Source organism: Pseudonocardia ammonioxydans (assembly GCF_900115005.1).
GTDB lineage: Bacteria > Actinomycetota > Actinomycetes > Mycobacteriales > Pseudonocardiaceae > Pseudonocardia > Pseudonocardia ammonioxydans.
In genome coordinates this window covers 171,547-228,314 of record NZ_FOUY01000002.1, presented here as the reverse complement: position 1 = coordinate 228,314, position 56,768 = coordinate 171,547, and the positions used below count along the sequence as shown (strand labels likewise).

The 56,768-nt window shown below is 73.8% G+C and carries 55 protein-coding genes and 1 pseudogene (2 of these 56 only partly in view); 14 read left to right on the top strand and 42 right to left on the bottom strand.

Annotated elements, in window-relative coordinates; all coding sequences use genetic code 11:
* Positions 1 to 221, bottom strand: partial view of a flavodoxin-dependent (E)-4-hydroxy-3-methylbut-2-enyl-diphosphate synthase gene (gene ispG / locus BM093_RS03575; protein ID WP_177238238.1) — the beginning only. It extends 937 nt beyond the left edge of the window; 221 of the gene's 1,158 nt are visible here — the first part of the coding sequence; its start codon is at positions 219 to 221; its stop codon lies off the left edge, out of view.
* A 780-nt stretch (positions 222 to 1,001) separates the two neighbouring features.
* Here ispG and BM093_RS34985 point away from each other — a divergent pair.
* Positions 1,002 to 1,649 carry a hypothetical protein gene (locus tag BM093_RS34985; protein ID WP_143105243.1) on the top strand — a complete coding sequence of 216 codons (648 nt, stop codon included), beginning with the start codon at positions 1,002 to 1,004 and terminating at the stop codon, positions 1,647 to 1,649.
* 61 nt (positions 1,650 to 1,710) lie between these two features.
* On the opposite strand, the gene BM093_RS03570 is transcribed toward BM093_RS34985, so the two are convergent.
* The 3 genes from BM093_RS03570 to dxr are packed head-to-tail and all read right to left on the bottom strand — an operon-like array spanning position 1,711 to position 4,645.
* Complete coding sequence (locus BM093_RS03570) at positions 1,711 to 2,202, bottom strand: phosphatase domain-containing protein (protein WP_093337088.1); 492 nt, start codon at positions 2,200 to 2,202, stop codon at positions 1,711 to 1,713.
* Positions 2,199 to 3,503, bottom strand: a complete 1,305-nt coding sequence (locus BM093_RS03565; protein WP_093337491.1) for a M50 family metallopeptidase — start codon at positions 3,501 to 3,503, stop codon at positions 2,199 to 2,201. Before BM093_RS03565 ends, BM093_RS03570 begins: the two co-directional genes overlap by 4 nt.
* Positions 3,500 to 4,645: a 1-deoxy-D-xylulose-5-phosphate reductoisomerase gene (gene dxr, locus BM093_RS03560; RefSeq protein WP_093337085.1), complete on the bottom strand. Its 1,146-nt coding sequence runs from the start codon at positions 4,643 to 4,645 to the stop codon at positions 3,500 to 3,502. Before dxr ends, BM093_RS03565 begins: the two co-directional genes overlap by 4 nt.
* Before the next feature lie 86 nt (positions 4,646 to 4,731).
* Between dxr and BM093_RS03555 the strand changes: the two genes are divergently transcribed.
* From BM093_RS03555 to BM093_RS03545, 3 genes are read left to right on the top strand one after another with little or no spacing between them, the layout of a single operon-like run.
* On the top strand, positions 4,732 to 4,992 hold the full coding sequence (locus BM093_RS03555) for a DUF2631 domain-containing protein (protein ID WP_093337082.1): 261 nt from the start codon (positions 4,732 to 4,734) through the stop codon (positions 4,990 to 4,992).
* Between the two features lie 11 nt (positions 4,993 to 5,003).
* A complete protein-coding gene (gene ligD / locus BM093_RS03550) occupies positions 5,004 to 5,978 on the top strand; it encodes a non-homologous end-joining DNA ligase (RefSeq protein ID WP_093337079.1) in 975 nt (324 codons plus the stop codon).
* The gene (locus BM093_RS03545) at positions 5,975 to 6,157 is read left to right on the top strand and encodes a hypothetical protein (RefSeq protein ID WP_093337076.1); all 183 of its coding nucleotides are present in this window, start codon (positions 5,975 to 5,977) and stop codon (positions 6,155 to 6,157) included. Before ligD ends, BM093_RS03545 begins: the two co-directional genes overlap by 4 nt.
* Positions 6,158 to 6,181: 24 nt before the next feature.
* Here BM093_RS03545 and mug read toward each other — a convergent pair whose 3' ends face one another.
* Positions 6,182 to 6,751 (bottom strand): G/U mismatch-specific DNA glycosylase, encoded by a 570-nt coding sequence (gene mug / locus BM093_RS03540; protein WP_093337073.1) that lies wholly within the window; start codon positions 6,749 to 6,751, stop codon positions 6,182 to 6,184.
* Between the two features lie 133 nt (positions 6,752 to 6,884).
* Here mug and BM093_RS03535 point away from each other — a divergent pair, with 133 nt between their 5' ends.
* Positions 6,885 to 7,955 (top strand): ATP-dependent DNA ligase, encoded by a 1,071-nt coding sequence (locus BM093_RS03535; protein WP_093337070.1) that lies wholly within the window; start codon positions 6,885 to 6,887, stop codon positions 7,953 to 7,955.
* Positions 7,956 to 8,046: 91 nt separating this feature from the next.
* Here the strand turns inward: BM093_RS03535 and BM093_RS03530 are convergent, their stop codons facing one another.
* Positions 8,047 to 9,027: a LacI family DNA-binding transcriptional regulator gene (locus BM093_RS03530; RefSeq protein ID WP_218162640.1), complete on the bottom strand. Its 981-nt coding sequence runs from the start codon at positions 9,025 to 9,027 to the stop codon at positions 8,047 to 8,049.
* Between the two features lie 202 nt (positions 9,028 to 9,229).
* Between BM093_RS03530 and BM093_RS03525 the strand changes: the two genes are divergently transcribed.
* The 4 genes from BM093_RS03525 to BM093_RS03510 all read left to right on the top strand — a co-directional run bounded on the left by BM093_RS03525 (position 9,230) and on the right by BM093_RS03510 (position 13,655).
* Entirely contained in the window at positions 9,230 to 10,639 is a 1,410-nt protein-coding gene (locus tag BM093_RS03525) for an ABC transporter substrate-binding protein (RefSeq protein ID WP_093337065.1), read from the top strand.
* Positions 10,636 to 11,574 (top strand): carbohydrate ABC transporter permease, encoded by a 939-nt coding sequence (locus tag BM093_RS03520; RefSeq protein ID WP_093337062.1) that lies wholly within the window; start codon positions 10,636 to 10,638, stop codon positions 11,572 to 11,574. Before BM093_RS03525 ends, BM093_RS03520 begins: the two co-directional genes overlap by 4 nt.
* Positions 11,574 to 12,452, top strand: a complete 879-nt coding sequence (locus tag BM093_RS03515; protein ID WP_093337059.1) for a carbohydrate ABC transporter permease — start codon at positions 11,574 to 11,576, stop codon at positions 12,450 to 12,452. The genes BM093_RS03520 and BM093_RS03515 overlap by 1 nt, the downstream gene beginning before the upstream one ends.
* Before the next feature lie 75 nt (positions 12,453 to 12,527).
* Positions 12,528 to 13,655 carry an ABC transporter ATP-binding protein gene (locus tag BM093_RS03510; protein ID WP_093337057.1) on the top strand — a complete coding sequence of 376 codons (1,128 nt, stop codon included), beginning with the start codon at positions 12,528 to 12,530 and terminating at the stop codon, positions 13,653 to 13,655.
* Between the two features lie 339 nt (positions 13,656 to 13,994).
* Here BM093_RS03510 and rlmN read toward each other — a convergent pair whose 3' ends face one another.
* Together rlmN and BM093_RS03500 are read right to left on the bottom strand one after the other, a co-directional pair.
* Positions 13,995 to 15,104, bottom strand: coding sequence for a dual-specificity RNA methyltransferase RlmN (gene rlmN / locus BM093_RS03505; RefSeq protein ID WP_093337054.1), 1,110 nt, complete (start codon positions 15,102 to 15,104; stop codon positions 13,995 to 13,997).
* Between the two features lie 49 nt (positions 15,105 to 15,153).
* A complete protein-coding gene (locus BM093_RS03500; protein ID WP_093337052.1) occupies positions 15,154 to 15,732 on the bottom strand; it encodes a hypothetical protein in 579 nt (192 codons plus the stop codon).
* A gap of 214 nt (positions 15,733 to 15,946) precedes the next feature.
* On the opposite strand from BM093_RS03500, the gene BM093_RS03495 reads away from it, so the two are divergent.
* Complete coding sequence (locus tag BM093_RS03495; RefSeq protein WP_093337049.1) at positions 15,947 to 16,432, top strand: Rieske (2Fe-2S) protein; 486 nt, start codon at positions 15,947 to 15,949, stop codon at positions 16,430 to 16,432.
* A 62-nt stretch (positions 16,433 to 16,494) separates the two neighbouring features.
* Here the strand turns inward: BM093_RS03495 and BM093_RS03490 are convergent, their stop codons facing one another.
* The 5 genes from BM093_RS03490 to rpsB all read right to left on the bottom strand — a co-directional run bounded on the left by BM093_RS03490 (position 16,495) and on the right by rpsB (position 20,615).
* Positions 16,495 to 17,244 carry a class I SAM-dependent methyltransferase gene (locus BM093_RS03490; RefSeq protein ID WP_093337046.1) on the bottom strand — a complete coding sequence of 250 codons (750 nt, stop codon included), beginning with the start codon at positions 17,242 to 17,244 and terminating at the stop codon, positions 16,495 to 16,497.
* On the bottom strand, positions 17,241 to 18,167 hold the full coding sequence (locus tag BM093_RS03485) for a phosphatidate cytidylyltransferase (protein WP_093337043.1): 927 nt from the start codon (positions 18,165 to 18,167) through the stop codon (positions 17,241 to 17,243). Before BM093_RS03485 ends, BM093_RS03490 begins: the two co-directional genes overlap by 4 nt.
* Before the next feature lie 6 nt (positions 18,168 to 18,173).
* Positions 18,174 to 18,731: a ribosome recycling factor gene (gene frr / locus BM093_RS03480; RefSeq protein WP_093337040.1), complete on the bottom strand. Its 558-nt coding sequence runs from the start codon at positions 18,729 to 18,731 to the stop codon at positions 18,174 to 18,176.
* Positions 18,732 to 18,830: 99 nt separating this feature from the next.
* Positions 18,831 to 19,661 carry a translation elongation factor Ts gene (gene tsf / locus BM093_RS03475; protein WP_093337037.1) on the bottom strand — a complete coding sequence of 277 codons (831 nt, stop codon included), beginning with the start codon at positions 19,659 to 19,661 and terminating at the stop codon, positions 18,831 to 18,833.
* Positions 19,662 to 19,754: 93 nt separating this feature from the next.
* Positions 19,755 to 20,615: a 30S ribosomal protein S2 gene (rpsB, locus tag BM093_RS03470; protein WP_093337034.1), complete on the bottom strand. Its 861-nt coding sequence runs from the start codon at positions 20,613 to 20,615 to the stop codon at positions 19,755 to 19,757.
* A 1,307-nt stretch (positions 20,616 to 21,922) separates the two neighbouring features.
* Between rpsB and BM093_RS03465 the strand changes: the two genes are divergently transcribed.
* A complete protein-coding gene (locus BM093_RS03465) occupies positions 21,923 to 22,405 on the top strand; it encodes a M23 family metallopeptidase (RefSeq protein WP_245773275.1) in 483 nt (160 codons plus the stop codon).
* Between the two features lie 117 nt (positions 22,406 to 22,522).
* Here the strand turns inward: BM093_RS03465 and BM093_RS03460 are convergent, their stop codons facing one another.
* The 10 genes and pseudogenes from BM093_RS03460 to trmD all read right to left on the bottom strand — a co-directional run.
* Entirely contained in the window at positions 22,523 to 23,425 is a 903-nt protein-coding gene (locus BM093_RS03460) for a FliA/WhiG family RNA polymerase sigma factor (RefSeq protein ID WP_245773274.1), read from the bottom strand.
* Positions 23,426 to 23,534: 109 nt separating this feature from the next.
* Entirely contained in the window at positions 23,535 to 24,485 is a 951-nt protein-coding gene (locus BM093_RS03455; protein ID WP_093337029.1) for a tyrosine-type recombinase/integrase, read from the bottom strand.
* 31 nt (positions 24,486 to 24,516) lie between these two features.
* Positions 24,517 to 25,764, bottom strand: coding sequence for a DNA-processing protein DprA (dprA, locus tag BM093_RS03450; protein WP_093337027.1), 1,248 nt, complete (start codon positions 25,762 to 25,764; stop codon positions 24,517 to 24,519).
* The gene (locus tag BM093_RS03445; RefSeq protein WP_093337024.1) at positions 25,761 to 27,275 is read right to left on the bottom strand and encodes a YifB family Mg chelatase-like AAA ATPase; all 1,515 of its coding nucleotides are present in this window, start codon (positions 27,273 to 27,275) and stop codon (positions 25,761 to 25,763) included. The genes dprA and BM093_RS03445 overlap by 4 nt, the downstream gene beginning before the upstream one ends.
* Positions 27,275 to 27,637 carry a YraN family protein gene (locus BM093_RS03440; protein ID WP_093337022.1) on the bottom strand — a complete coding sequence of 121 codons (363 nt, stop codon included), beginning with the start codon at positions 27,635 to 27,637 and terminating at the stop codon, positions 27,275 to 27,277. The genes BM093_RS03445 and BM093_RS03440 overlap by 1 nt, the downstream gene beginning before the upstream one ends.
* A 132-nt stretch (positions 27,638 to 27,769) precedes the next feature.
* Positions 27,770 to 28,093, bottom strand: a complete 324-nt coding sequence (locus BM093_RS03435; protein ID WP_093337019.1) for a DUF2469 domain-containing protein — start codon at positions 28,091 to 28,093, stop codon at positions 27,770 to 27,772.
* A complete protein-coding gene (locus tag BM093_RS03430; protein WP_425439101.1) occupies positions 28,090 to 28,839 on the bottom strand; it encodes a ribonuclease HII in 750 nt (249 codons plus the stop codon). Before BM093_RS03430 ends, BM093_RS03435 begins: the two co-directional genes overlap by 4 nt.
* Positions 28,840 to 28,961: 122 nt before the next feature.
* Positions 28,962 to 31,682, bottom strand: coding sequence for a signal peptidase I (lepB, locus tag BM093_RS37805; protein WP_281248687.1), 2,721 nt, complete (start codon positions 31,680 to 31,682; stop codon positions 28,962 to 28,964).
* A 42-nt stretch (positions 31,683 to 31,724) separates the two neighbouring features.
* On the bottom strand, positions 31,725 to 32,084 hold the full coding sequence (gene rplS / locus BM093_RS03420; RefSeq protein ID WP_093337017.1) for a 50S ribosomal protein L19: 360 nt from the start codon (positions 32,082 to 32,084) through the stop codon (positions 31,725 to 31,727).
* Between the two features lie 449 nt (positions 32,085 to 32,533).
* Positions 32,534 to 33,259, bottom strand: a pseudogene (gene trmD, locus BM093_RS03415) (tRNA (guanosine(37)-N1)-methyltransferase TrmD); the annotation flags it as partial.
* A gap of 50 nt (positions 33,260 to 33,309) precedes the next feature.
* Between trmD and BM093_RS03410 the strand changes: the two are divergent.
* Positions 33,310 to 34,095, top strand: a complete 786-nt coding sequence (locus BM093_RS03410) for an MgtC/SapB family protein (RefSeq protein WP_093337011.1) — start codon at positions 33,310 to 33,312, stop codon at positions 34,093 to 34,095.
* Between the two features lie 44 nt (positions 34,096 to 34,139).
* Here BM093_RS03410 and BM093_RS03405 read toward each other — a convergent pair whose 3' ends face one another.
* From BM093_RS03405 to BM093_RS03330, 16 genes are all read right to left on the bottom strand, one after another.
* Positions 34,140 to 34,679, bottom strand: a complete 540-nt coding sequence (locus BM093_RS03405; RefSeq protein WP_093337008.1) for a Clp protease N-terminal domain-containing protein — start codon at positions 34,677 to 34,679, stop codon at positions 34,140 to 34,142.
* Between the two features lie 13 nt (positions 34,680 to 34,692).
* Positions 34,693 to 34,908 carry a helix-turn-helix domain-containing protein gene (locus BM093_RS03400; protein WP_093337005.1) on the bottom strand — a complete coding sequence of 72 codons (216 nt, stop codon included), beginning with the start codon at positions 34,906 to 34,908 and terminating at the stop codon, positions 34,693 to 34,695.
* Positions 34,909 to 35,031: 123 nt separating this feature from the next.
* A complete protein-coding gene (gene rimM, locus BM093_RS03395; RefSeq protein ID WP_245773293.1) occupies positions 35,032 to 35,550 on the bottom strand; it encodes a ribosome maturation factor RimM in 519 nt (172 codons plus the stop codon).
* Between the two features lie 92 nt (positions 35,551 to 35,642).
* A complete protein-coding gene (locus BM093_RS03390) occupies positions 35,643 to 35,882 on the bottom strand; it encodes an RNA-binding protein (protein ID WP_093337002.1) in 240 nt (79 codons plus the stop codon).
* A 34-nt stretch (positions 35,883 to 35,916) separates the two neighbouring features.
* Complete coding sequence (gene rpsP, locus BM093_RS03385) at positions 35,917 to 36,426, bottom strand: 30S ribosomal protein S16 (RefSeq protein WP_093336999.1); 510 nt, start codon at positions 36,424 to 36,426, stop codon at positions 35,917 to 35,919.
* Positions 36,427 to 36,576: 150 nt separating this feature from the next.
* Positions 36,577 to 37,482, bottom strand: a complete 906-nt coding sequence (locus tag BM093_RS03380) for a CPBP family intramembrane glutamic endopeptidase (RefSeq protein WP_093336996.1) — start codon at positions 37,480 to 37,482, stop codon at positions 36,577 to 36,579.
* Entirely contained in the window at positions 37,479 to 38,594 is a 1,116-nt protein-coding gene (locus tag BM093_RS03375; RefSeq protein ID WP_093336993.1) for an amidohydrolase family protein, read from the bottom strand. Before BM093_RS03375 ends, BM093_RS03380 begins: the two co-directional genes overlap by 4 nt.
* 23 nt (positions 38,595 to 38,617) lie before the next feature.
* Positions 38,618 to 40,186 (bottom strand): signal recognition particle protein, encoded by a 1,569-nt coding sequence (ffh, locus tag BM093_RS03370; protein WP_093336990.1) that lies wholly within the window; start codon positions 40,184 to 40,186, stop codon positions 38,618 to 38,620.
* A 10-nt stretch (positions 40,187 to 40,196) separates the two neighbouring features.
* Positions 40,197 to 40,820 carry an AAA family ATPase gene (locus tag BM093_RS03365; protein ID WP_093336987.1) on the bottom strand — a complete coding sequence of 208 codons (624 nt, stop codon included), beginning with the start codon at positions 40,818 to 40,820 and terminating at the stop codon, positions 40,197 to 40,199.
* Between the two features lie 142 nt (positions 40,821 to 40,962).
* Entirely contained in the window at positions 40,963 to 43,371 is a 2,409-nt protein-coding gene (locus BM093_RS03360) for a [protein-PII] uridylyltransferase (RefSeq protein WP_093336984.1), read from the bottom strand.
* An 86-nt stretch (positions 43,372 to 43,457) separates the two neighbouring features.
* The gene (locus BM093_RS03355) at positions 43,458 to 43,796 is read right to left on the bottom strand and encodes a P-II family nitrogen regulator (protein ID WP_093336981.1); all 339 of its coding nucleotides are present in this window, start codon (positions 43,794 to 43,796) and stop codon (positions 43,458 to 43,460) included.
* 3 nt (positions 43,797 to 43,799) lie between these two features.
* The gene (locus BM093_RS03350) at positions 43,800 to 45,059 is read right to left on the bottom strand and encodes an ammonium transporter (protein WP_425439100.1); all 1,260 of its coding nucleotides are present in this window, start codon (positions 45,057 to 45,059) and stop codon (positions 43,800 to 43,802) included.
* A 320-nt stretch (positions 45,060 to 45,379) separates the two neighbouring features.
* A complete protein-coding gene (gene ftsY / locus BM093_RS03345) occupies positions 45,380 to 47,335 on the bottom strand; it encodes a signal recognition particle-docking protein FtsY (protein ID WP_177238236.1) in 1,956 nt (651 codons plus the stop codon).
* 81 nt (positions 47,336 to 47,416) lie between these two features.
* Positions 47,417 to 51,142 carry an AAA family ATPase gene (locus BM093_RS03340; RefSeq protein WP_093336978.1) on the bottom strand — a complete coding sequence of 1,242 codons (3,726 nt, stop codon included), beginning with the start codon at positions 51,140 to 51,142 and terminating at the stop codon, positions 47,417 to 47,419.
* A gap of 120 nt (positions 51,143 to 51,262) precedes the next feature.
* A complete protein-coding gene (locus BM093_RS03335) occupies positions 51,263 to 51,682 on the bottom strand; it encodes a VOC family protein (protein ID WP_093336975.1) in 420 nt (139 codons plus the stop codon).
* A gap of 77 nt (positions 51,683 to 51,759) precedes the next feature.
* Positions 51,760 to 52,050: an acylphosphatase gene (locus BM093_RS03330; RefSeq protein WP_093336972.1), complete on the bottom strand. Its 291-nt coding sequence runs from the start codon at positions 52,048 to 52,050 to the stop codon at positions 51,760 to 51,762.
* Between the two features lie 21 nt (positions 52,051 to 52,071).
* Between BM093_RS03330 and BM093_RS03325 the strand changes: the two genes are divergently transcribed.
* Together BM093_RS03325 and BM093_RS03320 are read left to right on the top strand one after the other, a co-directional pair.
* Positions 52,072 to 52,959, top strand: coding sequence for a CAP domain-containing protein (locus tag BM093_RS03325; RefSeq protein WP_245773273.1), 888 nt, complete (start codon positions 52,072 to 52,074; stop codon positions 52,957 to 52,959).
* A 124-nt stretch (positions 52,960 to 53,083) separates the two neighbouring features.
* Positions 53,084 to 54,145, top strand: coding sequence for a magnesium and cobalt transport protein CorA (locus BM093_RS03320; protein ID WP_093336969.1), 1,062 nt, complete (start codon positions 53,084 to 53,086; stop codon positions 54,143 to 54,145).
* Positions 54,146 to 54,222: 77 nt separating this feature from the next.
* On the opposite strand, the gene BM093_RS03315 is transcribed toward BM093_RS03320, so the two are convergent.
* From BM093_RS03315 to mutM, 3 genes are all read right to left on the bottom strand, one after another.
* The gene (locus BM093_RS03315) at positions 54,223 to 55,416 is read right to left on the bottom strand and encodes an HAAS signaling domain-containing protein (RefSeq protein ID WP_143105241.1); all 1,194 of its coding nucleotides are present in this window, start codon (positions 55,414 to 55,416) and stop codon (positions 54,223 to 54,225) included.
* Between the two features lie 53 nt (positions 55,417 to 55,469).
* A complete protein-coding gene (locus tag BM093_RS03310) occupies positions 55,470 to 55,787 on the bottom strand; it encodes a PadR family transcriptional regulator (protein ID WP_093336963.1) in 318 nt (105 codons plus the stop codon).
* A 118-nt stretch (positions 55,788 to 55,905) separates the two neighbouring features.
* Positions 55,906 to 56,768: the 3' portion of a bifunctional DNA-formamidopyrimidine glycosylase/DNA-(apurinic or apyrimidinic site) lyase gene (gene mutM / locus BM093_RS03305; protein ID WP_093336960.1), read on the bottom strand. It continues 19 nt past the right edge of the window; only the last 863 of its 882 coding nucleotides appear in the window; the start codon falls outside the window, past its right edge — the gene reads right to left on this strand; the stop codon is at positions 55,906 to 55,908.

The window sequence follows — 56,768 nt, the reverse complement described above, 5'->3', positions numbered from 1 at the left end:
GACGGGCACGCGACCCGGACGATGTCGCAGCCCGACGCCGTCAGCTCGGCGATCTGCTGCAGGGTCGCGTTGACGTCGGAGGTCAGGGTGGTCGTCATCGACTGCACGGAGATCGGGTGGTCGGAACCGACGCCGACCGGACCGACCTGCAGCTGCCGGGTCTTCCGGCGCGGGGCCAGGGTCGGCGCGGGCGCGGACGGCATGCCCAGGGAGACGTTCACGGCCCCAAGTGTCCCATCGCACCTGAAGCGGCGCTCCCCGTGGTGAGACGAAGCACCCGCGCCGACCAGATGGCCCCATCGGTTAGAAGTGGCCCTGCGCAATCGAGAGCACTCAGCGCGCCCTGTTTCACACAGTACGACCCGAACGAGTCATGGCCCCACATCCGAAGGAAGAGCATCATGCCAACATGACCATTCTCACACGAACTGTCCAGTTCCTCGTCACATCATCAGCGGCAACTGCACTCCTCGTCACGGCCGCTGTCGCTCCATTCACACACGCAGAACCCGCGAGCACCTCTCAGCTCATTCAAGCAACAGAAGCTTCATGCGGAGACTCTTTCGGTGTCACTGGCGTCCAAGCGTCCGATGTCGAGGACCCGTTCCCAGCTCCCGGATTGCGGCGATACAATTTTCGAGTCAACCTGGTTGACATAAACCGCTTCCTGAATGGCCAGAATGGCACCTTCGACATAATCGCTGGCGACTCAAACTCGTCCGAGTTCTTTGGGCCGTTCGACGCCTCGCCTAGCGGCGGAAGCGCACAGGCTGACTTCACTAGCCCAGAACCCTCAATCACTGTCGGCGCCCAGCTAGTCCGAGGTGACGGCACCCTCGCTTGCAGCTCCGGCGTGACAGTGACCGATCCACGTACAATCGCATGACTCCAAAGCTTGGCTCCCAATCGGACGAACCTGAAGCCATAGAAGCCCTATAGTATTCTTGGACCTCTGTGCGTCCGCGTGACCGTTCGAGCCAGATGCTTCAACTGGAGACTGCGTGAACTACGAAATGGATGACATTACGGCGATCGTCGCAGATCGTAAGGCCATTCGTCTTATCGGCGAGTACATAGACCACATCGAGGGACTCCCCGGTAATCGTCAGCCTGTAGCCTTGACTATTTGTTCGGTCCTACAGGAGACTGGACACGACGACAGGAGGCCCGCCCTCTATATACGCTCGCCAATCTCAGTGCAGCCACCTAGCGAGATGCTCGAGACTGCCGCGGTTATGCACGTAGGGGCTACCTTACCAGACGGATCGTCGACTCATCACCCCGGCCTGATTCCTACCGCAATCGAATTCGCGCAATCCGAGATGAGGCGAATCCATTCAAAGTCAGCCAAGACCGTCTACCTAGACGGAAATCCTATACCGTGCTCGACGTGGGATTTCGCCGGAGCAACAACACTAGTCCCGGTAGACGCAAAATATCAGTTTTCGGTGCTGCAGACAAGCAGAGATCTCCCTGAGACCGTCGCACTCAGCCAACTCTCGGAGTTGAACACGCTTGGTGTCCGCGATGGCCGCTACAACACCGAGTGGTCATCAATAAGAAGACATGAGACACTTGGCAGCAAGGTCACCCCAGCTCTCTTGCACCAAGACTACTTGAAGCTGATGAGGGAAAAATCCATAAACTAAAACATAGTTCTAGAAAATAGGCCCGCACCAGAGCTGGGGCAGACCCGGACGTCAGATTCAGTCACGTTCTTCCCTGGTTCTCCTGCGCGTCCTGCAGCGTGGACGAGTGCGGGAGCCAGGTGGCCAGCTCGACCGGCCAACCGTCGTCGGCCAGCACCCGGACGACGGCGGGGTCGTCGTCGAGGATCATCGCGACCTCCCGCTCCTGGGCCAGCCGCCGCACCACCTCGCGTTTGACGTAGCGGGCGGGGCGCAGGTCGTCGTCGGAACGCATGAACAGCGGACCGGTAGGCAGCCCGAAGCTCGCGAGCCAGCGCTCGGTGAGACGCCGGTTCCGCTCCGGGCGACCGGTCAGGTACACCACGTCGTAGAGGCCGAGTGCCTCCTCGAGCCGCTCGGCGCCCTCGTCGAGCAGCGGATCGGCGTGCGCGGCGGCGAAGAACTTCTCCCACCGGTGCACGTCGAGGAAGTGCAGCCGGTGCGAGACGTCGGCGAGCACGCCGTCGATGTCGAAGACCGCGAGTGAGCGGCTGTTGTCCGAAACCGTGCTCACCCCGGCAACCGCACCGGGTTCACGATGTCGGCCACGAGCAGGACCGCGCTGAACGCGAGGAACACCAGCACGAACACGTAGGCGAACGGGAGCAGTTTCGCCGCGTCGACCGGTCCGGGGTCGGACCGGCCGAGCAGCTTCGCGGTATTGCGCTTGATCGCCTCCCAGATCGCCGGCACGATCTGGCCGCCGTCGAGCGGCGGGATCGGCAGCAGGTTCAGCAGGAACAGCGACACGTTGACGGCGGCGAGCAGCTGCAGGAAGAAGCTCAGCTCGGCTCGCCACGGCTCGTCCTGCGCGAGGATCTCACCGCCGATCCGGGAGACTCCGACAACGCCGATCGGTCCCTGTGGGTCTCGTTCCTCGCCCAGGAACGCAGCACCGAACAGGGCTGGCACGCGCTGCGGAATCTGGGTGATCGCCTCCCCTGTGCGGACGATCACCGCCCCGATCTGCTCGGCGACGACCCCTGGCCCTTGACGCTCGTAGAACTGGACCGGGGAGAGTCCGATGAACCCCGCACTGATGATCCGGTTCGGGTCCTCGAAGTCGCGGACCTGATTCTCGATCAGCGTGGCCTGCAACGGGACTCGCTGCCCGTCACGCTCGACGACGATGTCAACGGCCCCCGAGGACGCCCGGATCGCCTCCTGCAGTCGGTTCCAGTCGTCCGCCCCGTACGGCTGCCCCTGGAATTCGACGATCACGTCACCGGGCCGGAAACCGGCCGCGGCCGCGGGCGACGGGGTCGCATCGGCCGGGCACTCCGTCGTCTGCGCGGTCGCCGGGAGGACGCAGCGGCTGACCTCGGCGACCGTGTTCGTGGTTCCCGTGGGGATCCCGATCCCCATCAGGATCCCGGCGAACAACCCGACGGCAAGGATCAGGTTCATGAACGGCCCGGCGAACATGACAATGATCCGCTTCCACGGCGCACGGGTCCAGAACTGCCGGTCCGCGTCCTCGGGCAGGACGTCGGCCTGGGACTGCGCCCGGGCGTCGTCCATCAGCCCCTGGAACGGCCCGGTCCGGCGGCTGCGGCCGAGCCGCCCGCTCCCCGGCGCCGGCGGCAGCATCCCGATCATGCGGACGTAGCCGCCGAGCGGGACCGCCTTGATGCCGTACTCGGTCTCCCCGCGCTTCCTCGACCAGATCGTGCGCCCGAAGCCGACCATGAACTCGGGGACCTTGATCCCGAACCAGCGGGCGGTGGCGAAGTGGCCGAGCTCGTGCCAGGCGATGGAGACGAGCAGCCCGAAGAAGAAGATGACGATCCCGACGATCGTCCAGAGCACGGTCACGACGCCGCCCTCTCCCGCGCGTGGGCGCGGGCCCACTCCTCGGCCGCCAGCACGTCCGCCACGGTAGCCGGGTCACCCGTCCAGGCGTCGGCCGCCTCCAGGACCCCTTCCAGCAGGTCCGTCACGCCCAGGTACCCGATCCGGCCGGCGACGAAGGCCTCGACGAGCTCCTCGTTCGCCGCGTTGAGCACCGCGGGCAGGCAGCCACCCCGCTCCCCCGCGGCGCGGGCGAGCCGGACGCCCGGGAACGCGTCGTCGTCGAGCGGCTCGAAGGTCCAGGTGTGCGCCGCGGTGAAGTCGCAGGCGGGTGCGGCGCCGGCGATGCGGTCCGGCCAGCCCAGCGCCAGCGCGATCGGCAGCCGCATGTCCGGCGGGGACGCCTGGGCGATCGTCGAGCCGTCGGCGAAGGTCACCATCGAGTGGACGATCGACTGCGGGTGCACCGTGACGTCGATCCGGTCGTACGGGATCCCGAACAGCAGGTGGGCCTCGATGACCTCGAGGCCCTTGTTCACCAGGGTCGCCGAGTTGATCGTGATGACCGGCCCCATGGCCCAGGTGGGGTGCTGCAGCGCCTGCTCGACCGTGACGCCGTCCAGGGACTCCCGGCCACGCCCGCGGAACGGCCCGCCGGACGCGGTGAGCACCAGCCGGTCGACCTCGGACGCCCGACCGCCGCGCAGGCACTGGGCCAGCGCCGAGTGCTCGGAGTCGACCGGCACGATCTGGCCGGGCTCGGCCGCAGCGAGCACCAGCGGACCGCCCGCGACCAGCGACTCCTTGTTGGCCAGCGCCAGCCGGGCACCCGTCCGCAGCGCGGCCAGGGTCGGGCCGAGCCCGCGGGAGCCGGTGATGCCGTTGAGCACGACGTCGGCCCCGCACGCCGTGACCAGTTCGGCCGCGGCGTCCGGCCCGTCGAGCACCTCGACGCCGGGCAACGCCTCGCGCACCTGCGCGGCGGCGGACGGGGAGGACACCGCGACCCGCGGCACCCCGTGCGCACGCACCTGGGCGAGCAGCAGCGGCACGTCCGAACCGCCCGCGGCCAGCCCGGCGACCGTGAACCCGCCGGCCTTGGTGATCACATCGAGGGCCTGGGTGCCGATCGACCCGGTACTGCCCAACACGACGAGTGACTTCATCACCGCACATCATCCTCCGCCGCCCGGCTGTGCGACGATGACCCCGACCGCCAGGTGGTCGAATCGGTCGTAGCAGGAGGAAGCACGTGGCGAGCAAGACACGCGAGGTCGCGATCCGTTCGGGTGTCGACCCCGAGGAGGAGCCCTCGGTCGACTGGGGCTGGCACCAGAACTTCACCAAGGGCCTCCCGATCGCCGCGGGGCTGACCGGCATCATCCTGCTGCTGTTCATGATCGGGCACTCGATCTCCTGGACCGAGTTCCTCTACATGGCGATCCCGGCGCTGGTCTGCCTGATCGGCGCCGTGGCGTACCCGATCTACAAGCGGCGCAGCTGGCGCCACTGAACGGACCTCGCATGGCCGCGGGCGCGGGGGAACCGGTCGAGCTGACGATCGGCGACCGCGTCGTGCGCCTGTCCAGCCCGGACCGGGTCTACTTCCCGGCCCGCGGCGAGACCAAGCGGGACCTGGCCGCGTACTACACCTCCGTCGGGGACGGGGTCGTGCGCGCGCTGCGCGACCGGCCGTGCATGCTGCACCGCTTCCCGACCGGCGTCACCGGCGAGAAGGTGCACCAGAAGCGGCTGCCGCGCGGCGCGCCGGACTGGGTCCGCACCGTGCGCGTGCACTTCCCGCGCTGGAACCGCACCGCCGACGAGCTCTGCGTCGGCCACGTCGCCGACGTGGTCTGGGCAGTGCAGATGTCCACCGTGGAGTTCCACCCGTGGAACTCCCGCGCCGCCGACGTCGAGTCCCCCGACGAGTGGCGGATCGACCTCGACCCGATGCCCGACGCGTCGTGGTCCGACGTCCGACGAGTGGCCGGCGTGGTGCACGAGGTGCTCGACGAGCTCGGGGCCACCGGTTTCCCCAAGACCTCCGGCGGGTCCGGGCTGCACGTCTACGTCCGGATCCCGCCCGAGCACGGGTTCGCCGAGGTCCGCCGGGCCGCGCACGCCTTCGCCCGCGAGGTCGGGCGGCGCTGCGACCGCGTGGACCTGTCGTGGTGGCGCAAGGACCGGGACCCGTCGAAGATCTTCGTCGACTACAACCAGAACGCCCGCGACCACACGATCGCCTGCGCCTACTCGGTGCGCGGCACCCCGGACGCGCGGGTGTCGGCCCCCGTCCGCTGGGACGAGATCGACGACTGCGAGCCGGGCGACTTCACGATCGCCACGATGCCGGCCCGCTACGCCGAGCTGGGCGACCTGCACGCCGGGATCGACGAGGCGGTGTTCACGATCGACCCGCTGCTGGAGTGGGCCGACCGCGACGACCGGGACGGCGCCGCGCCCCCGGACCTGCCCGATCTCGACCGGGAGGCGTGACCGGCATGGACGAGCACCGCAAGCAGCGGCTGCAGCGCGTCGGCTACGGCGTCGGCGGCGGCCTGGTGATCGGCACGGCGGTCTGGACGCTGACCGGCGCCGCGTGGTGGCTGGGGCTGTTCCTCGTCATCGGCCTGCTCGCCGGGCTGTTCCTCGCGGCGAGCGCGCCGGACGGCTGAGCCACCCCGGCGGAGCCCGGGAGCTCAGCCCCCGGCGACCGCGCGGAGCCGGGCGAACTCGGCCACCATCGCCGCCCGGGACCAGTGCGCGTTGAGCCCGGACGGGTTGGGCAGCACCCAGACCCCGGTGCCGCCGAGCCGCTCGTCCTGCTCCCCCACCACGGCGTCACGCCGGCCGAACGCGGTCCGGTAGGCCCCGATCCCGACCACCGCCAGCCGGTCCGGGCGGTGCTCGCCGACCAGCTCGCGCAGCCGCTGCCCGCCGGCGACCAGCTCGTCGTCGGTGAGCTCGTCGGCCCGGGCGGTCGCCCGCGGCGCCATGTTGGTGATCCCCAGCCCGCACCTCGCGAGCTCGTCCTGCTCGTCCGGGCGCAGCAGGCGCGGGGTGAACCCCGACTCGTGCAGCACCGGCCAGAACCGGTTGCCCGGGCGCGCGAAGTGGTGCCCGGTCGCCGCGGACACCAGGCCGGGGTTGATCCCGCAGAACAGCACCCGCAGGGGCGGGTCACCCGGCCCGGGCAGCACGTCGGGGATCGTCCGCCCGCGGGCACGTTCCAGCTCGTCGCGATCGGGCAGGCGTCCCACGGGCACCATCCGACCACGCGCCGCGGACCGGTGCGACACCGAGCCGCCCGCCGCCCCGATCAGTTCCGCCGGCCCGGACGGTCCACCCCGTACGGGCGATCCGGGATGCCCGTCGCCCCGCCCCGAGAGGAGACTGCCCGCTGTGGACCTGCCCGTGATGCCTCCGGTGAAGCCGATGCTGGCCAAGCCCGCGTCGTCGATCCCCGACGGGAAGCTGTACGAACCCAAGTGGGACGGCTTCCGCTCGATCGTCTTCCGCGACGGCGACGAGGTCGAGATCGGCTCCCGCAACGAACGGCCGATGACCCGCTACTTCCCCGACGTCGTCGAGGCGGTGCAGCAGCACTTCCCGGCGCGCGCGGTGATCGACGGGGAGATCGTCGTCGCCGACCGGGTGAACAACCGGCTCGACTTCGAGGCGCTGCAGCAGCGCGTGCACCCCGCGGCCAGCCGGGTCGCGCTGCTCGCGAGCGAGACCCCGGCCTCGTTCGTCGCGTTCGACCTGCTGGCACTGGGCGACGACGACCTCACCGGCCGCCCGTTCGCCGAGCGCCGGGAGCTGCTGGAACGGGCACTCGCCGACGCGACGGCACCGGTGCACGTCACCCCGATCACCTCCGACACCGGCACCGCCCGGGACTGGTTCGAGAGGTTCGAGGGCGCCGGGCTGGACGGGCTGATCGTCAAGGACCCGGCGGGGGTCTACGAGCCGGACAAGCGGGTGATGACCAAGGTCAAGCACGAGCGCACCGCCGACTGCGTCGTCGCCGGGTACCGGGTGCACAAGTCCGGTCCGGACGCCGTCGGGTCGCTGCTGCTCGGGCTGCACGACGAGCGCGGTGTGCTGGTCTCGGTGGGCGTGGTCGGCGCGTTCACGATGGCGCGGCGCCGGGAGCTGATGACCGAGCTGCAGCCGCTGGTGACCGACTTCGACGAGCACCCGTGGGCGTGGGCCAAGCAGCTCCAGGGCGAGCGGACGCCGCGCAAGTCCGAGACGAGCCGGTGGAACTCGGGCAAGGACCTGTCGTTCGTGCCGCTGCGCCCGGAGCGGGTCGTGGAGGTGCGCTACGACTACATGGAGGGCGCCCGCTTCCGGCACACCACGCAGTTCGTGCGGTGGCGCCCGGACCGCGACCCCGGGTCCTGCACCTACGCCCAGCTGGAGCACCCGGTGCGCTTCGACCTCGGCGAGGTGCTGGCGAGCAAGGGCTGACACCGCGGCACGGTCCCGGGCTCACCAGCGGTCCCGGGCTCACCAGCGGTCCCGGGCTCAACGGCGGCACCGGGGTCAATTGCGGCACGCGTCACGACGTGCAGCCGCAGGAGTCCCGGTGCACGAACCGGGTGGGCAGCCGCACCGAGCGCGGCGCGGTGCCGGGTGATTCCATCCGTGCCAGCAGCATCCGCACCGCCTCCCGGCCGATCTCGGCGAACGGCTGCGCGACCACGGTCAGGCGCGGGCTGAACGCGTCGGCCCAGGGGAAGTCGTCGAACGCGGCGAGCGCGACGTCGCCGGGGACCCGCAGCCCGGACTCGTGCAGCGCCTGGACCACACCGATCGTCATGGCGTTGTTCCCGGTGACCAGCGCGGTGGGCCGGTCGGGCGCGGCCAGCAGTTCCCGGACGGCGCGGCGGGCCGGTTCGGCCTCGGAGTGCCCCTCGACGACCCGGGGCGGACCCAGTCCGGCGCGCTGCAGTCCGAGCCGGTAGCCGTCGAGCCGCTCCACGGTCGTGGCGAGCCCAGCGTGCCCGGCGACGAACCCGATCCGGGTGTGTCCGGCCGCGGCAAGGTGCTCGACGAGCCCCGCGACCGGCTCGACGTTCTCGGCCCCGACCTCGTCGTGGGCGACGCCGAGCATCCGGTCGACGAGCACGGTCGGCACCTTCTGCGCGGCCAGGGCGTCCAGCGTGCGCCCGGAGTCCGCGGACGGGGCGAGCAGGACGCCGTCGACCCGGCTGCGCAGCCGGGCGACGGCGGTCGCCTCGTAGCCGGGGTCGTCGTGCGGGTCGGTGAGCAGCAACGTGTAGCCGGCCGCGGCGGACTCGTCCTCGATCGCGTGCAGCAGCTCCCCGAGGTACGGGTTCGAGATCGCCGAGAGCGCGAGCCCGAGCGTGCGTGTGCGGGAGGTCGCCAGCGACCGGGCGGCGGCGTTCGGCGTGTAGCGGGCCTGCTCGACGGCGGCGAGGACCTGCCGGCGGGTCTGCTCGCGCACCGGCCGGGTGCCGTTGAGGACGTGCGAGACGGTCGCGGTGGAGACCCCGGCCAGCCGGGCGACCTCGGCCATGGTCGCGATCGCACACCTCCTTCGACTGAACTCCTGTCACGGAACGGGCACAGAGTACAAGCAAGCGGTTGCGCAAGCGGTTACTTCACGCCTACCGTACTTGAGTCCGCCGAACGGACGTGTGCAGAATCACAGCAATCGTAGCCCTCGAGGACGAGGAGAGCGCCGTGGAGAACGGCCCAGCCGAACGGAACCTGCCGACGTGACCGCCAGGACCGTCCCGAGCCGCCGACGCGGGGGGCGCATCGCCGCCGCGTTGCTGGCCGCGCTCTCGCTGGTCCTCTCCGGCTGCGCCGGGGCCGGCACGCTGGGGCTGCCCGAGGGCGCCCGCACGGTGACCATCGCGATCGTGTCCAACCCGCAGATGGAGGACGCGATCGAGCTCAGCCCGCGGTTCGAGGCGGAGAACCCGGACATCAAGCTCCGGTTCGTCAGCCTCTCCGAGAACGAGGCCCGGGCGAAGATCACCGCGTCGGTCGCCACCGGCGGCGACGAGTTCGACGCCGTCATGATCAGCAACTACGAGACCCCGCAGTGGGCCCGCAACGGCTGGCTGGTCGACCTCGACCCGCTGATGGCACAGACGCCGGGCTACGACCGCGACGACTTCACGCCCAGCATCCGCAACGCACTCTCCGGGCCGGACGGGCACATGTACTCGGTGCCGTTCTACGGCGAGTCGGCGTTCCTGATGTACCGCAAGGACCTCTTCGCCGAGGCGGGGCTGACGATGCCGCCGAACCCGACCTGGGAGCAGGTCGCCGGGTTCGCCGACCGGCTCACCGACCGGGAGCAGAACCGGGCCGGGATCTGCCTGCGCGGCAAGCCGGGCTGGGGCGAGGTCATGGCCCCGGTCGGCGCGATGATCAACTCGTTCGGCGGCCGCTGGTACGACGAGCAGTGGAACGCCCAGCTGACCTCGCCCGAGGTCCGCGAGGCCGTGAACTTCTACGTCGACCTGGTCCGCCGGGACGGCCAGCCTGGCGCCGCCGGCTCCGGGTTCTCCGAGTGCGGCACCCAGTTCAGCCAGGGCAACACCGCGATGTGGTTCGACGCCACCGTCGCCGCCGGCCTGCTGGAGAACCCCGACGAGTCGCGCGTCGTCGGCGACGTCGGCTACGCGCCCGCCCCGACCGGCGTCGACGGGCTGCCGTCCGGATGGCTCTACTCGTGGGCGCTGGCCATCCCGCGCACCACTGCGGAGAAGGGCCCCGAGCAGGTCGACGCCACCTGGAAGTTCCTGTCCTGGATGACGTCGAAGCCCTACCAGCGCATGGTCGGCGAGGAGCTGGGCTGGACCTCGGTCCCGCCCGGTGCGCGGCAGTCGACCTACGCGATCCCGGAGTACATCGAGGCGTCGAAGGCCTACGCCCCGCAGACCCGGGCCGCGATCGACGCCGCGAACCAGGACCGCCCGACCCGTGACCCGGTCCCCTACACCGGGCTGCAGTTCGTCGGCATCCCCGAGTTCCAGGACCTCGGCACCCGGGTCAGTCAGCAGATCTCCGCCGCGATCGCCGGGCAGCAGAGCGCCGACGAGGCGCTCGACCAGGCCCAGGACTACGCCGAGGTCGTCGGCGAGAGCTACCAGCAGCAAGGAGCCGACTCGTGACCGTCACGGAGGCGACGCCGCAGGCCCCGCCCGAACGGCCGGCCGAGCGTGGGAACGCGCGGAAGGAGGGTTGGATCCGCCGGGCACCGCTGCTGCCCGCACTGATCTTCACGATCATCGTCACGCAGCTGCCGTTCCTGGTCACGATCTGGTACTCGCTGCAGTCCTGGAACCTGGTCCGCCCCGGCAGCCAGCGCTTCGTCGGCCTGGAGAACTACGCGACGGTCTTCACCGACTCGCAGTTCCGCGGCGTCGCGCTGAACTCGATCATCCTGACGCTGGGCGCGGTGTTCATCGCGATGATCCTGGGCCTGGCGATCGCGCTGCTGCTCAACCGCGCTTTCGTCGGCCGCGGGATCGTCCGGACCCTCATCATCACCCCCTTCCTGATCACCCCGGTGGCCGGCGCGCTGCTGTGGAAGACGGTGATGTTCGACCCGACCTACGGCCTGGTGAACTTCGTGCTCGGCCCGTTCGGCGCCGACCAGACCGACTGGATCTCGACGTTCCCGCGGGCCGCGGTGATCGTCGCGCTGGTGTGGCAGTGGACGCCGTTCATGATGCTGCTGATCCTCGCCGGGCTCGGCTCGCAGCCGGCGGAGGTCCTCGAGGCCGCCCGGATGGACGGGGCGAACGGCTTCGCCGTGTTCCGCGAGGTGACGCTGCCGCACCTGCGCCGCTTCATCGAGCTGGGCGTGGTGCTCGGCGCGATCTACCTGGTCAACACGTTCGACACGATCTACATGATGACCCAGGGCGGACCCGGGACGGCGTCGGCGAACCTGCCCTTCTACATCTACCAGCGGGCGTTCCTGGGCTTCGACATCGGTGAGTCCGCCGCCATGGGCGTGGTCACCGTGGTCGCGACGATCATCGTCGCCACCCTGGCCCTGCGCCTGATCTTCCGCAGCTTCTCCGCCGCCGAGGAGGCGTGATGACGGCCGCCACCGCATCCGGGACCACCACCTCCCCGAACGCCGCGGCGCCGGTGCCGCGACGGACCGGGCGTGGCTCCGGTGCCCTGCTCACGGTGCTCGCCTGGATCGTCGGCATCGGGTTCTTCTTCCCGGTGCTGTGGATGGTGCTCACCGCGTTCAAGACCGAGGCCGACGCCTACACCGACCCGCCGACCCTGTTCTTCGCCCCGACCCTGGACAACTTCGTCGAGGTGTTCGCGGGCGGGGTCGGCCCGTACCTGCTCAACTCGCTGTTCGCGACCGTGGTCTCGACGCTGCTGGTGCTGCTGCTCGGGACGCCCGCCGCGTTCGCCCTGTCGCTGCGCCCGGTGAAGAAGACCCAGGACGTGCTGTTCTTCTTCATCTCGACGAAGATGCTGCCGGTCGTCGCGGCGATCGTCCCGATCTACGTCGTCGTGAACTACATGGGCGCGCTCGACAACATCTGGACGCTGATCGTCCTGTACACGGCGATGAACCTGCCGATCGCGGTGTGGATGATGCGCTCGTTCTTCCTGGAGGTCCCGCGCGAGCTGCTGGAGGCGGCGAGCATGGACGGCGCCTCGCTGGGCCGCTCGCTGCGCGAGGTCGTGCTGCCGATCGTGTCGCCGGGGATGGCGGCCACCGCGCTCATCTGCATGATCTTCAGCTGGAACGAGTTCTTCTTCGCCGTGAACCTGACCGCGTCGCGGGCCGCGACCGTGCCGGTGTACCTGGTCGGGTTCATCACCTCCGAGGGCCTGTACTTCGCCAGCCTGTGCGCCGCGGCCACGGTCGCCGCGCTGCCCGTCGTCATCGCCGGGTGGATCGCGCAGAACAAGCTGGTCCAGGGCCTGTCCTTCGGTGCCGTCAAGTGAGTGTCCCGAGTCCTGTTCCTGCTGTGCCTTTTACAACTTCAGTGCCTTCTGTGTCTCGTGTGAGGGGAGCCCGGCGTGGCTGACGTGGTGTTCGACCAGGCGAGCCGGATCTACACCGCGGGGGCCAAGCCCGCGGTCGACCGGCTGGACCTGACCGTGTCCGACGGCGAGTTCGTCGTCCTGGTCGGGCCGTCCGGCTCCGGGAAGTCGACGGCGCTGCGGATGCTGGCCGGGCTCGAGGAGATCGACGGCGGCTCGATCCGGATCGACGGCGAGAACATGGTCGGGGTGTCGTCGAAGGACCGCGACATCGCGATGGTGTTCCAGAACTACGCGCTGTACCCGAACAAGACCGTCGGCGAGAACATGGCTTTCCCGCTGAAGATGGCCGGGGTCGAGAAGTCCGCGCGCGCCGAGAAGGTCCGCGAGGCCGCCGCGATCCTCGGGCTCACCGACTACCTGGACCGCAAGCCCCGGGCGCTGTCCGGTGGTCAGCGGCAGCGGGTCGCGATGGGCCGGGCGATCGTGCGGGAGCCGCGGGTGTTCCTGATGGACGAGCCGCTGTCGAACCTCGACGCGAAGATGCGGGTCTCGACCCGTACCGAGATCGCCGCGCTGCAGCGCCGGCTCGGGGTGACCACCGTCTACGTCACCCACGACCAGGTCGAGGCGATGACGATGGGAGACCGGGTCGCGCTGCTCGCCGACGGCAAGCTGCAGCAGTTCGCCACCCCCGCCGACCTCTACGACCGGCCCGCCAACGCGTTCGTGGCCGGGTTCATCGGCTCACCGGCGATGAACCTGTTCACCGTGCCGCTGACCGAGCGTGGGGTGCGGCTGGCCGGGCACGAGCTCGCGCTGCCGCGCGACGTGCGCGCCACCCTCGGCACCCACCAGATCACCGAGGTGACGCTGGGTATCCGGCCCGAGCAGTGGACGGTCACCGACAGCGGCACCGAGGGCATCCCGGCCCGGGTGGACGTCGTCGAGGAGCTGGGCTCCGACGCGTTCCTCTACGGCACCCTCGCCGAGTCGACCGGGGACCTGTCCGACGACTCCGCGGTGCTGACCGGGTCCGGGCAGGACGCCGTCGTCGTCCGGACCGGGGGGCGCTCCGGCACCCGCCGCGGCGACCGGATCGCCCTGACGCCCTCGGTCGAGGGGCTACACCTGTTCCACCCGGAGTCGGGCGAGCGGCTGTAGCTCCGGCACTCTCCGCGCCGGCGAGCCGGGCGCGGCGCCGCTGCCCTCGCGCGCCGGTTGCGCGCCGTTCCTTGCGCCCCCAGGGGCACCCTCGGGGCACCTGGCGCTACGAGGGTGCCCCTCGGGGCAGCACATGTGGGCGCTGAGGGGCCAGCTGCGCGCGTCGTCGGGCGCGCCGTGACGCCGACCGCCGGTGCGGCGGCCACTACCGACGAGCCCCTTCCCGTGCCCCCGGGGGCACCCTCGGGGCACCTGACGCCACGAGGGTGCCCCTCGGGGCGGCGCGCGTGAGTGGCCTCGGTGCCGGTGCGCCGGGCGCGGCGCGGGACCGGCGCCGGGTCAGCCGGAGTGGGAGGCGGCGAGCTGACCGCAGGCGGCGTCGATCTCCTGGCCGCGGGTGTCCCGCACGGTGCAGGCGATGCCGCCGGCCCGCACGCGGCGCACGAACTCCTCCTCCACCGGCTTCGGCGAGGCGTCCCACTCGCTGCCGGGGGTCGGGTTCAGCGGGATCAGGTTGACGTGCACCCGGGACGTGCCGATGTGCCGGCGCAGCATCGTCGCGAGCAGGTCGGCCCGCCACGGCTGGTCGTTGACGTCGCGGATCAGGGCGTACTCGATCGAGACCCGCCGCCCCGTGGTGGTGGCGTAACGCCGCCCGGCGTCGAGCACCTCGCCGACCTTCCAGCGGTTGTTGACCGGGACGAGGGTGTCGCGCAGCTCGTCGTCCGGGCAGTGCAGCGAGATCGCGAGGGTGACCGGGATCCCCTCCTCCCGGAGCCGGTCGATCGCCGGGACGAGCCCGACCGTCGACACGGTGACGCCCCGGGCCGAGATACCCAGGCCGTTCGGTGCCGGTTCGGTGATCCGGCGGACCGCGGCGACGACCCGCTTGTAGTTGGCGAGCGGCTCGCCCATCCCCATGAACACGACGTTGGACAGCCGGGTCGGCTCGTCCAGCGCGCCGTCGCGGGCCGCGGCGGCGGCCCGGCGCACCTGGTCGACGATCTCGGCCGTGGACAGGTTCCGCTGCAGACCGCCCTGGCCGGTCGCGCAGAACGGGCACGCCATCCCGCACCCGGCCTGACTCGAGATGCACACCGTCGCCCGGTCCGGGTAGCGCATCAGCACCGACTCGGCCAGCACGCCGTCGTGGCCGCGCCAGAGGGTCTTGCGGGTGGCGCCGTCGTCACAGGCCTTCTCGGTGAGCGGGGTGACCAGCGACGGCAGCACGGCCGCCAGCTTGGCCCGGGCGTCGGCGCCGAGGTCGGTCATCGCCTCGAGGTCGTCGGTGAGACGCCCGAAATAGTGCCGCGCCAGCTGGTCGAGCCGGAACTTCGGCAGGCCGATCTCGGCCGCCACGGCGGCGCGGTCGGCCGGGTCGAGGTCGGCGAGATGGCGGGGCGGCGTGCCGCGGCGGGGTGCGTCGAAGACGAGCGGAAGGCTGGACATGGCACCTCCAGTGTGCCAGCCCCGCCCGGGGGCGCCGACGTTCGCTCCCTCAGCGGACCCGGGGCAGCCGCACGTTGTAGCGCCGTGAGAGGTCGGTGAGGATGCCGAGGCGGCGCATCGCGGCCACCCACAGCACCAGGCCCGCCAGCAGTCCGATCACCGGCTGTGAGGATCCGGTGCCCTGGCCCTCGTGGCTCAGCGCCAGGAACGCACCGAACGCGGCGATCAGCAGCACCAGCGCACCGGTGGCGACCAGGCTGCGCTCCTCCAGCACGGTGGACGCCTGGATCAGCAGGACCCCGATCAGCGCGGCCGTCACCGCGATCGACACCTCGGCGTAGCCGACCAGCCCCAGCAGCGAGGGCAGCAGCACGATCCCGGCCACGCCGACCAGGATCAGTCGCTGCATCCGGCGCTTGCGCTCGGGGTGCAGGACCACCACCATCGCCGCGTTGCGGCGGCGGACGATCACCAGGTACGCGGTCAGGAACAGCCCGAGCGCGACGAGCACGGTACCGAACCCGCTCGCGAGTCCCGCGGCACCGATCGTCCAGGCCAGCATGCCCAGGACGACCTCCAGGCTCGGCGCGGGCACCCCGAGCGAGGACTGGCGGGTGGTGTACGGCATGGCGTCCACGGTAGCGAGACCGCCCGCCCGCTCGCCGCCACTCCCCCGTGCACGTCCGGTGGTCGTCCGGTGGTCGTCCCGTGGTCGTTCGACGGGGCTGCCCGACCGGACACCGGACCCCGTGCGACGCTGACCGCACGGGAAGGTCGTCCCGGACCCGGCCCGTGCCACCACCACGCACCGGGCCGCGGCCCGGTCTCCCCCGAGGAGCCCCATGACAGTCCCCGAGAAGGAACTTCCCGAGACGAGCGTCGCGACCGGCCACGACTCCCGGCCGCCGTCGATCGGCCGCCGCGCGGTGTTCGCCGGCGCCGGAGTGGCCGCGATCGGCGCGGTCGCCGCGTGCGGGGGCGGCACCACCACCGACGACTCCGGAGGCCAGCAGGAGGCCGGTGACGTCCCCGAGGGCGCCCCGGGCACCAGCCTCGGTCCGGCGTCGGAGGTGCCGGTGGGCGGCGGGAAGATCTACGCCGACGAGCAGATCGTCGTCACCCAGCCGACGGCCGGGCAGTTCACCGGCCTGTCCGCGGTCTGCCCGCACCAGGGGTGTGCGGTCAACGCGGTCACCGACGGCGCGATCCTCTGCCCGTGTCACGGCAGCCGCTTCGGCCTCGACGGCGCCGTGGTCCAGGGCCCCGCGGTGCAACCCCTCGCCGAGCGGCCGGTCACCGTGGCGGACGGCTCGGTCACGCTGGCCTGACGCCGGCGCTCCGGTGCGGGCCGCGCCGGAGCCGCCCGGTCACCGAGGAGGCGGGTGGGTCCTCACGGCAGGACGAGCCCGGTGGGCCGGCGACGGGTGTGCACCCGGTAGCCGACCCGGATCGTCAGGCCCGCGACGTCGGCGATCGCGGTGCGCGCGGTGCCCTTCGAGAACTCGATGCGCAGGACCTCCTCGAGCTCCGCACGCTCGGCGAAGCGCCAGGTGGACAGCACCCGGCGCAGCGCGAAGCCCTGACCGGCGAAGAACCGGTCGACCGCGGGCGGGTCGTAGCGGGGCAGGTCCGCGCGCAGCCAGTTCCCGTACGGGCGGGCGGTGAAGTCGAGGTCGACGACGACGAGCGTCCCGCCGGGGCGCAGCACCCGTTCGGCCTCGGCCAGCCCCGGCTCGCACCCGGGCCCGAAGAAGTAGGCGGTGCGGGCGTGGAGCAGGTCCGCGCTCGCGTCCGGCAGCGGGAGCTCTTCGGCGCCGCCGGTGTGCACGCTGATCCGCGGGTCACCCGCGCACCGCTCCCGGGCCCGTGCCACGAGCGGCGGGTGCGGTTCGACACCGGCCACGGACGCGGCGTCCTCGGCGAAGCGGGGCAGGTGGAACCCGTCGCCGCAGCCGATGTCGACGACGTCGAGCCCGGCCCAGCCGCCGGTCTCCTCACCGAGGGCGGACCAGAGCGCGCCGTCGGCGTCCTGCGCGCGGTTCTCGACCTCGTAGATCTCGGGCCAGTTCCAGATGTTCGGGCTCGGGATCGCGGGCCCGGGCTTCGGCTGACCACCGAACCCGGTCCAGGTGCGCCTCACGCGACCGGGACGACGATCCCGAGCACCGCCCACGCCACGAAGGCCGTCGGCAGCAGCGAGTCCAGCCGGTCCATCAGACCGCCGTGCCCGGGGAGGAGCTTGCCCATGTCCTTGATGCCGAGGTCACGCTTGATCAGCGACTCGACCAGGTCGCCCAGCGTCGCGGTCGCGACGAGCAGCGCCCCGACCAGCAGGCCCCAGTACCAGGGGGCGCCGAAGAACAGCGCCACGCACAGCGCTCCGGCGGCCATGCCGGACGCCATCGACCCGCCGAAGCCCTCCCAGGACTTCTTCGGGCTGATCGTGGGGGCCATCGGGTGCTTGCCGGCGACGACCCCGGCCGCGTAGCCACCGACGTCGGAGGCGACCACGCAGATCAGGAACGTCAGTACCCGCCCGATGCCCTGCGGCGCGACGGTCAGCTGGACCGCGAACGCGACCAGCAGCGGGACGTAGACGGCGACGAACAGCGACGCGCTGATGTCGCGCACGAAGTGGGCCGCGCCCTCGCGCATCCGCCAGAGCAGGCAGCCGAGCACGGTCGCCGCGAGTGCGATCGCGGCACCGCGCAGACCGAACGGCCAGGACAGCCAGACGACGGCCTGCCCGCCCAGCAGCAGGACCGGGGTGGAGACCCGGATGTCGGCACCGCGGCGCAGTGCGCCGGCGAGCTCCCAGGTACCGACCGCGGTGACCGCTGCCAGGACCAGGACGAACCACTCGGGGACGATGAGCAGGCTGACCAGGATGACGGCGCCCAGCCCGACGCCGACGGCGATCGCGGCGGCGAGGTTGCGGCCCAGCCGGGCCCGTTTGGACGGCTTCACCGGGGGCCCGTCACCCGACGTCGCCGATTTCCCGGCCGGCCCCGAACGGGGGAGGTCGGAGGTCACGGGGACGGCGGCGTCGGAGGAGGAGGTCACCGGGCGTCAGACCTCGAGGAGTTCGGATTCCTTGTTCTTGACCAGCTCGTCGATCTGCGTGACGTAGCGGTCGGTGACGTTCTGCAGCTCCTTCTCGGCGCGGACGACCTCGTCCTCGCCGGCCTCGCCGTCGCGCTGGATGCGGTGCAGTTCGTCCATCGCCTTGCGGCGCAGGCCACGCACGACGACGCGGGCGTCCTCACCCTTGCCGCGGGCGACCTTGACCATCTCGCGGCGGCGCTCCTCGGACAGTGACGGGATGATCACGCGGATGATCTGGCCGTCGTTGCTGGGGTTCACGCCGAGGTCGGACTCGGCGATCGCCTTCTCCATCGCCTTGAGCTGGCTGGCGTCGTACGGCTTGATGACCGCCATGCGGGCCTCCGGGATGGAGACCGACGCGAGCTGGTTCAGCGGGGTCGCGGCGCCGTAGTAGTCGACGACGATCCGGGAGAACATGTTGGGGGTGGCCCGGCCGGTGCGCACGGACGTGAGGTCGTCGCGGGCGACGGCGACGGCCTTCTCCATCTTCTCCTCGGCGTCGAAGAGCGTTTCCTCGGTCACGGTTGCATCCCCCGGCCCTGTCGTACTCGCTGTTCGATCCGATCCTCTCACCTCCGCCCCCGGGCGGCGCGTGCGCACCGCCCGGGGGGAGGCGGCGGATCAGTTCTGACCGACCTCGAAGCGGACGAAGCCCTTGATGGTCACGCCGGCCTCGTCGGCCACGGCCTTCACGGTCTTCTTGCTGTCCTGCACGGAGGTCTGCTCCAGCAGCACGACGTCCTTGTAGAAGCCGTTGACCCGGCCCTCGACGATGCGCGGCAGCACCTGCTCGGGCTTGCCCTCCTCGCGGGCGGTGGCCTCGGCGATGCGCTTCTCGTTCTCGACGGTCTCGGCCGGAACCTGCTCGCGGGTGGTGAACTCCGGGCGCGCGGCCGCGACGTGCATCGCCAGGCCGCGGGCGGCCTCCTCGGCTGCGCTGTCCCCCTGGGCCGACTCGTAGGAGAGCACGACGCCGATCTGCGGGGGCAGGTCGGTGGCACGCTTGTGCAGGTAGACGGCGGTCGGGCCCTCGACGTGGGCGTACCGCTTCAGCTCGAACTTCTCGCCGATGCGGGCGGACAGCTCGTGGACGGCCTCGCCCACGGTCTTGTCCTCCAGCTTGGCCTCGGTCAGCCCGGCCAGGTCGGCCGGCTTCTGCTCGACGGCGACCGCGAGGACCTTCTCGGCCAGCGCGATGAAGTCGTCGGACTTGGCGACGAAGTCGGTCTCGCAGTCCAGCTCGACCAGGGTGCCGCCCTCGGCAACGACCAGACCGTTCGCGGTGGCGCGCTCGGCGCGCTTGCCGACGTCCTTCGCACCCTTGATGCGCAGGAGCTCCACGGCCTTGTCGAAGTCGCCCTCGGACTCCTCCAGGGCCTTCTTGCAGTCCATCATCCCGGAGCCGGTGAGCTCACGGAGCCGCTTGACGTCGGCGGCGGTGTAGTTCGCCATCAGGGGTCTCTCGTCCTCTGGGTCGTGACGGGAAGGGATCACCGGGGCACGTGGGCGGCCGGGTCCGGTCCGGACCCGGCCGCCCCGCGCGGATCAGTTCTGGGTGCCGTTGGTGTTCGACGCCGAGGCGGTCGCGGCGTCCGCGCCGTCGCCACCGGCGGCGGACAGGCTGGCGCCGTCCGAGCCGACCTCGTTACCGGCCAGGACGTCCTGCTCCCACTCGGCGAGCGGCTGCTCGGCGGCGGCCTCGCCCTCACCACGACGCTGGCCGCGGGCGACCAGGCCGTCGGCGGCCGCCTTCGCGATGACCTTGGTCAGCAGCGCGGCGGAGCGGATCGCGTCATCGTTACCCGGGATCGGGTAGTCGACCTCGTCCGGGTCGCAGTTGGTGTCCAGGATGGAGACGACCGGGATGTTCAGCTTCCGGGCCTCGCCGACGGCGATGTGCTCCTTCTTGGTGTCCACCACCCACACCGCGGACGGGACCTTGGACATGTCCCGGATACCACCGAGGGTCCGGGTGAGCTTGTCCTTCTCGCGGGTGAGCATGAGGATCTCCTTCTTGGTGCGACCCTCGAACCCGCCGGTCTCCTCCATCGACTCCAGCTCCTTGAGACGCTGCAGCCGGCGGTGGACCGTCTGGAAGTTGGTGAGCATGCCGCCCAGCCAGCGCTGGTTGACGTACGGCATGTTGACCCGGCCGGCCTCTTCGGCGATGGCCTCCTGGGCCTGCTTCTTGGTGCCGACGAACATGATCGTCCCGCCGTGCGCGACGGTCTCACGCACGAACTCGTAGGCGCGGTCGATGTACGACAGCGTCTGCTGCAGGTCGATGATGTAGATGCCGTTGCGCTCGGTGAGGATGTAGCGCTTCATCTTCGGGTTCCAGCGCCGGGTCTGGTGCCCGAAATGCACGCCGCTGTCGAGCAGCTGCTTCATGGTGACGACGGCCATGGCCTACGTTCACCTCTCTGTCGGGCGCGGCGACGTGCCGCGCGTGCGGTTTCGCGGCACCACCGGTCGGCGGAACCGCCCTGGCGCCAGCCACGGGGCCGGACCCGGCTCCCCGCGCCGCTGTCGGGCGACTGCTCGACGGCGACGGGTTCGCGGGACCGCCCGGCCTCCGCTCCCGGTGCCGCACCCCGGAGGACACGGCGCAGCGGGCAGGCGGGCGCGCGAAGTCACCACGACATTCGTGGTGCGCGACCAGTGTACGCCGAGGTCTGCGCATCGGATGCAGCGGAGCCCGCGCACGGGTCCGGGCGTCCCCAAGTACGCGATCCGTCCACAGCTGCGCAGGTCGGCCCGCACCCCGGCGGTCGCGGCCCGAGGCTGGCAGGGTGCCGCCTCACCCGCTCCCGCACCGCCCGCTCCAGCACAGCCCGCTCCAGCGCGCTCCGCTGCCCCGCAGTCCACTCCCCCACAGCCCGCTGCCGGATGCCCTCCCGCCGGACGCGCCTCCCCGGACCGGTCCCGCTCACGACGAGCATGTCGACAGCGCGCCTGCCCTCCCTGCCCCGGCCCCCGGTGCACCTGCCTTCCGTGCGCCGGCCTCCGGTGGGTCTGCCCTCCATCCGCCCGACCCCGGTGCGCCTGCTCTCCGTGCACCTGCTCTCCGTGCGCCTGCTCTCCGTGCGCCTGCCTTCCGTGCACCTGCCCTCCGTGCGCCTGCCTCCGGTGCGCCTGTCGCCGGTGCACCTGCCGCCCGGGTGCTTGCCTGCAGCGGGATTGCCCGGGACGACCCTGTTCCGGGCGTACCCGTCCCGGCGCCCCCGCGGGCCACGCCCGCACCCGGGCGCCGGGACGCACGCAGGGTGCTGCGTGGGCTGGTGGTCGTACTGGCCGTGGTCGTGACCGTGCTGGCGGTCCTGCCGCCGTGGGTGGCCCGCGCGGGCCCGGTGACGGGACGACCGTTCGCGCCGCCCGCAGCGGCACCAGCCGAACCGGCACCGCCCGCAGGGGCACGAGCCGAACCGGCTCCGCCCGCGGCGGCACGAGCCGAACCGGACCCGCCCGGGCCCGGCGCTCCCCCGCCGGCCGAGCGATCCGGACCGGAACCACCCGCCCTGCCGCCCGCCGCACCGGGCCAGCCCGGTTCGGCCGCCCCTGGACCAGCCGATCCCGTCCCCGGCCACCCCGGACCGGCCGCCGCGCCGCCGCCGGACGTCGGTCCCGCGCCGGACCCTGCCGCCCCGGCGGTCCCACCGCCTCGGCCCCCGGGCGCGGGCATCCCGGCGCCGGGCGCGCGGTACTCGTGGCCGGTGCTGCCGGTCCCCGCGGTGACGGGGCCGTTCCGCAAGCCGACGTTCCGGTTCGGCCGCGGTCACCGGGGTGCTGACCTGGCGGGCGCGCCGGGGCAGGCCGTGCTGGCCGCCCGCGAGGGGGTGGTCGTGTTCGCGGGACCGGTCGCGGGCCGCGGCGTCGTCTCGGTGGACCACCCGGACGGTCTGCGCAGCACCTACGAGCCGGTGGCGCCCTCGGTGACTGCCGGGGAGGCCGTGGCGGCGGGCGATCCGCTCGGCGTCCTGCAGCCGGGGCACGCCGGCTGCCCGGCCGCCGCGTGCCTGCACTGGGGCGTACGGCGGGACCGGCTCGATCATCTCGATCCGCTGGTCCTGCTGCGCCCACCGCGGATGCGGCTGTTGCCGTGGGACCACACGGAACCGGTCGCCGACCCCGCGGTCCCGCACGGCGGACAGGCGGGCGGGCCGCCGACCGCGCGGGTGGGCGGAGCTCCACCGTGACCCCGGATCGCCGTCACGGTCCCGGCGCCGGGCTCCCGGGCGGTGCCCGACCGGCGCGGCGGCCCGGGCCCGCACTCGCCCCGGCTGATCGGGCGGCGGGACGGCCGGTCCGCTCGGTCAGCCGGCGAGCGCGGGGGGCATCCGGCCGCGCAGCCGGGTGAGGATCCGGGCGTGCAGCTGGCACACCCGGGACTCGGTCACCCCGAGGAGCACCCCGATCTCGGCGAGGGTGTGGTCCTCGAGGTAGTAGAGCCGCAGCACCGTCCGGTCCCGCTCCCCCAGCTGCGCGATCGCCGCCCGCAGCTCGTCACCCGTCTCGCGCCGGGTCACGGCGAGGCCCGGCTCGTCGGCCTCGTCCGCGAGGAGCGCGGCGAGCACGTCGGCGCCCGACGACGCCGCCGCACCGAGGTGGCCGACGGTGACCAGGTGCAGCGGCCGTCCGGCCTGACGGAGCTCGCGCAGGCCGATCCCCAGCTCAGCGGCGAGCTCCCGCTCGGACGCGGGCCGTCCGGTCCTCGCCTGCACCGCGTCGCGGGCCCGTTCGACCTCGCGGCTGCGGGCACGCACCGTGCGCGGTACCCAGTCCTGGGCACGCATCTCGTCGAGCATCGCCCCGCGGACACGCTGGGCGGCGTAGCCCTCGAACCGGATCCCGCGGGCCGGGTCGAACCGGTCGACGGCCTCCATCAGGCCGAAGGTGCCGGACTGGAGCAGGTCCGACAGCTCGATCGACGACGGCAGCCGCACCGCGAGCTTGAGCCCGACCCCGCGCACCAGCGGGCTGTGATGCTCGACCAGCCGGCGACGCGCCTCGGGATCGCGACCGTCGAGGAATGCTCGCCACAACGGCACCGCGTCGGGCTCGACGGTCTCCTCCAGGTGGTCCCGGACCGGCCCGGGTGTGTCACCTCCGGCGCGGCCGACGGCGCGAACCGGCCCGCGCCGCACGACCCCGGCGGTACCCCGGGGACGCCCGGCGGGCCCGGGTGCCGCCGCACCACGGGCGACCCGGTCGAGCACCGAGGCGAGGACGACGGGGAAGGAGTCGGGTCGAGCGGGAACCGGGACTGCGCTTTCGAGCGGGACTGTGCTTTCGAGTGGGACTGCGCCTTCAACCGGGGCTGTGCCTTCACGCCCGTGGGTGGGCCTGCTCATGAACCACCTTCAGCCGATCAACGGTCACGTGTGTGTAGAGCTGGGTCGTTGACAGCGTAGCGTGACCGAGCAACTCCTGTACGTAACGAAGGTCGGCTCCGCCCTCCAGGAGATGTGTGGCTGCGGCGTGCCGGAGGCCGTGTGGTCCGACGTCGGTCGTGCCCGGCACCGCGCGCATCGCGCGGTGCACGACCGTACGGGCCACACGCGGGTCGAGCCGACCGCCCCGGACCCCGAGCAGCAGGGCCGCCGGTGAGGCCGGCGTGGCGAGGGCCGGGCGGCCCCGGTCGAGCCACCGGCGCAGCGCCCGCGCGGCGGGGACTCCGAACACCACGGTGCGTTCCCGGTCGCCCTTGCCCCGGACCCGCAGGGTGCGACCGGCTTCGTCGATCCGGTCCAGGTCGAGCCCGCACAGCTCGGCGACCCGGATCCCGGTGCCGTAGAGCAGTTCGAGCACCAGCAGGTCGCGCAGTGCCTCCGGGTCGTCCTCGGTCGCCCCCGAGATCGCCGCGTCCAGGACCGCGGCGGCCTCCTCGGCCGCCGGCACCTCGGGCAGGACGGTGGCGGCGCGCGGGGACCCGAGCCGGGCGGCCGGGTCGTGGTCGAGGCGCCCGGTACGGACCGCCCACGCGGAGAACGTGCGCGCGGCCGCCGTCCGCCGGGCCACGGTGGCCCGCCCCGCCCCGGCCGCGTGCGTGGCCGTGAGCCGCCGGCGCAGGCGGTCGAGGTCGAGTGCCGCGAGCCCGGGCAGGCCGCGGAGCAGGTCGGTGAGATCCGACCGGTAGGCCCGCACGGTGTGCGGGGAGCGGCCGCGTTCGTGCTCCAGATGGGAGGCGAACGCATCCAGGGCGGCGGCCACCTCCGGCGCCAGGTCGTCGTCCGCGCGGTCGGGATCGCCGGTGCCGTGGTGCCGGGTGCTGGCCATACGGGGACCGTCCGCCGCGGACGGTGCCCGGTCAAGGACCGCCCCGGCGCGCCGGGCGTTGCCAGAGACCCTGGTGGTACTCGGCGAGCCCGCGTTCCTCCAGCTCGGTCAGCGCGGCACGGACGTCGTCGGCGGCGACGCCGGCGACCTCGGAGATCCGGCCCGGTGACCACGCGGCGCGGGCCGGCAGTGCGTCGTGCACGGCGAGCGCGGCAGGCGTGAGGCCGTCGGTGGGCCGGCGCTCCCCCGCCGGCGGCAGGGCGAGATCCAGCCCGAGCCGGCCGACCGTCTCCAGGACGTCCTCGGGGCGCCCGACCAGCTGGGCCTGCCCGGCGCGCACCAGCTCGTGGCACCCGACCGACAGCGCCGACGTGACCGGGCCCGGTACCGCCATCAGCGGCCGGCCGAGGGCGAGCGAGTCCGTGGCCGTGCGACGCGACCCGCTGCGGGCTCCCGCCTCGACCACCAGGCAGCCCGCTCCCAGGGCGGCGAGCAACCGGTTGCGGACCAGGAAGCGCAACCGGCCCGGCACGGTCCCCGGCGGGTACTCGCTGAGCACCAGCCCGGTCGCCGCGATCCGCTCGATCAGCCCGGTGTGGGCGACCGGGTAGAACCGGTCCGGCCCGCAGGCCAGTACCGCGACCGTCGCCGCGCCGACCGCGAGCGCACCGCGGTGGGCCGCGGCATCGATGCCGAAGGCCGCACCGGAGAACACCGTGACCCCGCGCCGGGCGAGCGCCGAGGCGAAATCCGCCGTGGTGTGGAGCCCGTAGCGGGTCGCGGCCCGCGAGCCCACGATGGTGACCGACCGCTCCGCCAGGGCCGAGAGGTCGGCGGGGCCCCGGGCCCACAGCGCGACCGGCGGTGCCAGGTCCGCGCGCGTGGCGAGCGCGAAGGCCGAGAACGGCCAGTCCGGCCACTGCGGGTCCTCCGGGACGAGCAGCCGGGCGCCGACGGCCCGTGCGGCGTCGAGGTCCGCGGCGCTGCGGTCGGTGCCGCGACGCGCGGTCGCGGCACGCAGGAGCTCGTCGGACACCGCGCCCCGGCGCAGCCGGTCCGCCGCCTCGACCGGTCCGTACTCCTCGATGAGCCCGATCAGCCGCCGATTCGGTGGTTCGACGCTGCGCAGCAGGTACGCACGCGCCCGCAGGACCTCCTCCGGGACCGGAACCGGGGTCGGGGTCGGGGCCGCGACCGCGGACGGGACTGGGGCCGGAGTCCGCGCGCCGGTCCGGTCCGGCCCGGTCGCATCGCCCTGGGGAACCGGCTGCCGGTTCATGCTGCGCTCCTCTCACGGAAGTACAGGGCGGCGTCGACCTCGCCCCGCCCGGGCCGCTCGGCACCGGCGAGATCGGACAACGTCCACGCCACCCGGAGCGCCCGATCGGCGCCCCGGGCACTGAGCTCACCGGCCCTCATGCGTTTCTCCAGCGGTTCCAGCACCCCGGGCGCCAGGGGGAAGCGGGTGCGCAGCTCGGTGCCGGGGACCTCGGCATTGCACCGCCAGCCGTGCTGTGACCAGCGCTCGCCCGCCGCGGCGCGGGCCTCGAGCACCCGGTCCCGGACGGCGGCGGTGGGCTCACCGCGCCCGCCGGTGACTGAGAAGCCGGTCACCGGTTCCATCGCCACCCGCAGATCGACCCGGTCCAGCAGTGGACCGGACAGCCGTGCCATGTACCGCCGACGGATGTCGGGCCGACAGGTGCACTCGCGGTCCACCGGCGGGGCGCACGGGCACGGGTTCGCCGCGAGCACGAGCTGGAACCGGGCCGGGTAGTGGACGGTGCCGTCGGCCCGTGACAACCGGACCTCCCCCTCCTCCAGCGGGGTCCGCAACGAGTCGAGCACCGAGGCCGACCAGTGCGGGCATTCGTCGAGGAACAGCACCCCACGGTGCGCCAGCGAGACCGCACCGGGCCGGGCGACACCGCTGCCGCCGCCGAGCAGGGCCGCGGCCGACGCGGAGTGGTGCGGCGCGACGAACGGCGCGAGGGTGCTCAGCGGAGCGCCGTCCGCCAGCCGCCCCGCCACGGAGCGGATCGCGGCCAGCTGCAACGCCTCCGCCCGGCCCAGTTCCGGCAGCAGCCCGACGATCCGCTGGGCCAGCATCGTCTTGCCGGTCCCCGGCGGGCCGACCATCAGCAGGTGGTGGCCACCGGCGGCGGCGATCTCCAGGGCCCGCCGGGCGTCGTCCTGCCCGAGCACGTCCGCGAGCTCCGGAGGGGCGACGGCCGGGCCCGGGCCGTCGACGGTCGGGACCCGCTCGAGCCGGTGCGCCCCCGTCGCCCAGTCCAGGACCTCGGTGAGCGTCTCCGCGCCGTAGGAGGCGAGGCCGTCGACGAGGGCGGCCTCGGCGAGCGTCGCCCGCGGCACGATCGCGCGCGCCATACCGGCGTCGCGCGCCGCGAGCAGGCACGGGAGCACCCCGCGGACCGGGCGCAGCCGGCCGTCGAGCGCCAGCTCGCCCACCAGCACGGTGCCGCGCAGCCGGTCCGGCGGGACCAGCTCGGCGGCGGTCAGGACCGCGCAGGCCAGCGCGAGGTCGAACCGGCTGCCGGTCTTGCGCAGCGTCGCCGGGGACAGCGCGAGGACGATCCGCTGGTTGGGCCAGGTCCGACCGGAGTGCACGATCGCCGAGCGCACCCGGTCCTTCGCCTCGTTGAGCGCGGCGTCGGGCAACCCGACCAGGTGCACCCCGGGGATGCCGCCGCCGATCGCGGCCTCGATCTCCACCGGGACACCGTCGACGCCGTGCAACGCGACCGACCACACCCGCGCCAGGCCCTCCATCAGAACGCCGCCGGGTAGTGGGTGAGCGTGGCCGGACCGCCGGGCGGCATCAGGACCGCGACGACGTCGAACCGCACCTCGGTCCAGGCGAGGTGATGGGCGGCCATCCAGACCCGCGCCAGCCCGCGGATCCGGCGCATCTTGCGTGGGGTGATCGACTCGGCGGGCTCGCCGTAACCGGTGCCCGAGCGGGTCTTCACCTCACAGACGATGAGCCGCCGCTCGGGGTCGGTGGCGATGATGTCGAGCTCGCCGTCCTTGCACCGCCAGTTCCGGGACAGCACGACCATCCCGTGTTCGCGCTCGAGGTAGGCGGCGGCGGTGTCCTCACCGCGGCGGCCGAGCTCGTCCTTCGCAGCCATGACCCCACGATCGGGCCACGGGGACGCTGCGGAGCGACGAACCGGGGCGCTGTGGACGGATCCGCCACTTGGGGATCGGCACCGCCGACCGCGGTCCGGGCGGGCCGCCGGTGTCGGTGGGGTGTGCGAGCCTCAGCCGGGGAAGCTGTCGCTGTCGGGCAGCCGCAGGTCGGGGGTGTCGAGCTCCTCGATGTTGACGTCCTTGAACGTCACCACCCGCACGTTCTTCACGAACCGCGCCGGCCGGTACATGTCCCAGACCCACGCGTCCGACATGCGCACCTCGAAGTAGACCTCGCCGTCGGCGTTGCGCGGCGCGACGTCGACCGAGTTGGCCAGGTAGAACCGGCGCTCCGTCTCCACCACGTAGGAGAACTGCGCGACGATGTCGCGGTACTCCTTGTAGAGCGTGAGCTCCATCTCGGTCTCGTACTTCTCGAGATCCTCGGCGCTCACCGGCCTGCTCCTCCTGTGACGATCTCCATCGGCTCCCACGGGTCCGGTGCCGCCTCTTCCGCAGCACCGAACGCGTCCTCGGGGACGCCCTCATTGTGGACCAGCCCCATCGCGGCCTCGCGCCCGGCCGTCGCGGCGACGTTCGCGAAGGAGAACCGGTGCTCCGGGCAGGGCCCGTGCTCGCGCAGCGCCGCCTCGTGCTCGGGGGTGTTGTAGCCCTTGTGCACGGCGAACCCGTAGGCGCCGTGCTCGACGTCCAGCTCGGTCATGAGCCGGTCCCGGGTGACCTTCGCCAGCACCGACGCGGCCGCGATGCAGGCCGCGACCTGGTCCCCCTTGGGCACCGCGAGGGCGGGCCGGCCGAACCCGCGGACCGGGAACCCGTCGGTCAGGACGTAGCCGGGCGGGGCGCTGGTGAGCGCGGCGACCGCGCGGCGCATCCCCTCGATGTTCGCGACGTGCACGCCGCGCCGGTCGACCTCGGCCGCCGGGACCACGATCACCGAGCGGTCCAGCGCCCGTTGCACGATCCGCCCGTACCAGTACTCGCGTGCCGCTGGGGTGAGCAGCTTCGAGTCGGTGAGGCCGTCGAGTACCTTCGCATCGGCCGGACGCAGCACGCACGAGGCCACGACCAGTGGCCCGGCACTGGCACCACGCCCGGCCTCGTCGACGCCGGCGACCGGACCGAGCCCGTGGCGCTGCAGCACCGACTGCAGGGTCCAGCTCCCGGTGTCGCGGACGATCGCGCGGGGCGGGCGCAGCCCGTCGGGCAGCACCCGGACCGGGCGCCGGCGGGGGGCCGGCGCCCGGCGGGACACCGCAGCCGTACGGGCGCGGTCGGGGGGAACCGGCACGGTGCTCCCGGTCAGGATCTCCGGCGCCACCCCGGTGGGCGGCGCGTCGCGGGCAGGAACCGCTCGGCCTCGGCGCGGGCACGGAGCACCCGGCGCCGACCGACGGCGAGCGGCAGGGTCCCCATCATGCCGAGTACGAGCGGCAGCCCCGCGGGCAGCCCCTGCGCGCCGGCCGCGTTCGCCGTCGTCTGCGGATCGACGGCACTCACCCAGCCGAACCGGTCGAACGGCAGCACCACCAGGCGGACCTTGCCGATGATGTTCTCCTCGGGGATCGGGCCGTGCCCGGCCGCCCGCGAGTCCGCGGAGTTGTTCCGCGAGTCGCCCATCATCCAGTACTCGCCCTCGGGCACCGTGACCGGACCGAACGGGATCTGTCTCGCCGGCCCCGCCTCGGGCAGGTAGTAGACGTAGGGCTCCTCGAGCGGCTGGCCGTCGACCATCACCTGGTTCAACGCGTCGCAGCACGCGACGGTCTGGCCCCCGACGGCGATCACCCGCTTGACGAAGTCCTTCTCGTCGGGGGGTGCGATGCCGACCAGCGACATGAGCGTCTGCGCACCCTTGACCAGCGGGTTCGCCGAGTCCTCACCGGTGTAGGTCTCGCTGGCCCAGCCGTCGGTCCCGCGGAACACGACGATGTCGCCGGGCGAGATGTCGGTGAAGTTGTAGGTGACCTTGTCGACGAGCACGCGGTCGTTGGTGCAGCCGGTGCAGCCGTGCAGGGTCGTCTCCATCGATCCGGACGGGATCACGTAGACCTTCGCGAGGAACGTCTGGATCAGGATCGTCAGCAGGATCGCGACGCCGGCGAGGAGCAGCAGCTCCTTCCAGAAGGCGAGCTTGCGCTTCTCCCCGTCCTCGTCCTTCCCGAGGCCGGCGAACGCCGCGATCCGGCCGCCGACGCCCACGGGTCCGCTGCGCCGGCCCGCGCGCGGGCCGGGGGCCTCGTCGGCGGCGGCATCATCGTCGAGCGCGTCCGCGGCAGCCCGGTCCTCGTCGGTGTCCGGCGGTCCACCGGCCGACAGCGCGCCGGCCCGGCGCCGCGCGGCCCGGGTGGTGGCCTGCGGGGCGGCGGCCTCCGGCGGCAGGCCGTCGTCCTGGTGGTCGTCCTGGTCGGCGTCCTCCGCCGGCCGGGGTGCCCGGTAGGGGTCCCCGGCGTCGGCGGGTGCGCCGTGCCCCGGGAATCCCGGCTCCGGTGGGACGGGGCCGCGCGGCGGTGCGGGCGGGCGGGCGTGCGGTGGCCCGTCGCCCGGCCCGGCCTGCGGCGCGTCCTGGGGACCGCGGGCACGCCGCGGCGCCGGTTCGGCGAACCCGTCCGGCACCGGCGTGCCGGGCGGATACGGCGGTGCGCCGGGAGCATCCGGCGCGGCCCGGGGGCCCCGGGCCTGCGGCGGGACGCCGTCGGGTCCGGCGGGACCGTTCGGTGCGGCCTGCGGGCCACGGCCGTACGGCGGGGCGCCGTCGGGACCGGCGAAGGCATCCGGCCCGGCCTGTGGGCCGCGTGGGAACGGTGGTGCGCCGTCGAGCGCGTCGGGTGCGGCCTGCGGACCGCCGGCGTACGGCGGACCGCCGTCGGGCGCGTCGGGTGCGCTCTGCGGACCACGGGTGTGCGGCGGGGCGCCGTCGGGACCGGCGAGGGCGTCCGGTGCTCCCGGGCCTCCCCGGGGAGGCCGGGCTCCGTCGAAGCCGGGCGGTGCGGCCCGTGGGCCGCGGGCGGGCGGCGGGCCGCCGTCGAACCCGGCCGGGGCGTCGTGGGGGCCGCGACCGTAGGGCGGGGCGCCGTCGGGACCACTGGGGGGACCGCCCGGCGGCCGGGGGCCGCGGGCGGGCGGGGGCCCGGCGAACCCGCCGGGGGTGTCGTGCGGTGCCCGGGGAGGACGGGCCCGGGGGCCGCCGGGCGGCGGGGCCTGCGGACCGCGCTCCGGCGGCATCCCGTCGAACCCGGCCGGGGCAGCGGGGGGCCTGCCGTTGCCGTGCGGGGGCGGGTCGAAAGCGGTGGGGTCGTCGGCGCGGCTGCGCCGGGGACGGCCGGGGCCGTCTCCTCCGGCGAACCCGCTCCGCGCGTCGGGCGCGCCGCCGCGGGCCTGCGGACCCTGATCGGGGGCACCGGGGTCGGGGGCACCGCGCCGGTGGGCGCCGGTCCCCTCGGGCGCGCGCCGACGGCCACCGGTACCGGTGTCGGGTCCACCCGGGGGGCGGCGGTGCCCGCCGGTGCGCTCCTCGGGTGCCCGGGCCGGGTCCGCGGCCCGCCTGCGGCCGGTGGCCTGGGGCGGGTCGGCCTCGTAGGGGCGCGCGTCACGGACCCGCTCGGCGTAGCGGGCGCGCTGCGGGTCGGGGTTCTCGGAGCGGCTGTGCGCGCCGGTCCCGTTGCGGCCCTCGGCGTAGCCGTTGCCGTTGCTGTGCCGGGCGGACCGCTCGCCGGCGAGCTCCTCGAACCCGTTGCGGTAGCGGCGCCCCCGCGGACCCTCGTCCGGGTCGGCACCGGGCTCCGGCGCGTGCCGGGTCCGCACACCCCGGCCGCCGGGCTCGGCCTGCTCGTCTGCGTCCTCCACCGCGACCCCGTGCTGCAGCGCGGTGCCGAGGAACCAGTCCTGCTCGTCGGCGCCCTCCGAGCCGGGGGGCGGCGGGTCCTCGGGGGCCCGCCGCCGACCCGTGCGCTCGGGGGCATCACCGCCGCGATACCGCCGGGGGCGGGCCCGGCGGTCATCGGGGAGCTCGGGGAAGGCCACGCGTCGAGATTACGTCACCGGGCCGTCACGACGGGGTGACGGTCAGGACGCGGACGGGGTCTCCCGGCGCTCCTTGATCTTCGCGGCCTTGCCGCGCAGCTCACGCAGGTAGTAGAGCTTCGCCCGGCGGACGTCGCCGCGGGTGGCGACCTCGATCTTCTCGATGTTCGGCGTGTGCACCGGGAAGGTGCGCTCGACGCCGACACCGAACGAGATCTTGCGCACGGTGAAGGTCTCCCGGGCACCGGAGCCCTGGCGGCGGATGACCACGCCCTGGAAGACCTGGGTCCGGGAGCGGGTGCCCTCGATGACCTTCACGTGCACCTTGAGCGTGTCCCCGGGCCGGAAGTTCGGGATGTCGGAGCGCAGGGTCTGCGCGTCCAGGGCGTCCAGGGTGTTCATGTCGACGGTCCGTCCTCGTGTGTCGTTCGTGCGGGTCGTGCGGTGCCGCCCCGGGTCGTTCCGGGGGTCTCTTCCCGGGCCACCCGGGCGGTCCGCACCTCGGCGGTGGGACGCTCGTCCGGGTGGCGGGCTCCGGCGCGGCTCGCGGCGCGCGGTCTGTCCGACCGGCGCATGCAGCCGTCGCCGGGCACCGCACACGGCGCTGGCAACTGGTCCATAGTGCCAGACGGGCCGAACGGCCCGGACACCCGGTGGTCCGGACGCGGCCCGACGGGTCAGGCCCGACCCGTCCCGTCGGGGCCGTAGTCGTCTGTCGTCGTCCGGCCACCGTCGTCGGGAAGGCCAGCGTCGTAGGGACGGCCACCGTCGTCGGGACGGCCGAGGCCGCCGGGACTGCCACCGTCGCCGGGACGGCCACCCGCCGCGGCCCCGCCGGAGCGCCCGGCGGCGAGCACGGCGCGGTCGGCGGCGTCGAGGGCACCGTCCGGGAGGGCCTCGATCAGGTCGGGACGCCGGTCCCGGGTCCGTTCGAGCGCGCGGTCCCGGCGCCACCGGTCGATCGCGGCGTGGTTGCCGCTGCGCAGGACCTCCGGCACGGACAGCCCGCGCCAGCTCTCCGGACGCGTGTAGGACGGCCCCTCGAGCAGCCCGTCGGAGAACGAGTCCTCCTCGGCCGAGCGCGGGTTGCCGAGCACCCCGGGCAGCAGCCGGGCCACCGCCTCCACCATCACCAGCACGGCGACCTCGCCACCGACCAGCACGTAGTCGCCGATCGAGACCTCCTCGACCTCGGTGCCGCGGGCGCGGGCGTCGAGCAGCACCCGCTCGTCGATGCCCTCGTACCGGCCGCAGGCGAACACCAGGCGAGATTCGGACGCCCACGCCCGGGCGGTCGCCTGGGAGAACGGCCGCCCGGCCGGCGTCGGGACGACCAACCGGGCCGGCGGCCCGGCCAGGACCTCGTCGAGCGCCTCACCCCAGACTTGGGGGCGCATGACCATCCCGGGCCCGCCCCCGTACGGCGCGTCGTCGACGGCCTGATGCACGTCGTGGGTCCAGTGCCGCAGATCGTGCACCCCGACCTCGAGCAGCCCGCGCTCGATCGCCCTGCCCAGCAGTGCCTCGCGCAACGGTGCGAGGTAGGAGGGGAAGATGGTGACGACGTCGATCCGCACGCGGCGGATCGTCGCAGGCACCGGAACGGACGGGGCGAGGGAGGTCGGCCATGCCGGGCGGGTGGTCCGAGCCGCTGTGGTCCACCGCGGACCAGTGGGACCTGCTGCCACCGGTCCTGCTGGCCCTGCTCCTGACGACGGCGATCGGCCTGGAGCGCGAGGCCGGCGCCAAGAGCGCGGGCCTGCGCACCCACGCGCTGGTCGGGGTCGGCGCAGCCGTGTTCATGGTCATCTCGAAGTACGGGTTCGCGGATCTGCTGGCGACCGAGCACGTCACGCTGGACCCGTCCCGGATCGCCGCGCAGATCGTCTCCGGCATCGGGTTCATCGGCGCCGGACTGATCTTCGTCCGGCAGGACGTCGTCCGGGGCCTGACCACCGCCGCGACGATCTGGCTGGCCGCGGCGGTGGGAACGGCGTGCGGCGCCGGCCTGCCGCTGCTCGCGGTCCTGGCGACGGGCGCACACCTGCTGGTCACCCGCGGTCTGCCACCGCTGGCCCGGGCGGTCCGGCGCCGTCGCCGCAGGCCACCGGTGCTGCGCATCCGCTACGACGACGGTCTCGGCGTGCTACGCGGGGTTCTCGCGCGCTGCACCGAGGCCGGGTTCTCGGTCGCGGGGGTGGCCGTGCACCGCGGGTCGGTCGCCGCCGACGGCACCCGGGTCGCCGCGCTCACGCTGCGCCTGGACGGACGGGGCGACCTGAGCTCGCTGGCCGCCGCACTGGCCGAGACGACCGGGGTCCGGTCGGCCCGGACCCGCGTCGACCCGACCGAGGACCCCGACGACCCCGACGACACGGACCCGGACCCGCCCGAGGAGGACCTGCCGCGCTGAGCCGGCCCCACCCCCTGGCCGGCCGGCGCGGACGGTGCGTGCCCTCAGCCGGCCCGGCGGGGCCGGTGGGCGACGGTGCGGCGCATCCCGGCCAGGGTGAGCCCGTGCCGCTCGAGGATCCGCGAGGCCGTGTGGTCGGGGTGGAGCAGGCCGAGCACGAGATGCTCGGTGCCGATGTGCCGGTCCCCGAGCCGGAGCGCCTCCCGCAGTGCGAGCTCGAGCGCCTTCTTCGACGTCTTCTCGAAGGGCAGGTGCCCGGCGAACCAGCGCCCGCGCCGCGGGGCCGTGCGGTCCAGCGCACCCGGTCCGAACGACTCCTCGGCCGCGCGGCGGACCTCGTCGAGGTCGATGCCGAGCGTGGCGAGTGCCTCGGCGTCGTGCGGCGGGGCCGCGGCGAGGACGCGGTCGACCTCCCCGGCGTCGACCCCCGCCGCCCGCAGCAGCTCCTCCCCCGGTGTCCCCGGGCGGCGCAGCAGTGCGAGCAGCAGGTGCTCCGGACCGATCCGGTCGGACCGCCGCTCCCGCGCCTCCTCCTGGGCCCGGACCACCGCGGTGCGGGCCGGGTCGGTGAACTTCTCGAACACGTCTGTCTCCCCTCTAGCGGCCGAGCCGGCGGTACTTCTTGTGCACCGCCTGCCGGCTGATCTGGAGCGCGTCGGCGATCTGCTGCCAGGACCAGCCGTGGTCGCGGGCGGAGGCGACCTGGAGCTCCTCCAGCGACTCCTGCAGCTCACGCAGGGCCGCCACCGCCCGGAGGCCCACGGCCGGGTCCTTGCTGGACGCCGCCGCGGCCACTGCCGTCGCATCGCTCATGCTGTCAACATAAGTTGACATCGCCGCCGTGTCAACCGTAGTTGACACCGTCGGCACGAGAACGGCCCGGCGTCGTCGGACGCCGGGCCGGGGAGGTTCGGTGCGGATCGGGCCGGGCCCGGATCACTCGGGGGCGGGGTCGAGCAGCCCCTCGGGCGGGTCGAGGACGACGCGTCCACCCGCCGGGTCCACGGTGGGGACGATCGCGGAGACGAACGGCACCAGCGCCTCGTGCCCGGCAGGCCGGCGCACGACCAGCAGTGATCCGCCCGGCCCGTGGACGACGTCGGTGACCGTCCCGGCCGGGGTCCCGTCGGCCAGCTCGGCGCGCAGCCCGGTGAGCTGGTGGACGTGGAACTCCTCCGGATCCGCCGGTTCGGCGAGCCCCGCGGTGGGGACCACGAGCTGCACGCCGCGCAGCTGCTCGGCGCCGTCCCGATCGGTGACGCCCTCGAACAGGACCAGCCAGCGCCCGGAGTGCGGGCGGGCGGCGGTCACCGTCAGCTGGCCCGGGTCGCTGCCCTGCCTGCGGCGGGCCTGCAGCACCGCACCGGGCGCGAACCGCTCCTGCGGCGAGTCGGTCCGCGGTTCGACGACCACCTCGCCACGCAGCCCGTGCACACGCACGACGACGCCGACCAGGACCGTGTTCGCTGCGCGCTCGGAGTCCGAGGCGCGCTCGAGATCCCGGCCGGCGTCGTCGGATGCGTCCGTCACGCGGTCGGTACGGCTGGTCACCGGTCGGTGTCGACCACGTCGACCCGCACCCCACGACCGCCCACACCGCCGATGACGTTGCGCAGGGCGGTGGCGGTGCGGCCGCCGCGGCCGATCACCTTGCCCAGGTCGTCCGGGTGCACGCGGACCTCGAGGATCCGGCCGCGCCGGCCGGTGACCAGGTCCACCCGCACGTCGTCGGGGTGGTCGACGATGCCGCGCACGAGGTGCTCGAGCGCGTCCGCCAGCATTGTCACGATGCGGCCTCCGCGGGACGAAGCACGTCGGCCGTCACGACTCGGTCGACTCGGTGGCCGGCTCGTCGGCGTCCTTGGTGGCGTCGACGACGTCGTCGCTCTTCGTCGCGGCCTCGGCCGGGGCGGCGTCGGCGGTCTTGCCGGTGCGCTCCGGCGAGCCACCCTTCTTCTTCGGCGTGGTGGCCGCGGTGGTCGGCTCGTCGTTGGCCTCGGCCAGCGCCTGCTGGAAGCGGGCGAGCTTGTCGGCCTTCTCGGGCTGCGGCTTCAGCGTGCCCTCGGTGCCCGGGAGGCCCTTGAACTTCTGCCAGTCCCCGGTGACCTCGAGCAGGCTCTGCACCGTCTCGGTCGGCTGCGCGCCGACACCGAGCCAGTACTGGACACGCTCCGAGTCGATCTCGATGAGGCTCGGCTCGTTCTTCGGGTGGTACTTGCCGATGGTCTCGATGTCCCGGCCGTTGCGGCGGGTACGGGAGTCCGCGACGACGACCCGGTAGTACGGCTGACGGATCTTGCCCAGACGCATCAGCTTGATCTTGACGGCCACGCTGTGGTGCTCCTCGCGAAATGTCGTGTCGTGCTGCGATGAGTCAGCTGGCGCTCGCGTGGGGTACGGGCTCGCTCACTCGAAGGTCATCGGCCGTGGCTGGTTAGAGGGCCGGCCACGGACCCGATCGGCCATTCTGCCAGACGGCACTCACACCGAGGGCAGGGCCCCGACCAGCATGAGGGCGAGTGCCAGGCCCGGCAGGAAGTTGTTCACCGCGTGCGCCACGATGCTCGCCGTGAGCCGGCCGGTCAGGATCCGCGCCACCCCCAGCGGCAGGGCCACCACGAACAGCAGCGGTGCACGCAGGAACTCCAGGTGCGCGATCGCGAAGACCGCCGTCGTGACCACGAACACGAGCCACGGCCGGGAGATCCACTTCGCCACGGCGTTCCACAGCAGGCCGCGGTAGACGATCTCCTCGCAGACCGGGGCGATGACCACCACCCCGACCATGACGGCCAGCGCGATCGGCCAGCTCGCCCGGATGCCCTCGAACGCCACCCCGACCGAGGTGCTCAGCTCCGGACCGACCAGGTAGAGGTAGCCGAGCGCGGCGGGCACCGTGACGAACAGCCCGCAGACCCCGACCAGCAGGCCGACCCCGACGTCCTCCCAGCGGAACCGCAGGCCGAGGTCGATGACCGGGCCGTCACCGCGCCAGTGTGTCCACAGCACGCAGGTCAGGGCCGCGAGCACGGTCGGGATCGCGATCGCCAGCAGCACCTCGACGGCGGTGTCGACCCCCACCGCGTACGCCACCCCGGCCGACGACGCCAGGAACACGATCTCCACGACGAGGAACGCCCACAGCCCCCAGCGCACCCGCGGCGTCGGCGACGGGGTCAGCCCGAAGCGCCCGGACGGCCCGGGCGGGGGGCCGCCGCCGTACGGACCGGACGGTGGGCCGCCGCCGTACGGACCGGGCCGTAGGCCTCCGCCGTACGGACCGGGCGATGCGGAGTACGGGTCCGGCCCGCCCGGGCCCGGGCCGCCGGGGTACGGGCCGGTCGGCGGCCCGGGCGGTCCCGGCTGCGGGCCGGGCGGAGAGCTCATGCCCCCACAGATACCGGACGCCCGCGGACCAGGACCACCGACGGGGCCTGCAGCACCCCGAGGTCGTCGCGCGGATCACGGTCGTAGACGACCAGATCGGCCGGCGCGCCCGCCTCCGGTCCGGCCGGGCGGCCCAGCCAGGAGCGCGCCGCCCAGCTCGCCGCACCGATCGCGTCGCGGTGCCCGGCCCTGGCCAGCTCGGCGATCTCGTCGGCGATCCGGCCGTGCCGGATCCCGCCGCCGGCGTCGGTGCCCGCGTACACGGCCACCCCCGCCTCGATCGCCGCGCCGACCCGCTCCCAGGCGTGGTCGTGCAGGGCCTGCATGTGGTCGGCGTAGCGCGGGTACTTCGTGGCCCGCGCCGCGATCGACGGGAACGTCTCGACGTTGACCAGGGTCGGGACCAGCGCGGTGCCCCGCTCGGCCATCTCCGTGATCAGGTCGTCGGTGAGACCGGACCCGTGCTCGATGCAGTCGATACCGGCCCGGATGAGCCCGGGCAGCGCGTCGGTGCCGAACACGTGCGCGGTGACCCGCGCCCCGGCCTCGTGCGCGGCGGCGATCGCCTCGACCAGCACCTCGTCCGGCCAGAGCGGGGCCAGGTCGGCGCCCTCGGCCAGGCCACGGTCGATCCAGTCGCCGACCAGCTTCACCCAGCCGTCACCGTGGGCGGCCTGGGCGCGGACCTCGTCGACGAGCAGCCGCGGGTCGTCGAGCTCGGCCGCGAGGCCGGGGATGTAGCGCTTGGGCCGGGCCACGTGCCGGCCCGCCCGGATGATCTCCGGCAGGTCGTCGCGGGCCTGCAGCGCGGAGGTGTCCACCGGCGAGCCGCAGTCCCGCAGCAGCAGGGCGCCCGCGTCGCGGTCCGCGCGGGCCTGGGCCGCGCACTCCTCGATGTCGGTGACCGGGCCGTCCGGGCCCAGCCCGACGTGGCAGTGCGCGTCGACCAGCCCCGGCAGGATCCACCCGTCGGTGACCAGGTCCTCCGCGCCGGGCAGCGGCTCCGGGCTGATCCGGCCGGTTCCGTCGACGTAGAGGTCGGCACCCTGCGCCCCGTCCGGGCCCAGCAGGGTGCCACGGAGTCGCCATCCTGCGGCAGGAAGATCAGCCATGGGGGCAGGCTACGGGCGCGGTCTCACTTCTTCTTGCCGAAGTCGAGCTTCGACGGGTCGAACCCCGGCGGCAGCTGGTCCATCCCGGACAGCCCGGGCGGCAGCTGCTGCAGGCTCGGCGGCAGGTTCGACAGGTCCGGCGACCCCTGCGCGGCCCGGTTCGCGGGGTTGCCGCTGCGCCGGTTCTTCTTCGCCTGCTTGGCCTTGCGTGCGTTCTTCGGGACCTTCTTGGTCGCCTTGCGCCCGCCGCCGCCGAAGCCGAACTGCCCGGCCATCTGCTTCATCATCTTCCGGGCCTCGAAGAACCGGTTGATGAGGTCGTTCACGTCGGAGACGGTGACACCGGACCCGTTCGCGATCCGCTGCCTCCGGGACGCGTTGACGATCTTGGGGTCGGCCCGCTCGGCGGGGGTCATGCCGCGGATGATCGCCTGCAGCCGGTCGATCTGCCGGTCGTCGACCTGGTCGAGCGCGGCCTTCATCTGCCCCTGGTTCGCGCCCGGGAGCATGTTGAGGATGTTGCCGATCGGGCCCATCTTGCGCAGCTGCAGCATCTGCTGGAGGAAGTCCTCCAGGGTCAGCTCCCCCGACCCGATCTTCTGCGCGGCGGCGGCGGACTGCTCGGCGTCGAAGACCTGCTCGGCCTGCTCGATCAGCGTGAGCAGGTCACCCATCCCGAGGATGCGCGAGGACATCCGGTCCGGGTGGAAGACGTCGAAGTCCTCGAGCTTCTCGCCGTTGGAGGCGAACAGGATCGGCTCGCCGGTGACCTCGCGGACCGACAGGGCCGCACCACCGCGGGCGTCACCGTCGAGCTTGGTGAGCACGACACCGGTGAACCCGACGCCGTCGCGGAACGCCTCGGCGGTGGCCACGGCGTCCTGACCGATCATGGCGTCGACGACGAACAGGACCTCGTCCGGCTCGACGGCGGTCCGGATGTCCGACGCCTGGCGCATCAACTCCTCGTCGACGCCGAGGCGGCCCGCGGTGTCGACGACGACGACGTCGTGCTGCTTGGCACGTGCGTACGCGACGCCCTCGCGGGCGACGCCGACCGGGTCACCGGGACCGTCCGGCAGCTCCCCGGAGCCCGTGGCCCCCGGGTGCGGGGCGAAGGTCGGCACCCCGGCCCGCTCACCGACGATCTGGAGCTGGTTGACGGCGTTGGGCCGCTGCAGGTCGCACGCCACGAGCAGCGGGGTGTGCCCCTGCCCGGACAGCCAGCGGGCCAGCTTGCCGGCGAGGGTCGTCTTACCGGAGCCCTGCAGGCCGGCGAGCATGATGACCGTCGGCGGTTCCTTGGCGAAGTGCAGCCGCCGCGTCTCGCCGCCGAGGATCGCCACGAGCTCCTCGTTGACGATCTTGACGACCTGCTGGGCCGGGTTCAGGGCCTGGGAGACCTCCGTACCCTTGGCCCGTTCCTTGATCCGCGCGATGAACCCGCGGACCACCGGAAGAGCGACGTCCGCCTCCAGCAGCGCGATCCGGATCTCGCGCGCGGTGGCGTCGATGTCGGCGTCGGAGAGCCGGCCCTTGCCGCGGAGATCGCGCAGCGTGGATCCGAGCCGCTCGGAGAGGGAGTCGAACACCCTTACCAGCCTACTGGGCGAGCGCCAGGCCCCGGCGGGCGCCGGAGCGATCCGTCGTGCGGACCGAGGTCCAGCCCGGTTCCCCACCGGCACGCAGGGCCGCGGCGGTGCGCGCGGCGCGCCGGGCGTGCGCCGCGAACGGCCGGGACCGGACGACGCGGCCGCGGGCCAGCTGCCCGGACATCGCCTGCTCCGCGGGCACGTCCAGCCACAACAGGTGCGGCTCCCGCCCGGAGACCCGGGCGAGCGCGCGGACCACGGCCCGGTCACGGGGCGCCGTGGCGGGGAGGTGGACGACCACGGTCCCGGTCGGGCCCAGGCACGCGCCGACGACCCCGGCCCGGTGCACCAGGTGGGTGAGCCAGCGGTAGGCCGGGTACGGCGTCCCCGCGGGCAGCCGGCGGGCGAGCACCGCGCGGGCGGTGCCGGAGTCGAGCACCCGGACACCGGGCACCGCGTCCACGCCGGCCAGCAGGGTCGACTTGCCCGCTCCCGGCAGGCCGGCCACCAGCAGCACGGTCCGGCCCGGCAGGTGCACGACGAGCGGACCGTCCGCGGTGTCCGCACCGGCCACGGCGAGAACGTCGGTCGGTGCGGCGCCGGGAGCGGCCCTGACGGCACTGGCGGTACTCATGTGCGGGGAAACGGTCGGGATCGGCGGATCGTTCCGCTCACGCCGCGTGTCCGGTTCGTGGCAGCGCTGCCGGGCGCGCTCCGCGGCGGCGCTACCGGGCTCGCTCCGCGGCAGGGCTGCCGGGCCGCGCTCCGCGGCAGGGCTAACGGGCGCGCTCCGCGGCGGCGGCGAGCACCGACCGTTCGATCCGGGTGCGGGTTGGCCCGTCCGGGGACCCGGCGATCCCGAAGGCGTCGACCACCGACGAGCCGAGCGTCTCCACCCGGGCCCACACCAGGTCGGTCCCGCACCGTTCGAGGGCGGCGGTGACGTGGTGCAGCAACCCGATCCGGTCGGTGCCGCGCAGCTCGAGCACCACCGCGCCGGTGGCCTCGTCGTCGAACCACAGCACCCGGGGCGGGGCGGTCCGCTCCACTTCCGGGGCGGCCGGGGCGTAGTCGCGTTCCTTGCGGGCCAGCGCCTCGCCGAGCGGCAGCGACCCGGCCAGCACCCGGACCAGGTCCGAGCGGACCAGCGCCGGGTCGGGCAGGCCCCCGAACCGCGGGGTCACCGCGAAGCTCAGCAGGACGACGCCGCGCCCGGTCACGAGGTCGGCGGTGTGCACCTGCAGCGAGTGCAGCGCCAGCACCCCGGCCGTGGCGGAGAGCGAGCCGCGGCGGTCCGGGAGCGCGACGGCGACGGTCGCGACGTCGTCACTGCCCCGCTCGCGCGGCCGTTCGCCCCCGGCGAAGCGCACCTGCGGCACGCCGTCCGCGGCCACCGCGTCGACCATGTCCGTGCACGCCGGGTCCGGCGGTCCGGGCTCACCGACCGGCCGGCCGTCGAGCCCGGCCAGGCAGCGCTCGGACAGCCCGTGGACCAGGGTGCGCCGCCACGGGCTCCACACTCCGGGCCCGGTGCCCAGCGCGTCCGCCTCGGCGAGCGCGGTGAGCAGCTCCAGCAGGGTCACCACGGCGCGGTCGTCCCCGACGGCCCCGCGCAGCGTGGCCAGGACCCGGGCGACGGTCGCGGGGTCGTCGGGGTCGCGCCGGGTCGCCGTGTGCGGCAGCAGCAGGTGGTGGCGGACGAGCGCGGCGAGCAGGGTGACGTCGGCGGGCCGCAGCCCCAGCCGCGGGCCGATCCGGCGGACCACCGACTCCCCCACGACCGAGTGGTCCTCCCCGCGGCCCTTGCCGATGTCGTGGGTGAGCGCGCCGAGCAGGAGCAGGTCGGGGCGGGCCACCCGGGTGGTGGAGCGGGCCGCCTGCGCGGCGACCTCGACCAGGTGCCGGTCGACGGTCCACACGTGCGTGCGGTCCCGGGGTGGCAGGTCGCGCACCGCCCCCCATTCCGGGAACAGCCGCCCCCACAGCCCGGCGCGGTCCAACGACTCGATCACGCCGACCGCCGCGTGCCCGGTGCCGAGCAGCGCGAGCAGCTCGGCCAGCGCCGCCCGGGGCCACGGTTCCCGCAGCTCGGGGGCGGTGTCGGCGAGCCGGGTCAGGGTGGCTGACGAGATCGGCAGGCCGGTGCGGGCCGCCGCCGCGGCCACCCGCAGCACCAGTGCCGGGTCGCGGGCGGCCGAGGCGTCCCGGGCGAGGACGACCTCACCGGCGTGCTCGACGACGCCGGAGTCCAGCGGACGCCGCACGGGTGCGCGGCGCAGCGCGGCCGGACCACGGCGCGGCAGGGCCGCGCGGGCCTGCCGCAGCCCGACCTCGGCGGCGTACGCGACCGCGCGGGCGGCACCGGACAGGGCGCGTGCCAGGTCGAAGCGGTCACCGAGGTCCAGGGCCGTGGCGATGTCGTCGGCATCCTGCGCGCGCAGCACGTCCCGGGCCCGGCCCGAACGCCGGTGCAGCTCGGTGCGGACGTCGAGCAGCAGCGTGCGCGCGGCGGTGATCCCGGCCGGCGGCCGGTCGACGAGCTGGGCGGCGGCCAGCGCGTCGAGCAGGGCGACGTCGCGCAGGCCGCCGTGGCCGTTCTTGAGGTCCGGTTCGATCCGGTGCGCGACGTCGCCGCTGCGCTGCCACCGCTCGGCGGCCGTGCCGGCGATCTCGTCGAACCGGGTGCGCATCCCGGCCCGCCAGGCCTTGCGGACGGCGTCGCGCACCCGCGCGGACAGCGCCGTGTCCCCGCCGAGGTGGCGGATCTCGAGCAGCCCGAACGCCGCGCGCAGGTCGGTCGCGGCGACCTGGACGGCCTGTCCGGGGGTGCGGACCGCGTGGTCCAGGCCGATGCCGGCGTCCCACAGCGGGTACCAGAGCTGCTCGGCGAGGGTGTCGACACCGCCGCCGCGGCCGGTGTGCAGGAGCACGAGGTCGAGATCGGAGTGCGGGCAGAGCTCGCGGCGGCCGAGCGCGCCGACCGCGACCAGGGCCACCCCACCACCGGCACCACCTGCGCGGCCGAGCCCGAGGGCCGCGCACCGGGCGGCGAGCCAGAAGTCGTGCAGGTCGACCAGGGCGTCCCGCAGCGCCTGCGGTCCGTGGTGGTTGCGACCGTTGGACTCCAGCAGCACCGACCTGGCCTCGACCAGGTCCGCCGCCTCGCCCGATCCCAGTACCGTCATCGTCCCGCCCCACCCGCTCCCCGTTCCCGGACGGTGACGGGCCCGCCGCGGCAGCGACGGGCCCGCCTCGTGCTGTGTGCTGCAGGTCAGACGGCGTCGGCGCCACGCTCGCCGGTGCGGACGCGCACGACGGTCTCCACGGAGGTCACCCAGACCTTGCCGTCGCCGATCCGGCCGGTCCGCGCGGCCTCGACCACCGCGTCGACGACCTTGTCCCCCAACGCGTCGTCGACGACGACCTCGACCCGCACCTTGGGCACGAAGTCGACCGAGTACTCGGCACCCCGGTAGACCTCGGTGTGGCCCTTCTGGCGGCCGTAGCCCTGGACCTCGCTGATGGTCAGACCGAGTACCCCGATCTGTTCCAGCGCGGCCTTGACGTCCTCCAGGACGAACGGCTTGACGATGGCGGTCACGAGCTTCATGGGTCAGGCCTCCTGCTTCGCCGGGGTGGTCGGGGCGGCGGCGACCGACGGCTTCGGGCCGGACCCGAGGCCGCCACCACCGCGCAGACCGGAGAACTCGTAACCGGTCTCGGCGTGCTCGGCCTCGTCGATACCCGCCTGCTCGGCCTCGTCGTCGATCCGCAGCCCGAGCACGGCCTTGACGACCAGCGCGATGATCGCGGTGACCACCGCGCAGTAGGCGATCGTGGCCAGGACGGCGACGGTCTGGATGCCGAGCTGGGCGGCGCCGCCGCCGTAGAACAGGCCGTTGGTCTCGTCGGGGGCGATGTCGGTGGCGAACAGGCCGATCGCGATCGTGCCCCAGAGACCCGCGACCAGGTGGACGCCGACGACGTCGAACGAGTCGTCGAAGCCCAGCTTGTACTTCCAGCCGACCGCGTAGGCCGACAGCGCACCGGCGATGACACCGATGGCCAGCGCGCCCAGCGGCGACACCGCGGCGCAGGCCGGGGTGATGGCGACCAGACCGGCCACGATGCCCGACGCCGCGCCCAGCGAGGTGGCCTTGCCGTAGCGGATCTTCTCGACGATCAGCCAGCCGAGGATGGCGGCGGCGGTCGCGGCGATCGTGTTGGTGAACGCGAAGGCGGCGGCCCAGTCGGCGGCACCGGAGGAACCCGCGTTGAACCCGAACCAGCCGAACCACAGCAGGCCGGCACCGAGCATGACCATCGTCAGGTTGTGCGGGCGCATGGCCTCCCGCGGCCAGCCGCGGCGCTTGCCGAGGACGATGCAGAGCACCAGCGCGGCGACACCGGCGTTGATGTGGACCGCGGTACCACCGGCGAAGTCCAGCGCGCCCAGGCCGGTGGCGATCCAGCCCTGCTCCAGGTCGAAGACCCAGTGCGCGATCGGGAAGTAGACCAGCGTCGCCCACAACCCGGAGAACAGGATCCAGGCACCGAAGCGCATCCGGTCGGCCGCCGCACCGGCGATCAGGGCCACGGTGAGGATGGCGAACATCGCCTGGAAGCTGACGAAGGCCAGCTGGGGCAGGGTCTCGGTCGCCTGGTCGTTCGCCAGGATCGAGGTGAGGCCGAAGTAAGCGAACGGGTTGCCGAGCAGGCCCCCGCCGAGGTCGGGACCGAAGGCCATCGAGTAGCCGAACAGGATCCAGAGGACCCCGACGACCCCCAGCGAGCTGAAGCACATCATCATCATGTTCAGCACGCTCTTGGACCGGGCCTGGCCGCCGTAGAACAGCGCCACCCCGGGTGTCATGAGCAGTACGAGCGCGGCGCTCGCGAGGATCCAGGCGGTATCGCCGCCGTTCAGGGCTTCCTGTGGCACGGTTTCGTTCCTCCCACGTCCGTCGGGGACCCGACTGGGGAGGAAGAATGCTGATCGCGTGTTTCGCATCCGGCGCCGTACCGTTTCGCGACCGTTAACAGCTGCCCGGATCGCATGACGGTCGCGTTACCGGACCGGATCACCCGGGAACGACGACGGCGCGGGCACCCCGTGCCGGGGCACCCGCGCCGTGCAGCAGGAGTTCAGTGCCGCAGGAGTTCAGTGCGGCAGGAGTTCAGTGCCGCAGGAGTTCAGTTCAGCAGGGCGTCCACGAACGCCTTCGGCTCGAACGGGGCCAGGTCGTCCGGGCCCTCGCCGAGCCCGACCAGCTTCACCGGGACGCCGAGCTCGCGCTGCACACGGAACACGATCCCGCCCTTCGCGGTGCCGTCGAGCTTGGTCAGCGCGATCCCGGTGACGTCGACGACCTCGCCGAACACCCGGGCCTGGGTGAGCCCGTTCTGGCCGGTGGTGGCGTCGAGCACGAGGATCACCTCGTCCACCCGGGCCTGCTTCTCCACGACCCGCTTGACCTTGCCCAGCTCGTCCATCAGGCCGGTCTTGGTGTGCAGCCGGCCCGCGGTGTCGAGCAGGACGGCGTCGACGCCGTCGTCGGTGCCGCGCTTGACGGCGTCGAACGCGACCGAGGCCGGGTCGGACCCCTCCGGGCCGCGGACGACCCCGGCGCCGGAGCGCTCCCCCCAGGTGACCAGCTGCTCGGCCGCGGCAGCGCGGAAGGTGTCCGCGGCGCCGAGCGTGACCCGGTGCCCGCCGGCGACGAGCACCCGGGCGAGCTTGCCCGTGGTGGTGGTCTTGCCGGTGCCGTTGACGCCGACGACGAGCAGCACCGCAGGCCTGCCGTCGTGCGGCAGCGCGTGCACCGACCGGTCCTGGCCGGTGTCCAGGGCCTCGAGCAGGACGTCGTGCAGGGTCTGGCGGACCTGGTCGGCGGTGCGGACACCGCGGGTGGCGAGCTGCTCGCGCAGCTTCTCGACGACCTCCTCGGTCATCTCCGGGCCGAGGTCGGCCTGCAGCAGGGTGGCCTCGACGTCCTCCCAGGACTCGTCGTCGAGGTCGCCGGCACCGAGCAGGCCGAGCAGGCTCTGCCCGAAGCCGGAGCGGGTCCGGGACAGCCGGCCCCGCAGCCGTCCGATGCGGCCCTCGGCGGGAGCGATCTCCTCCTCCGGGGCGGACGGGGCGACCGGCGCGGTAGCGGTGTCGGTGGGCGCTGCGGTGTCGGCGGGCGCTGCGGTGTCGGTGGGCACTGCGGTGTCCGTGGACGCCGCGGTGTCCGGGACCGGGCCGGCGTCCGTCGTCGGCACCGTGTCCGTGTCCGTCGCCGGCGGGGCGTCCGGGACCGGGCCGGTGACCGTGTCCGGGACCGTGTCGACGTCCGGCACCGTCGTCGTGTCCGGCGCCGTGTCCCTGGTCGGCGCTGTGTCCCTGGTCGGCGCCGTGTCCCTGGTCGGGGCGCGCTCCTCGGCAGGCGCGGTGTCCGCGGCGGGGGTCGTGTCCGTGCTCGGGGCGGTGTCCGTGGGCGCGGTGCCGGCTGTCGGGGCGGTGTCGGCCGGCGGCTCCGTCGTGGCCCCGGTGCCGGACGGGTCCCGCGGCAGCTCCCGGGTCGCACCACCGTCGGTGGCCAGGTTCTGCGTGGCCTCGGTGTCCGGACGCGCGAGCTGCCGGGTCGCCGGGTCCTTGCTCGCCTCGGCCGTGTCGATGACCCGCCCGTCCGGCTCCCGGCCCTCGGTCGGGACCGTCGGGCTGCTCGGCGTCCCACCCGGGGTGACCGGCGGCGCGGTGCTGACCGGGATGCCGCCGGGCGGGGTGCGGGCCTCGGTGGCACCGCCCACGACCGGGGTGCCGCCCGGGGGCGTGCGCACCTCGTCGGCGGTCGGGGTCTCGTCGACCGGGGTGGTGCCGGGCCGCGCGACCGGCTCGGTCACCCCGGCCCCGGTGTCCTCGGGGGCCGCGGGCGCGCGCGGGCGCTCGGGCGCCGCCGCCGTACCGGAGGAGAAGTTGAAGCCACCGCCGGCCTGGTAGCTGCCGCCCTTCCTCGGTGGCTCCTTCTCGGTCTCGAGCTCGCGCTGCTGCTCGTCCTCGCGCAGGCTGATCCGCCGCTTGCGGGCGATCATCACCCCGGCGACCAGGGCGATCAGCAGCACGGCCACGACGACCGCGACGACGATCCAGATGGTCTGCGTGGTCACCCGCACAACCCTGCCACGACCGGGTGCACGGGCGCGCAGGGCATCACGGCGCGCGTGTCCGGCCCGGCCGCGCGCCCGCCCCTACGACGCGGGCCGCAGCCGCTGCGAGATCACCTGCGTGATCCCGTCACCGCGCATGGAGACCCCGTAGAGCGCGTCGGCGACCTCCATCGTCGGCTTCTGGTGGGTGATGACGATCAGCTGGCTGGTCGCCCGCAGCTCCTCCATCAGCGAGATGAGCCGGCGCAGGTTGACGTCGTCGAGGGCGGCCTCGATCTCGTCGAGCACGTAGAACGGCGACGGCCGCGCCCGGAAGATCGCCACGAGCAGCGCCATCGCCGTCAGCGACCGCTCGCCACCGGAGAGCAGCGACAGCCGCTTCACCTTCTTGCCCGGCGGGCGGGCCTCCACCTCGATGCCGGTGGTGAGCATGTCGTCCGGGTCGGTGAGGACCAGCCGGCCGTCACCGCCGGGGAACAGCGTCGCGAACACGGTCTCGAACTCGGCCGCGACGTCGTTGTAGGCGGTGGTGAAGACCTCGAGGATCTTGTCGTCGACCTCCCGGACCACGGTGAGCAGGTCGCGGCGGGTGTTCTTGAGGTCCTCGAGCTGGGTGGAGAGGAACCGGTAGCGCTCCTCGAGCGCCGCGAACTCCTCCAACGCCAGCGGGTTGACCTTGCCGAGCTGCGACAGGTCCTTCTCGGCCCGCGCCCGGCGCCGTTCCTGGGTGGCCCGGTCGTACGGGACCGCGGGCGGCGCGGACACCTGCTCCCCGCGCTCCCTGGCCGCCTCGTACTCGGCGACGTCGGCCTCGGACGGCGGTACCGGCACGTCGGGGCCGTACTCGGCGACGAGGTCGTCGGCACCGATGCCGTGCTCGGCGAGGATCTTCTCGGTCAGCTGCTCCAGCCGCATCCGGGTCTGCTGGCGCACCATCTCGTCGCGGTGGACGGCGTCGGTGAGCTTCTCCAGCAGCGCGGTGAGCCGGGTGGTGGCCTCGCGGGCCTCGTTGTGGGCGCGTTCGCGCCCGGCGCGGGCGGCCTGGATCTCGTCCCGCTCGGCGGCCGCGGTGGCGAGCGAGACCTCGATCCGTTCCGAGGCCGTCGCACCGGCCTCGACGACGAGCCGCGCGATCTCCGAGGCCCGCTCCCGCTCCTCGGCCGCGGCGGCCGCCCGGGCCCGGGCCTGCCGCTCGGACTGGGCCTGGCGGCGCAGCGAGTCGGCCTTGCCGGCGATGGCGCGGGCCCGCTCCTCCGTGGTCCGCAGCGCGAGCCGGCACTCGACCTCCTCGGAGCGGACCTCCTCGACCCGCTCGGCGGCCTCGTCGCGCAACTCGGTGTCCGGCTCGTCCTCGGTGGGTACGTCCTCGGCGACCGAGAGCTGTTGCTCGGCGGCCTCCAGCTCGATCAGCGACTCCGAGCGGCGGGCCTCCACCGCGTCCCGCCGCTCCCGCAGCCGCTGTGCCTCGGCCCGCGCCGAGGTCACCACCTGCTCGAGCCGGCCCAGCTGCGCGGCCGCGGCGGCGCGGCGCTTGTCGGCCTCGGCGGCGGCCTCGCGGGCCTGCTGCACGTCGGCGGCCCGGGCCTCCTCCTCGGCGCGGGCGCCCTCGAGGGTGGGCCGCAGCGATGCCAGCTCGGCGTCGACGGCGTCCCGCTCGGTGACGGCGTCGTCCACGGCCGCCTGCAGCTGCAGGGCCCCCTCGCCCGCATCCGCACCTCCGCGGGCGGTGTGCGCGGTGAGCAGGTCCCCGTCGGAGGTGACGGCGGTGAGCTCCGGACGGGCCGTCAGCACCGCGGCCGCACCGTCCAGGTCGTCCACGACGACCACCTCGCCCAGCAACGCGGCGAGCGCGGGGGCGAGCCTGGGCGGAGCGGTGACCAGCGACGCGGCCCACCGCCCCGCGGGTGGCGCACCGTCCGGGACGGCGACCGGCACCGCAGCGGCCCCGTCCGAACCCGCGCCGCCGGAACCCACGCCGTTCGAACCTGCGCCGTCCGAACCTGCGCCGCCGGAACCCGGGCCGGGATCGGCACCGACGAGCAGCGCGGCCCGACCGGCGTCCCCGTCGCGCAGCGCCCGCAGGGCCGCGGCCGCCGACGGCACCGAGGCCACCGCGACGCCCTCGCCGACCTCGCCCAGCGCCGCCGCGACCGCGGTCCGGCCCGCGGGCTCGACGGCGACGAGCTCGGCCACCGCGCCCAGCACCCCGTCGACAGCACCGCCGGCACCGCCGGCGCCGCCGTCCCCGTCGGAGCCGGTGCCGAGCAGGGTGCCGGTGCCGTCCCGCCGGACCAGCCCGACCTCGAGCGCCTCCACCCGGGCCCGCCAGTGCGCGCGCCGCTGCTCGGCCTCCCGCTCGGCGCCGGCGAGCTCGGCGACCCGCTCCCGGGCGGCCCGGTGCCCGGCCTCGGCCTGCTCGATCCGCTCGGCGAGCCCCTCCTCGGCACCGGATCCACCGGACCCGTCCGGACCGTCGGATTCGATGCCGAGGCTCTCCCGGGTGGACTCCAGCTCGGCCTCGGCCTCCTCGGTCCGGGTCGAGGCCTCGGCGAGCGCCTCGGAGAGCCGCTCGATCTCCTCGGCGGTCGCGGCCACGCCGGAGCGCAGCGCGTCGGCCTTGCCGGCGAGCGTCGCGATACCGGCCTTCCGGTCGGCGATCGCCCGTACCGCGGCGAGGTGCTCGCGCTCGGCCGCGGCGAGGGTCCGCTCCCGCTCGGCCTTCTCCTGCACGACCTCGTCGAGCCGGCGACGCGCCTCGGCGACGGCGGCGACGAGCTCCTCCTCCTGCTCGGCGATCGCCTCGGCCTCGGCCTCGGTCTCGTCCGGGTCGCGGCCGGGGGTGCGTTCGGCGGCCTCGGAGGAGGTCAGGTGCCGGACCCGTTCCTCGGCGAGGCGCACGGTGCCGCGCAGCCGCTCGGCCAGCGCGGACAGCTGGTACCAGGTGTCCTGCGCGACCTGCAGGCGCGGCGCGTCCGCGGCCAGGGCGGTCTCCAGCTCCTGCTGGCGTTCCCGGGCGGTCGCGAGCTGCTCCTCGGCCTCGGCACGCCGGCGGCGGGCCTGCTCCTGGTCCGCCTGCTCCCGGGTGATCTCCTCCTGCAGCGTCACCAGGTCGTCGGCCGCGATCCGCAGCCGGGCGTCGCGCAGCTCGGTCTGCACCGACTGAGCCCGGCGGGCGATCTCGGCCTGCCGGCCGAGCGGTTTGAGCTGGCGGCGCAGCTCGGCGGTCAGGTCGGTGAGCCGGGTCAGGTTCGCCTGCATCGCGTCGAGCTTCCGCAGCGCCTTCTCCTTGCGCTTGCGGTGCTTGAGGACCCCGGCGGCCTCCTCGATGTAGGAACGCCGGTCCTCCGGCTTCGACTGCAGCACCCCGTCGAGCTGCCCCTGCCCGACGATCACGTGCATCTCCCGGCCGATACCCGAGTCGGACAGCAGCTCCTGGACGTCGAGCAGCCGGGCCCGGGAGCCGTTGATCTCGTACTCGCCCGCCCCGTCCCGGAACATCCGCCGGGTGACCGATACCTCGGAGTAGTCGATCGGCAACGCGCCGTCGGAGTTGTCGATTGTCAGCGTCACCTCGGCGCGACCGAGCGGGGCGCGGCCGGAGGTGCCGGCGAAGATGACGTCCTCCATCTTGCCGCCGCGCAACGCCTTGGCACCCTGCTCGCCGAGCACCCAGCTGATCGCGTCCACGACGTTGGACTTGCCCGAGCCGTTCGGGCCGACGACACAGGTGATCCCCGGTTCCAGACGCAGCGTGGTGGCCGAGGCGAAGGACTTGAAGCCCTTCATCGTCAGCGACTTGAGGTGCACGGGGGACGGCTCTCCAGAAAACGGGGAGCACCAGCGTATCGGGCGGTCGGCGGCGCCCCGGACCGCCGCGCCGGACCCCGCGCGCAGCGGGGCCCGGCCACGCGGATCCCGGCGAGCGGGTCAGCCCTGCCCGGTGGCGGCGTTCACCAGCCAGCGGACACCGAACCGGTCGGTGAGCTGGCCGAACACGTCACCCCACATCTGCTTCTCGAAGGGCACGTCCACGGTGCCGCCGTCACCGAGCGCGGTGAACCAGCGCTCCAGCGTGCCGAGGTCGTCGCCGGACAGGCTGATCGAGACCCCGGCCGCCGCGGAGCCGACGGGCCGCTCCGGGTCGCCGTCGGAGGCCATGAGCACCAGCCCGTCGGGGGTCTCCAGATAGGCGTGCATGACCCCGTCCGGCGGCGGGACGGGTCCCTCGCCGCCCATGTCGCCGAACGTCATGATCTGCAGCTCGCCGCCGAGCACGGAGCGGTAGAACTCCATCGCCGCACGCGCGGAGTTCTCGAAGTGCAGGTAGGGATTGAGCCGGACGCTCATACGGGCCTCCTCGACCGGGTGTGTGCACCGTTGTAGACCCGGGCACCGACAGGAACTCGTCGGTCGGCCCGCCCGCGTCACGCCTCGACGAATCCGGTGAACGCGCCGCTCGCCCCGCTCCAGCTCTCGGTGACCGAGGTCACACGTCCGGGCGTGGAGTCACCCTTCAGCAGGTCGAGCAGCCGCTCGCAGGCACCGCGATCACCCTCCGCGGTCACCGCGACCCGGCCGTCAGTCAGGTTCCGGGCCTGCCCGACCAGCCCGAGCTCGAGCGCCCGCGCCCGCGTCCACCAGCGGAAACCCACGCCCTGCACCTCTCCCCGGACCCACGCGGTGAGCCGAACGGCGGAGTCTGTGTTGCTACTCACAGTGGTGTTACGTTACACGCCGTGACCCGACGACGCACCCCGCGCACCACCCGCACGGTGCTCGGCGGGGTCGGTGCCGGTGCCGTGCTGGCCGTGACCGCCCCGCTCACCCCGGTGGACGCCTCGCCGCCCGGCCCGGCCGGGGTCGACGAGACCCTTCCGCTGCGCGTCGTCGGTGTGCCGCCGGTTGCGGGCGCCCTGCTACCGGCGGGCACGACACCGGCAGCAGGGCCGACCCCGCCGGCACGGGTGGCCCCCGCCGCGCCGGGGCCGACCACCGCGCCCCCTCCGGTCCCCGGGCCACCGCCGGTGCTGGACATCGCGGACGCGACCCGCGCCGTCCTCGCCGCCGTGCCCGCCGACCCGGGTTCGGCGGCCCGAGCTGCCCTCGACGCGGTCGCGGCCCGCGCAGCTCTCGAGGCGGCCGCCGTCCGCCGGGCGGCCGAGCAGACGGATCGGGCGGCGCCGGCACCCGAGCGGACCTCCGCACCCGGTCCGGATCCCGCTCCCGCCGGCGAGCGTGCGACCACCCCGGCCACCGGCCTGTCCGGGGCGGCCGCACGCGTCGTGGAGCTGACCAACGCCGAGCGCACGCAGGCCGGGTGCTCCGCACTCACCGTGGACCCGCGCATCACGGCGGCCGCCCAGGCGCACAGCGAGGACATGGCCGCCCGCGGCTACTTCGCCCACGACAGCCAGGACGGCCGCGACTTCGCGGACCGGATCACCGCGGCCGGCTACGACGCGCCCGGGGCGGAGAACATCGCGATGGGCCAGCAGGACGCGGCGGACGTCGTGCAGGACTGGATGGAGTCCCCGGGCCACCGCGCGAACATCCTGAACTGCTCGCTGACCACGATCGGGGTCGGTCTCGCCGACGGGTACTGGACACAGAACTTCGGACGCTGACCCCGTTACTTCGGGCGCTGACCCCGTTCCGGACCGGACCTCGCGCGCACCCGGCACCGCCGCGCGACGGTGGCTAGGCTGCCCGGCAGCCGGGACGACCGGCGGACGGGAGTGGTCGCAGACCATGTCGGTGATCGACAACGCGGTGTACGTCGACGGCCGCCGGGCCGCGGCCCCCGGCTCGATCGAGCGGGCCGTCGACGAACTGCGACGGTGCCGGGACGAGCGCGTCGCGGGCGACGGGTCCGCGGACACGCAGAGCTTCTGCTGGATCGGGATGCTCCGCCCGGACCTGGCGGAGATCCACGAGGTCGCGGACGAGTTCGCGCTGCACGGCCTCGCCGTCGAGGACACCGTCAATGCCCACCAGCGGCCCAAGATGGAGCGCTACGGCGAGACCGAGTTCGTCGTGCTGCGGCCGGCCCGCTACGTCGACCGCGACGAGGTCGTGCAGATCGGCGAGGTGCACCTGTTCCTCGGCCCGGGCTTCGTGATCACCGTCCGGCACGCCGTCGAACCGGACCTCGCCCAGGTGCGGCACCGGCTCGAACGCGACCCCGACCTGCTCGCCCACGGGCCGATGGCAGTGCTGTACGCCGTCCTGGACCGGGTGGTCGACGACTACATGCCGGTGCTCGACGGGCTGCAGGACGACATCGACCAGATCGAGGAGCAGGTCTTCCAGGGCGATCCGCACGTGTCCCGGCGGATCTACCAGCTGACCCGCGAGGTGATCGCGTTCCAGCGCGCGGTGGAACCGCTGCAGGAGATCTTCGCCGAGCTGCACGGGCGCTTCGCCAAGTCCGGGGACAGCCCCGACCTGGAGCTGCGCCGGGCGATGCGCGACGTCATCGACCACGCCACCCGGGTCCGCGAACGCGTCGAGGGCTTCCGGGACCTGCTCGGCAACATCCTCACCGTCAACGCGACGCTGGTCGCCCAGCGGCAGAACGAGGAGATGACCCGGCTCAGCGAGGCCGGCTACCAGCAGAACGAGCAGATGAAGAAGGTCTCGTCGTGGGCGGCGATCATCTTCGCCCCCAGCCTGATCGCAGCCGTCTACGGCATGAACTTCGACAACATGCCCGAACTGCACTGGACGTTCGGCTACCCGATGGCGTTCGGGCTGATGATCGTCGCCGCGCTCGCGCTGTACACGACGTTCAAGCTGAACGACTGGTTGTAGGGCCGGGCGCGCACCCCCCGGCACGCGCCCGGCCCCGGCCGCCGGCTCCCCCGGTCCGGCAGGTTCTCGCGGGCGGCTCAGCCGCCCGGCCGCGGTGCCGTCGTCGCCGGCGGGGGTGCACCCACGGATGTGGCCGGCGTCGGTGCGGCGCCCGGAACGGTGACGACCATCGGCTCCGGCGGCGTGGTCGTGCACCGGCCGGTCTCCGGGTCGACGGTGCGGGTGTCCCGCGGGAAGGGTCCCGCCTGGTCCTCACCGAGCACGTTCACGCCGTTCTCGTCGGTGCAGGCGAACTCGTACACCGTCAACGGCTGCCCGTCCTGGTCGAACAGGTGGACGCCGGACAGCGGGCGGCCCGCGGCGTCGAACGGCCGCACCTCGGTGACCGGCTCACCGTCCTGGGCCAACCCGATCGGCGACCCGGTGACGGGAGGATCGGGCTCGAGCATCGTCTCGGCCGCCGCGATCAGCAGACCTGCTGCGAAGGCGTTGAGCGGCACGACCAGCCAGAGCCGGCGCCGGTCGGCACGGGCCCGGTACCCGAGCGCCACCGAGAGCGGCACCGCGACCACGGCCAGCAGCACCCCCGCGAGGAGCCCGGCCGAGCCGTCGTCGAACCCCAGCAGGACGACGCCGACACCGGCCGCCGCGATCGCCCGCAGCACCCACCAGCCCGGCTGCAGCCCCGCCACGAACGCCACGATCCCGGGCGCCCGGGACGCTCCGTCCGGCGTGACCGCGCCGTCGGACGGCGCCCCCGGCCCGACCGTCGCCCGCCGGGACAGCCGGTCGCGCAGCCCGGCGACCGGCCCCAGCGCCCCGACCGGCGCGAGCCGCGGGCCCTGCCCGAGCACCGGCAGGGCCCCGACACCGGCCACGACCAGGGCGATCCCCAGCAGCGCGGCGGCGTCCGGGCCCGCGAGCCCCGACACCCCGGCCAGCAGGGTCGCCGGCACCAGCATCAGCACCGCGAACCAGGCGGCCCACGGGAACCGGCCCCGCGGCGGCGCGGCCGGGGGCGCCGGGAAGCCGGCGGCCGCACGCAGCTCGGCGGCGTACCCCTCGGGCGCACCGAGCCGCTCGTGCACCGCGGCACGGTCGTAGCCCTCCCCGAGCTCCCCGTCCAGGTCGGCGAGGTGCCCGCGGGTGTCCTCGACGATCTCCTCCAGCTCGGACGACGGCAGGTCGCCCAGTGCCGTGCGCAGCCCGGCCAGGTAGTCGGTGGTCACCGGATCCTCGATCCGGACCGTCTCGTCGGTGCTGGTCCCCATCGCCCCGATGTCCTCGCTTCCGTCGTCCCCGACGCCCGTCCCGCGGCCCCCGGTCACGTGCTCACCAGCCCGTCCATCGTCGCGGCGAACTCCCGCCACCGACGGGTCGTCTCCCCCAGCCGGACCCGGCCCGGCTCGTTGATCGCGTAGTACTTCCGGTGCGGCCCCTCCTCGCTCGGGACCACGTACGACGTCAGCAGGCCGGCCCCGTAGAGCCGGCGCAGCGTGCCGTACACCGAGGCGTCGCCGACCTCGGTCAGCCCGGCGGCGCGCAGGGCACGGACGACCTCGTAGCCGTACCCGTCCTCCCTGTCGAGGACGGCCAGGACCGCGAGATCGAGCACCCCCTTGAGCAACTGGCTGGTGTCCATCGCCCCCTCCTTCTACACGGGAGACTAGTACGCGATCCGCAGTAGTGTCGATGGCGTTGCAACGTCTGCGTGTCGTGCGGGGGTCGTGGGCGCATCGCGACGGGGTCGCGACCGGTGCTCAGCGCCGCGGCCTCGGCTGGCAGCGCGGGCAGGTGAACGAGGACCGGTTCATGAACGCGTCGCGGCGGATCGGGGTACCGCAGCGCGTGCACGCCCGGTCCGTCTGCCCGTAGACGTCGAGCGAGCGGTCGAAGTAGCCGGAGGCACCGTTGACGTTGACGTAGAGCGCGTCGAACGAGGTCCCGCCCTGGGCGAGCGCCTCGGTCATGACGGTGGTGGCCGCGTCGAGCACGGCATGGCCCTGCGCCCGGGTCAGCTTCTCCGTCGGCCGCAGCCCGTGCAGCTTCGCCCGCCACAGCGCCTCGTCGGCGTAGATGTTGCCGATGCCGGAGACGACCGTCTGGTCCAGCAGCGCCCGCTTGAGCTCGGTCCGCCTGCGGCGCAGCGCGGCCACGGCGTCCTCGGCGGAGAACGCGGGATCCATGGGGTCCCGCGCGATGTGCGCGACCGGTTCCGGGACCAGCCCGCCGCCGGTCGCGGGGGCCAGCGGGTGCACGGACAGGCCGCCGAACGTGCGCTGGTCGACGAACCGCAGCTCGGGGCCGTCGTCGTCGAACCGGATCCGCACCCGCAGGTGCTTCTCGTCGGGTTGCGCGGCGTCCTCGACGAGCATCTGCCCGCTCATGCCGAGGTGGGCGAGCAGGGCGTCCTCAGCGCTGTCACCGGGGTCGGCCGAGTCCAGCTCCAGCCACAGGTACTTGCCACGACGGGCCGCGGCCCGCACGGTGCGGCCGGTCAGCCGGGCGGTGAAGTCGTCCGCGCCGGTCGCGTGCCGGCGGACCGCACGCGGGTGCCGCACCTCGACGGTGGCCACCCGCCGGTCCAGGACGTGGTCGGCGAGGCCCCGGCGGACGACCTCGA

Coding starts and splice junctions, on each gene's coding strand:
- dxr (WP_093337085.1), bottom strand. CDS start 4,645: ATGAAGTCACTCGTCGTGTTGGGCAGTACCGGGTCGATCGGCACCCAG.
- ligD (WP_093337079.1), top strand. CDS start 5,004: ATGGCCGCGGGCGCGGGGGAACCGGTCGAGCTGACGATCGGCGACCGC.
- mug (WP_093337073.1), bottom strand. CDS start 6,751: ATGGTGCCCGTGGGACGCCTGCCCGATCGCGACGAGCTGGAACGTGCC.
- BM093_RS03530 (WP_218162640.1), bottom strand. CDS start 9,027: ATGGCCGAGGTCGCCCGGCTGGCCGGGGTCTCCACCGCGACCGTCTCG.
- BM093_RS03515 (WP_093337059.1), top strand. CDS start 11,574: ATGACGGCCGCCACCGCATCCGGGACCACCACCTCCCCGAACGCCGCG.
- rlmN (WP_093337054.1), bottom strand. CDS start 15,104: ATGTCCAGCCTTCCGCTCGTCTTCGACGCACCCCGCCGCGGCACGCCG.
- BM093_RS03500 (WP_093337052.1), bottom strand. CDS start 15,732: ATGCCGTACACCACCCGCCAGTCCTCGCTCGGGGTGCCCGCGCCGAGC.
- BM093_RS03495 (WP_093337049.1), top strand. CDS start 15,947: ATGACAGTCCCCGAGAAGGAACTTCCCGAGACGAGCGTCGCGACCGGC.
- tsf (WP_093337037.1), bottom strand. CDS start 19,661: ATGGCGAACTACACCGCCGCCGACGTCAAGCGGCTCCGTGAGCTCACC.
- rpsB (WP_093337034.1), bottom strand. CDS start 20,615: ATGGCCGTCGTCACCATGAAGCAGCTGCTCGACAGCGGCGTGCATTTC.
- BM093_RS03455 (WP_093337029.1), bottom strand. CDS start 24,485: ATGGCCAGCACCCGGCACCACGGCACCGGCGATCCCGACCGCGCGGAC.
- dprA (WP_093337027.1), bottom strand. CDS start 25,764: ATGAACCGGCAGCCGGTTCCCCAGGGCGATGCGACCGGGCCGGACCGG.
- BM093_RS03445 (WP_093337024.1), bottom strand. CDS start 27,275: ATGGAGGGCCTGGCGCGGGTGTGGTCGGTCGCGTTGCACGGCGTCGAC.
- BM093_RS03440 (WP_093337022.1), bottom strand. CDS start 27,637: ATGGCTGCGAAGGACGAGCTCGGCCGCCGCGGTGAGGACACCGCCGCC.
- rplS (WP_093337017.1), bottom strand. CDS start 32,084: ATGAACACCCTGGACGCCCTGGACGCGCAGACCCTGCGCTCCGACATC.
- BM093_RS03410 (WP_093337011.1), top strand. CDS start 33,310: ATGCCGGGCGGGTGGTCCGAGCCGCTGTGGTCCACCGCGGACCAGTGG.
- BM093_RS03400 (WP_093337005.1), bottom strand. CDS start 34,908: ATGAGCGATGCGACGGCAGTGGCCGCGGCGGCGTCCAGCAAGGACCCG.
- BM093_RS03380 (WP_093336996.1), bottom strand. CDS start 37,482: ATGAGCTCTCCGCCCGGCCCGCAGCCGGGACCGCCCGGGCCGCCGACC.
- BM093_RS03375 (WP_093336993.1), bottom strand. CDS start 38,594: ATGGCTGATCTTCCTGCCGCAGGATGGCGACTCCGTGGCACCCTGCTG.
- BM093_RS03365 (WP_093336987.1), bottom strand. CDS start 40,820: ATGAGTACCGCCAGTGCCGTCAGGGCCGCTCCCGGCGCCGCACCGACC.
- BM093_RS03360 (WP_093336984.1), bottom strand. CDS start 43,371: ATGACGGTACTGGGATCGGGCGAGGCGGCGGACCTGGTCGAGGCCAGG.
- BM093_RS03355 (WP_093336981.1), bottom strand. CDS start 43,796: ATGAAGCTCGTGACCGCCATCGTCAAGCCGTTCGTCCTGGAGGACGTC.
- BM093_RS03350 (WP_425439100.1), bottom strand. CDS start 45,059: ATGACACCCGGGGTGGCGCTGTTCTACGGCGGCCAGGCCCGGTCCAAG.
- BM093_RS03335 (WP_093336975.1), bottom strand. CDS start 51,682: ATGAGCGTCCGGCTCAATCCCTACCTGCACTTCGAGAACTCCGCGCGT.
- BM093_RS03320 (WP_093336969.1), top strand. CDS start 53,084: ATGTCGGTGATCGACAACGCGGTGTACGTCGACGGCCGCCGGGCCGCG.
- BM093_RS03315 (WP_143105241.1), bottom strand. CDS start 55,416: ATGGGGACCAGCACCGACGAGACGGTCCGGATCGAGGATCCGGTGACC.
- BM093_RS03310 (WP_093336963.1), bottom strand. CDS start 55,787: ATGGACACCAGCCAGTTGCTCAAGGGGGTGCTCGATCTCGCGGTCCTG.